Origin of the sequence: Rubrivirga sp. SAORIC476, from assembly GCF_002283555.1 — a bacterium.
Lineage (GTDB): Bacteria > Bacteroidota > Rhodothermia > Rhodothermales > Rubricoccaceae > Rubrivirga.
Map to the genome: position 1 here is coordinate 508,936 of NZ_MVOI01000006.1, position 57,671 is coordinate 566,606.

The window sequence follows — 57,671 nt, forward strand, 5'->3', positions numbered from 1 at the left end:
CAACATCGGCGACCGGTTCGTGCTGCTGGCGATGAAGGGGCCCGAGGCGGCGGCGGTCTACGAGTGGGCAGCGCGCTTCGGCGGCGTCGTGAACACGTTCCTGGTGCAGAGCTTCGTGCTGGCGTTCACGGTGCTGGGCATGAAGGCGCTCGACGAGAGCGGCTCGCCGGACCTCCACCGCCAGTCGTTTCGCCACTTCGCGGCGCTCGCCGGGTGGGTCACCCTCGGCCTCGGCCTGTTCGTGGCCGACGTCAGCCGCGTGCTCACCGACGACCCGGACTTCATCGGCACCGAGGCGGTCGTGCTGCTGATCGCGGGCGGGTTCGCGTTCTACGGGCTGTACTACGTCGTCGTGAACGTGCTCTACGTCGCCGGGCGGACGCGCGCTGTGGCGGTTTCAGTGGGTGGCGCGGCCCTCCTGAACCTGCTCCTGAACCTGCTCCTCATCCCGTCGATGGGCATCGCCGGTGCGGCCGTGGCGACGCTGGCCGCCTACGCCACACTCGCCATCGTGACCGCGCGGATGGGGCAGGCCTCGACGCCGGTCGCCTACCCGTGGATGGCGCTGGTCTGGGTGAGCGCGCTCGTCGGCGGACTGTTCCTGTTTGCCCAGCCGTCGGCCGACTGGGCCTTCGAGCCTCGCTTCGGGCTCCGCGTGGTGCTCGCGGCCCTCTACGTGCCGGGGCTGTTCGTCGTCGGGGTGTACCGGCGCGACGACCTGGCGCGAGCGGTCTCGCTGGTGCGCCGTCGGGAGCAGGCCGGGAGCACCCCCGAGGCGGACCCTCCGCCCGGCCCACCGGACGCGACGTGACGGCGGGGCGACCGTCGTAGATTGTCGGCCCGGCGCCTCGGAGCGCCGCCCCCCACATTCAACACAGAGATCCCATGCCCAACGGAGACATCGGCGCCGCGCTCGGAATGGTCGAGACGCGAGGCCTCGTCGGCGCCATCGAGGCGGCCGACGCCATGGTGAAGGCCGCCCGCGTCAACCTGATCGGAAAGGAGCAGATCGGCGGCGGCTTCGTCACCGTGATGGTCCGCGGCGACGTCGGCGCGGTCAAGGCCGCTACGGACGCCGGTGCTGCCGCCGCCGAGCGCGTCGGCGAGCTCGTGTCGGTGCACGTGATCCCGCGCCCGCACACGGAGGTCGAGGCGATCCTCCCGAGCGCGTAACCCGATGGCCGTCCCGACGCCTGCACCGGGAGGCGCCGTCCCCGAAGGGGAGGCGCTCGGCCTGCTGGAAACGCACGGGCTGGTGGCCGCCATCGAGGCGGTCGACGCCATGCTGAAGGCCGCCGATGTCCGCCTCCTCCGCCAGCAGCGGACGGTGCCGGCCATGATCACGCACGTGGTCACCGGCGAGACGGCGGCCGTGCAGGCGGCCGTCGACGCGGGCGCGGCGGCGGCGGCACGCGTCGGCAAGGTGGCGGGCGTGCTCGTGATCCCCCGCCCGGCCGACGGCCTGTTGTCGCTCTTCGGGTCCGCCCCGGCGAGCGCCCCCGGCTCGGGCGGGCAGCCGACCGAGACGGACGACGACTACGACGACCAGACGGTCCGGGACCTGCGCCAGCTCGCCCGTGACCGCGACGACGAGAGCTTCCAGGGCCGCGTCATCTCGAAGGCCACCAAGGACGAACTCGTCGCCTTCCTCCGGGAGAGCGACCGATGAGTGTATCGCCGCCCCGCGGCACCCTGACGGCGGTCCGCGACCGGCTTCGTGCGCTCCTCCCCTCCAGCGAGGTCGGGGACAACCTCGACGAGGCCCCCGGGCAGCGCGGGCTGGCGATGCTGCTCTCGCTGGTGGTCGCGCTCGTGATGTGGTTCAGCTTCAGCATGCGCGAGGAGTACCCCGTGACGATGCGGATGCCGGTCGAGATCGTGCAGACGCCGTCCGGCACGTCGCTCCGCGAGCGCCCGCCCCCCTCCGCCACCGTGACCCTCCGCGGCGACGGCTGGACGCTCCTCTCGCTGACCCGCCGGACGCCGGTCCTCCGCGTCGTCGCCGAGTCGGGGCGGGTGGACCTCGCGGCGGCGCTTCAGGAGATCGGCCTCCCGGCGGGCGTGGAGGTGCAGGCGGTCCAGCCGCAGATCATCGAACTGGCCCTCGACACGCAGACCAACCGGCGGCTGCCCATCCGCCTGCGCCAGCGGATCGAGACGCGCGTCGGGTACGACCTGCTCCGCGCGCCGCGCCTCTCGCCCGACTCGGTGACGGTCACCGGTGCCCAGTCGCTGCTCGGGACGCTCGACAGCTGGCCGACCGAGGTCCTGTTCGCCGAGGGCGTCGAGAGTGACATGATGCGCATCGTGGCGCTGTCCGACACGTTCAGCGGCCTGCTCTCGACCTCGGTGCGCGCGACGCGCGTCCGCGTGGACGTGGGGCAGTTCACCGAGGGCGGGCGCGACCTCGACGTGCAGATCGAGAACATGCCGCCGGGCATCCTGGGCGTCCGGTTCGACCCTCCCACCGTCCGTGCCGTGTTCTCGGCGCCGCTGGAGGGGGACACCTACGACCGGGCGACCGAGTCGGACGACTTCCGTGCCGTGGTGGACTTCTTCGACATCGCCCGCGACACGACGGCCACCGACGGACAGGTGCCGGTCTCGGCACGCGTCCCGGAGGACCTCGACATCCGCGACGTGACGCTCCAGCCGAGCCGCGTGGGCTACTTCATCCAGCGCGCCGCGCCCACGACGAACGCCGAGGACGAGGAGCCGTAGGCATCGAGAGGGGGGAGCGTCGGCGAGCGAGGATGAGGCTGTTCCTCCCGGAGGCTTCGGCGATCCTCCATCCGCGAGGGTCTATTCTCTCGCCCCCTTTTGGTCGGCCGGGCTGGCCTGCCGACGCCGCCGCAGTCTCATGCTCTTTCTCGCCCTCGCCGTCACCTGCAGCCTCGCGATCGCGGTCGTGTTCAAGATCGCGGAGCGCCGGGACCTCGACCGGACCGCGCTGCTGACGGTCAACTACCTCGCCGGGGCCGTGCTGGCGATCGCGCTGCAAGGCGTCGAGCCGACGGGCGCGTTGTCGCCGGGGCTCGTCGCGCTGGGTGTGGGCCAGGGCGTGCTGTTCATCGGTGGCTTCTGGCTGTTCTCCCGCGCGATCCGCGAGGCCGGCATGGGGCTCTCGGCAGGCGTGATGCGGCTCTCGGTCGTGGTGCCGTTCCTGGCCTCGTGGCTTGTCTGGGGGGAGGTCCCGACGGCGCTCCAGTTCGTCGGGCTGGCGCTGGCGGGCGCGGCGTTCTTCCTCGTCGCGCGCCCGGCCGCCGAGCCGCCCGGCAAGCTCGGCCCGCCCGCCTCGGACGCGCCGTCGGGCGACCCGCTCCACGCCGTCGCCGAGGCGCCCGCGCGGACGGTGGGCCTGCTGGGCCTGCTCTTCCTCGCAGGCGGGCTCGTGGACGTCAACATGAAGGTGTTCCGGGAGTCGTTCTCGGTCGCCGCGGGCGGAACGACCTCCATCGCCACGTTCCTGATCTTCGTCTTCGGCGTGGCCTTCCTCGTCGGCGCCGTCGCGGTGGCCTGGACGGGGGTGCGGACGGGCCGCTGGCCGAGCCGGGCCGCCTGGGCGTGGGGCGTCGGGCTGGGGATCGTCAACTACTACTCGGCCGAGTTCCTGCTGCGGGCGCTGGAGTCGCTCGACGGGACGGTCGCCTTCCCGGCCAATAGCGTCTCCATCGTGTTCGGCGCGGCGCTGATCGGGCGCCTCGTCTGGGGCGAGCGGCTGTCGCAGGGCAACTTGGTCGGCCTCGGGCTGGCCGCGGTCGCGCTGGTGCTGCTGGCGGGATAGGGGACGCCGACGCTGGGCTGCCCGGCCGAGACGTACCGACCCTGAACCCTGAAGCCTGCGCGTCGTACGCCGCCCATGTCTGACGCCCCCCGTCGCCGCCCGCTCGGCTTGCTCCTCGCCGTCGCCCTGATCGCGGCGTTCCTGGGCGCGGTCGCCGTGTGGACGCTGGGCCTCCCGGACGTGCTGACCGAGGACGAACTGCGCGGCATCGTGACGACCCAGATCCAGTCCGAGGCGGCCGAGGGCTTCGTGGTCACCGGTCGGCTCTCGTCGACGCTGTCCGGGTCGAGCGCGCGGCGCTGGCGGCTCCGCATCCTGAACCTGGAGACGGGCCGCGCCGAGGTCACCGTCCGCGTCCCGGCGACGATGACCTACGGCTTCTCGCTCGACGCCTTCGACGCCGACGCGATCCGCTTCCGCGAGGATGGCGTCGTGGAGGTCGTGCTGCCGCCGCTGTCGGTCTTCTCCGTCGAGCCCGAACTGGAGGACGCCGAGGTCGACATCGACCTGTCCGGTCAGGCCCGGCTGACGCCCTCGATCACCGAGCGGACGGTCGAGCAGACGCTCCACCGCGTCCGCCCGGCGCTCCGCGAGCAGGCCGAGCAGCACCTCCGCGACTCCGACCAGCCCGCCGTCAACTCGGCGCGTGCGCTCCGCCGCGTCCTCGCCGCGCCGCTGGAGGCCGCGGGCGTCGACCTGGACGCCGTCCGCTTCCGCTTCGTCGTCGCCCCGGGCGACACGCTCGACATCGCCCCCGAGGGCACCCGCCGTACCGTCCCCGCCGAATGACCTGGCCCTGGTCCCGCCCCGCCCGACAGGCACCCGCCTACGTCGACACCCCCGCCGGCCTCCTCTCCGCCGACGGCACCCACTACCGGACGACGGAGCCGCTGCTCCGCGAGTACGCCGGCCCGGTCGTCGAGGCGGTCGGGCTGGGGACGCTGCTCCAGCGCGCGGGCGTCTGGCTGCGCTCGCCGCAGACGATCACGACGCTGCTGCTGCCGATCCTGCTGTTCGCGCTCCCGTGGTGGGGCGCCGTGGCCGTCGCGCTGCTCGTCTACGCGCTGTGGAGCGCCGCCGCGCCCGGCCTCGTCGCCCCCGGCTTCATCGGGACGCTGAAGGTGCTGGAGCACCCGGTGGTGCAGGGCCTGCTGTACGTGGGCGTGCTGAGCGCGTTCGCGTCCTCAGGCAACCTCGCCGCCATGTGGACCGGCGTGGCGGGCTTCGTGGCCCTCCGCCTCGGGCTGGTCGCGGCCGTGCTCGGCCCCGTCATCCGCCCGATCCAGCAGACGCTCCACCCGCTCCCTCCGGCCGACCAGACGCTTCGCGCGCTGATCGTCCGCGAGGCGCTCCTGCGCGGGGTGTCGCTGCCGGGCATCGACGCCATCGAGGCGAAGGTGCGCGACTTCTGGAAGCGGGGGAAGACGTAGGCTGGGGTCACCCCCCGCGCAGCTTCGCGAGCATCTCCGGGTCCAGCAGGTCCGCCAGCGACGAGGACGCCGAGGCGGGCGCCTCGCCCTTGGAGCGGTTCCGGGTGTCGTCGCGCCGTCCGCCTCCCCGTGCGTCGTTCCGACCGCCCCCGCCTCGGGGCGCATCCCGACGGGGTCGGGGCTCTGGCGTGGCCGACGCTTCCGCCGAGGCGGGCGGCTCCGGCTTCGGAACCGTCTTGGTCGACAGGTCGACCTTCTCGCGCATCACGAGGCCGCCGCCGAAGTCCTGGATCGGCTGCTTGCGGGAGGTCGTCCCGGCGGGCTTGACGGACAGGTCGAGCGTGCGCCCGGCCTTGACCTCCGGGTCGGGCGTCACGGGCGGGCGCGGCGTCGGCTCGGGCGTCGGCACACCGGGGCCGGTGGAGAAGTCCAGGGTGCCACCGGCGCGCACGTCGGTGCGGGGCGGGGTCGTCGGGGAGTCGTCGGCCATCGGAGTGGAGGAGCGGCCCGGAAACTACGGGTGTGAGGCACGCCTGCTCGCGCTCCCCGACCGCCGGACGCGCACCTGCCACGCGGCGACGGCCTGCGCGATCACCAGCCCACCGAGGAGCGTCAGCGGACTGCCGAAGAAGATGCCGCCCATCAGTGCGCCGTAGCCGTGGGCGGCCGAGTCGCCGAGATCGGCTCCGGTGGCGACGAGCGCGATGCGGGCGACGGTCGCCACCACCGCCGCGAGGAACGACCCGGGCAGCGCTGCCCAGTGGCTGCGCGTGGTCCGGGCCACCAGCCGCCCGCCGAGGAATCCGATGAACAGCAGGATAGCCATCGGCACGACGAGCGCGGCGATGCGAAAGGGGACGACGAGCGCCGGAGTCGGGGCGCGTACCGAGACGGCCAGGATGTCGCCGGGGACGCCCCGGAAGCGGCCGGTCAGCGCGCCTGCTTCCTCACGGAGCGGCAGCGACGTGGCGACCTCCCAGTCCGGCGGCGCCAGGACGGCTACCTCCAGCACGTCGAACCCGGCCCAGAGGCGGGCGGGCGCTAGGCTGTAGGCGAGCTGCCAGATCCGGTTCGGGTGCTCGCCCGAGTCGTACGACCCGAGCAGGACCCGGTACGCCACGCGGATGCTGTGCTGGCCCGGCGGGATCGTCACCTCGAAGCGGAGGCCGGTGGGCGTGCCGAGGGTCTCGTCGGCCTCATAGGGCGCCGCGTCGCCGTCGAGCGCGGGCGTCTGGGTGGCGCTCCGCCAGGACGCGGGCACGGCCAGCGAGTCGACCATCCGGGCTGTCACGGGCTGCTCGTCGAGCCACACCTCGGGCTGGCCGATGTCGTCGCCGAGGGCGAGGAAGTCGAGCGGCAGCGTCCGCGCCTCGCCCCGGTTGACGATCCGGTACTCGGCCTCGACGATGCCGTAGCGCCGCGCCAGCCCCAGCGGGCGCAGGTCGAGGGTGAGCGCCTCGCGGGCGATGCGGAGCCCGTCGAGCGCGGCGGACGGCTCGCCCGCGGGCGTCCCCGGCTGGACCGGGTTCGCCATGTTGGCGGACGCCGCCGGGGCGAGCAGGAGGAGGAGCAGAAGAAGTCGCATGGCCCGAAGATCGCCCGAGTGCAGGACGTGCGGAAGGAGGGGCGTCCGGAGGTGAGGGCTCCGCGTGCTCCGCACTCACCCCTTCCGCCGCTTCGCCCGGGCCGTCGGCGTGGCGTCGAGCGGGTTCTCGGGCCAGTGGTGCTTCGGGTAGCGCCCGCGCAGGTCCTTCCGCACGTCGAAGTAGGCGTCGCGCCAGAACGAGGCGAGGTCGGCGGTGACCTGGACGGGCCGCTGGGCCGGGCTGAGCAGGTGCATCAGGACGGGCAGCGTGCCGCCGAGCACGCGCGGGGTGGTCTCCATCCCGAACACCTCCTGGAGGCGGACCGCCAGCACGGGCGCGTCGGGGTCGGCGTAGTCGAGGGGGCGGACCGAGCCGCTGGGAACGGTCACGTGGCTCGGCGCCAGCCGACCCAGCTCGCCTCGGGCGCCGGGCGGGCCGAGCTGGCCGAGCACCATGCCGAGGTCGAGGCGGGTGAGGTCGGAGAGGCGCGACATCCCAGCGAGGTACGGGCCGAGCCAGTCGGACAGGGTGTCGAGGAGCGCGGCGTCCGACACGTCGGGCCACGGGGCGCCGAGGTGGTGGTGGAGGAACGCCATGCGCTCGCGCAGGCGGCGCGTGTCCTTGGTCCACGGCAGCGCGTCGGCGCCCTTCTGCCGGATGCCCTCCACGAGCCCCGCGGTGACGAGGTGCGGCGCCGGCTGGCGGATGGGCGCCTCGGCCAGGACGACGGCGCCGAGCCGCCGCACCTGCGTCGCGGCCACGCGCCCGGCCCGTGCGTCCCAGGCGACGACCTCCTCCTCGACGATCTGGTCGGCGAACAGCGACGCGACCTCCTCGGCGTCGAGCGGCGCGGCGAGGAAGACGCGCGCCCCGCCGGTTCGGTCGTCCAGGTCGCCGACGGCGAGGAAGGGCGCATCGGCGAGCGACTGGTCGAGGTCGAGACGGGCCGCGCGGCCTTCGCGGAGGCGGTAGCGGACGCCCTCGGCGGTCTCGGCCACGCGCTGGGCGACGCGGTCGGGGTAGGCCAGCGCGAGGAGCGCCCCGGCGGCGTCGAGGTCGCCGGGGCGGTCGGTCCCGTCCCACGCCTGCCGCCAGCGCCGGGCCTCCTGCCGCGCCCGGTCCAGCGACCCCCGGTCCAGGCGGACGCCCCGGAACGTGGCGCCATGCCCGCCGCGGATCGCCTCGACGCGGAGCCGCAGGTCCACGTCCGGCACGCGGCCGCCGAAGCGGAACACGTCGCGCTCGGCGAGCAGGCCCACGAGGTCGGCTCCGAGCCCGGCGCGGCCGAGGTCGCGGGCGCGCAGCCCGAGGTGGGCGAGGCGGGGGTGCATGGGGAGGGCGGCCATCGCGCGCCCGTGCGGCGTCAGCGCGCCGTCGGGGTCGAGGGCGTCCAGTTCGGTGAGCAGCTCGCGGGCCGTGGCGAAGGCCGCCTCGGGCGGGGCGTCGAGCCAGTCGAGTTCATCGGGCGCAGCGCCCCAGGCGGCGAGCGTGAGGGCGAGCGGCGCGAGGTCGGCCTGGGTGATCTCGGCGGGTGCGAACGGCCGCAGGGCGGCCTGCTCGGCCTCGCCCCAGAGCCGGTAGCCGACGCCCGGCTCGGTGCGCCCGGCGCGCCCGAGTCGCTGGTCCGCCTCGGCGCGGCTCACGCGCACCGTCTCCAGCCGCGACATGCCGCTCCCGGCGTCGAACCGGGGCCGCCGCGCCAGACCAGAGTCCACCACCACGCGGACGCCCTCGATGGTGAGGCTCGTCTCGGCGATGCTGGTCGCCAGCACCACCTTGCGCGTGCCGGGCGGCGCGGGCTCGACGGCGGCGTCCTGGTCGCGCGCCGAGAGGTCGCCGTAGAGGGGCGCGATCCGCACGTCGCGGGGGACGGTCCCGTCCAGCCGCTCGGCGGTCCGCCGGATCTCACCCGCGCCCGGCAGGAAGGCGAGCACGCTGCCCGTCTCGTCGGCGAGGGCGCGGCGGACGGCGTCGGCCACGGCGTCCTCGATCCGCTGCGGACGGCCTCGCGCGTCGGTCCGCGGCGGGCCCAGGTAGCGCGGCTCGACGGGGAACGTGCGGCCTTCGCTGGTGACGACGGGCGCGTCGCCCAGGAGGGCGGCGAAGCGGGCGCCGTCGAGCGTCGCGCTCATCGCCAGCAGGTGGAGATCGGGACGCAGCAGAGCCCGAGCCTGGAGGCAGAGCGCCAGCCCGAGGTCGCTCTGGAGGCTCCGCTCGTGGACCTCGTCGAACACCACCACGCCGACCGCCCCGCCGTCCTCCAGCGCGGGGTCGCGGACGAGCCGCTGCGTCAGCACGCCCTCCGTCACCACCTCGATGCGCGTCCGCCGCGACACGCGTGTTTCGCCGCGCACCCGGAGCCCGACCGTCTCGCCGACGCGCTCGCCGAGCTGGCTCGCCAGCCGCCGTGCCGCCGCCCGGGCTGCGATGCGTCGCGGCTCCAGCATCACGATCCGCTGGTCGCCGAGTCCCTCGGCCCCGAGGAGGGCCAGGGGGACGCGCGTAGTCTTGCCCGCGCCGGTGGGCGCCTGGAGCACGGCTGCGCCCGCCTCGGCCAGCGCCGCACCGAGGCGGGGCAGGACGGCGTCGACGGGGAGCGGGGGGCCGGGAAGGCGGATGGCGCAGGGACCGAAACGAGTGGCGTGAGGAAGGTGTGCCTCCGGAAATGGTTCCAGCGCTCCCGGGCGCGGCGGCGTGCGAACGGGGACAAACGCTCGTCCCAGGAGTAGGAGGCGCCCCCACACTCCCCACATGTCCCCGTCCGTCCGTCTTCGCGTGCTCTGGGAGCGCTACGTCGCCCCGACGCGCGCCGAGCGGGACCCGCGGTTCCGGTCTGTGCTCGACAGCGCCTCGGTGCTGGGCCTGAAGGTAGGCGGCCTGTTCGGCATCGTGGCGCTGCTGGGCGTCGGCACGTCGGTGGCGGTGACCTCCATCCTGGAGGGGAACGGGATGCGGCAGGCGACGGGCCACATCGGGGAGGCCCTCTCCGAGAAGCTGTTCGTGTTCGCTGTGGCGGCCGTGTTCCTCGGCGTCGCGCGCTTCCGGCCTGGCGTGCGGCTGAGCCGCTGGCTGGTGGCCTCTTACGTGGTGCTCGGGGCGCTCGTTCTGACCTATACCGACATCCAGCGGTGGGACCTCGACTTCCTCGCCGCCTGGCTGTCGCTCCTGCTCGTGTTCACCGTCGGTACGGTGCCCTTTAAGCCGGTGCAGACGCTCATGCTGGGGGTGATCATCACGGTCGTCCACACCATCGCCGTCGAGTTCATCGGGGCGCAGGTCTCGATGCTCGACACCGGGGAGGCCGTCCGGCGGATGTCGTATCTGCTGCTGGTCACGTTCCTCTGCGCGGCCATGAGCGCCGCCCTCTACGCCGGGCGGCGGGGGCAGTACCAGGGCACGCTCCGCCTCGCCCGCCTCCGCGACCGTCTCCAACGCAGGCGGGAGGAGCTGGAGACGCGGACCGACCAACTCGAGGACCAGCGGTCAGAGCTCGCGGCCTCGCTCGCGCGGCTCGAAAAGGCCCAGACGCAACTCGTCCAGCAGGAGAAGATGGCCTCGCTCGGTCAACTCACCGCAGGCGTGGCCCACGAGCTGAAGAACCCGCTCAACTTCGTCAACAACTTCGCCCAGCTGATGGGCGAGCTCCTCGACGAGTTCGAGGAGGAGATCCGGGAGGACGAGGCGCGGTCGGTCGGGGAGGCGCTCGCCGAGTCTGCCGACCTGCTGGCCGACCTCCGCTCGAACGCGGCGAAGATCCGCGAGCACGGGCGCCGCGCCGACGGCATCATCCGCTCGATGCTGGCGCACAGCCGCGCCACGCCCGGGCCCAGCCGTCCCGCGCCGGTCAACAGCCTCCTCAAGGAGTACGTCGGGCTGGCCTACCACGGGATGCGCGCCGAGCACTCGGGCTTCAACGTGGACCTCCAGGTCACGCTGGACCCCGACGTGAAGGAGGTCCAGATGGTGCCCGAGGAGATGGGGCGCGTCTTCCTCAATCTGCTCGACAACGCCCTCCAGGCGCTCCGGGCACGCGCCGCGAGGGAGGCGGAGGGCTTCGCCCCGGTGCTCACCGTGACTTCGCGTCCCTGGGGCCGCGACGGCGTCCGCGTCGACATCGGCGACAACGGGACCGGCATCTCGGACGAGGCGCGGGAGCACGTCTTCGAGCCCTTCTTCACCACCAAGCCGACCGGCGAGGGCACCGGCCTCGGGCTCTCGCTCGCCTACGAGATCATCGTGCATGGCCACGGCGGCGAGCTGACCGTCGAGACGGAGGAGGGCGTCGGGACGACGTTCACGGTCAAGCTACCGGGCACCAACGCGGAGCCGATCACGAAGGCGCCGCCGCGCGAGACGACCGCAGCGGGGTAGCGGAGCGGGCGCCCGAGGTGGGCCGGGGGACACCGACGCAAACGCCTCGTTGCCGGGATGTTGCGCTTTTGGTGAGGCAGTCGGCACGGACGGCGGGCACCCGATCTTGGCCGCGCACCCTCCCCACCCCGATGCGCCTCGTCCGCCTGTTCACCGTGCTCGCCATCACCGCGTCCTGCGCGATGGCCCAGACCCAGACCGTCCTCTACCCGGGGATGTCCGGCGCCTCTCTCCGGAGCGCCATCCGCGCCGACTACACGCCCGCCTCGACGCCCGGCTACAACGCCGCCCGCGACCTGCTCTGGGCCTACGAGCAGAACGCCGACGGCGAACTCTGCGGCGTCTACACGCGCTTCTGCATCCAGCTGACGCCGGGCGCCGACCCGTCTTCGGATGCCTTCGCCAAGGGCATCAACGCCGAGCACAACTGGCCCCAGGCCTTCGGCGCGTCCGCCGAGCCCGCGCGCGGCGACATGAACAACCTCTTCCCGTCGCGCATCGAGGCCAACAGCGACCGCGCCAACTTCCCGTTCGCGGAGATCCCGGACGCCGACACCGACCGCTGGCTGATGGGCACCCAGACCCAGACGACGATCCCGACGAGCAGCCTCGGGGACTGGAGCGAACTCGACCAGCAGAACCCCACGCCGGGCTTCTCGGGCCGCTTCGAGCCTCGCCACGATCACAAGGGCAACGCGGCGCGGTCGGCGTTCTACTTCGCCACCATCTACGCCTCTCAGGTCTCCGCCGCAGGCGGCGATGCCTTCTTCGAGGCCCAGGCGGAGGACCTCCTGGCGTGGCACTACGGCGACCCGGTGGACGCTCGTGAGGACGCCCGCGGCCAGTGGATCGCGACCCAGCAGGGTACCATGAACCCGTTCCTGCTCGACTCGACGCTCGCCCGCCGTGCCTTCGAGCTGACCACGACGGAGCCCCCGCCGCCCCCGCCGCCGACCCCGGGCGCGTCCGTCTGGGTCAACGAGATCCATTACGACAACACGGGCACGGACGCGGGCGAGGGCATCGAGGTCGCCGGTCCCGCGGGCACGGCCCTCACCGGCTGGGCGCTCGTGCTGTACAACGGCAACGGCGGCGCGGTCTACGACACGTTCCCGCTCTCGGGTACGCTCGCCGACCAGCAGAACGGCTTCGGCACGGCCTGGACGGCCACGCTCGGCCTCCAGAACGGCGGCCCCGACGGCATCGCGCTCGTCGACCCGTCCGGCTCCGTCGTCCAGTTCCTCTCGTACGAGGGGACGTTCACGGCGGTCGGCGGCCCGGCAGATGGCCTCGTGTCGGTCGACATCGGGGTCCAGGAGTCGAGCACGACGCCGGTCGGGGAGAGCCTGCAACTCGTCGGCGAAGGGTCCGCTTCGGACGACTTCACGTGGGCAGGGCCGATGGCAGCGACCGAGGGCCAGCCCAACACGGGGCAGACGTTCGCGACGCCCCCGCCCACCGGCGTGTCCATCCTGATCGACGATCCGAAGGGCTTCCGCTTCCTCGGCACCCCGTCGGCCGGCCTGACCGTCGATGACCTCGCGGCGATGAACCTCGTCCGCGGCGTCCCCGGCTACTACGCCTCCGCCAACCCGCCCAACCTGGAGACGACCTACGACGCCACCACCGGCAAGTGGATTCCGTCCACCGGCACCGGCGAGGTCCTCGAACTCGGCCGCGCGTTCCGCTGGCGCTTCTACGACCACGCCAACGGCAACCCGACCATCAGCCAGTCGGTCCCGCTGCCGATGACGCTCTCGACGGATCTGCCCGCCAACACGGCCGACGTGACCGTGGACCTCGCCACGGACGGCAACCGGTTCACCTTCCTCGCCAACCCGTTCGGGACGGACCTCGACCTGAGCGGCATCGCGACGTGGCCCGGCGGCGACAACCTGCCGCCCGCCGCGCCGATCTGGACCTACGATCCGGTCGCGAAGTCTTTCGTGACGGCCCCGGCGACGATCCCGGCGTGGATGGGCTTCCGCGTCCGCGCCAAGCCGGACGGCCCCCGCTCGATCACGATCCCCGCCTCGGCGGCCGTCGCTGGGGCTCGGATGGCGGCTCGTGAGGAGGCCACCCCGCCGGGGCTGCGGTTCACGCTCGACGGCACCGATGCCGACGGCTCTCGCATCGCCGACCGCGGCTTTGCGATCGTGTTCTCCGACGACGCCCGCGCGGCGTTCGACGCCGACGAGGACGCCGAGAAGCTCCAGGTGCCCGCCGAGACCTACGCCCTCCTCGGCGCACGGGTGGGTGACACGTTCGTCGGCTACGACGCCCGTCCGTTCGCCGCCGCCGAGATCCCGCTCGCCGTCGAGGCGCGCGGCACGGCCTCTCGCTTCACCCTCTCCTGGGACGCCGAGACCCTCCCGGCCGGGCTCCCGGTCAGCCTCGTCGATCTCCAGACCGGCGCCGAGGTGGACGTGCGGACCCAGTCGAGCGTCTCGTTCGAGGCACGCACCGTGGCGGCGTTCGGCGACGTCATCCCCTCGGACGACCTCGCCGACCCGTCGAGTGCGACCGACCGGTTCGTGCTGCGGATCGGCACGAGCGTGGCGTCCGCGACGGAGGCTACCGTGACCCTGACGAGCATCGCGCCGAATCCGTCGACGGGCTCGGCGCGGGTGTCGTTTGCGCTGCCCGAGGCGGGCCCGGTGCGCCTGACGGTGATCGACGTGCGCGGCCGGTCGGTGGCGACGCTGGTGGACGGTCCGCTGGGTGCGGGCCGCCACGAGGCGACGCTGGACAGCGGCTCACTCGCCGCGGGCGTCTACATGGTCCGCCTCGAGGGCGGCGGCTCGGTGGTGACGCGCCAGGCCGTGGTGGTCCGTTAGCGAGCCGACACTCGGCAGGCTCTGGCAGCGGCCGTCTTCTTCGGAGGGCGGCCGCTGCGTCGTCTGGCGGTGGCGTGTTGTCCGACAGTCCGTCGAGCCGACGCTGCGGTGCGGGGCTGATAGGGTAGGAGGGCGGGAACGAAGTCGTGACGCTCGCGGATTCTGACGAGCGCGCCTGTCAGACGATGTCTGACATTGCTGGAGAGAGGAAGCGGAGCCAGCCCGCGGAGAGTCGGAAGGCCCCCACCACGCTGTTCGAATGCCTCTCCCTTCCACTGCCCTCACCCTGCTCGTCGCGGCCTCGCTCACTCGGGATGTCGTCACGGGAGCCGCCGCGGCGGCGATCGGCCTGCTGGCGGCCTGGATGGGCGCCCGGCCCTCACCGTCCCGCAGGCCCTGAACGCACGACGCCTCCGAGTCGCGGAGACTCGGAGGCGTCGATGAGGGTGCCCGGGACTGGACTCGAACCAGCACGGATTTTACTCCACACGCCCCTCAAGCGTGCGTGTCTACCAATTTCACCACCCGGGCAGGGTGCGCGCGAGGCGCCGATAAAGAACGTGACCGCAGGGTGACCCCGGTAGGGCTCGAACCTACGACCCGCTGGTTAAAAGCCAGCTGCTCTGCCAACTGAGCTACGGGGCCTGGCCAGACGGCGGGCGCCGCCATGCGCGGTGGGCAGGCGACCAAACTAGTCTGGGGGAGGAGGGCCCCGCAATGACTGCATGTGGAGCGCCCGCAAAGACGCCGTGTGCGTGTCACGTAGCGCCGACCCCGGGATGAGGACGGGCCGACATGCTGGGCGACCGACTGTAGTGGTCCAGGATCACATAACGACCTAGTTTCCACCCGCCATGCCGCCACCTGACGCCGTCTCCCGCCACGACACTCGCGTCGGCGAGGTCACGTCGTTGCTGCGCGAGGTCGCCGACGGGGACATGCCGGAGGAAATGCTCGTCGAGCGCCTCATGCCGGTGGTGTACGACGAGCTCCGCGACATCGCGCGCGCGCAGCGCCGCCGCTACGACGTGGACGGCTTCCAGACGACTGCCCTCGTCCACGAGGCGTACCTCCGGCTGGCGGGCCAGGCCATGGTGCCCGACCGCGCCTACGTGTTCGCCTCGGCGGCACGGGCGATGCGCAACGTGCTCGTGGACCACGCCCGGCGACGCCGGACCGCCAAGCGCGGTGGCGAGGACCAGCCGGTTGGCCTGACGACCGCGGGCACGATTCCAGATGGGGCCGTCGACCTCGACCGGCTCGCGGGCCGACTGCTCGACGTCGACGCGGCGCTGACGACGCTCGCAGGGCTCGACGAGCGGGCCGCTCGCGTGGTCGAGTGCCGCTACTTCGGAGGCCTCTCGTTTGAGGAAACGGCCGCGGCGCTCGGCGTCAGCATGGCCACGGCCAAGCGCGACTGGCGCCGGGCTCGGGCATGGCTCCACCGCGCCCTCTCCGACGACGATGCGGCCCCTGGGACGCCGGCCTCGCCCTCTGGACACGTTTCGCCTGTGGGTCGCGATGCCGCCTGACGCCCTCGACGACTCCGCCCGCTGGGCCCGCGTCAGCGACGTGTTCGATGTCGTGGCCGACCTTCCCATGGCCGAGCGTCCGGCCGCTCTCGACCGCCTCTGCCGCGACGCCGACGGTCACCCCGAGGCGGACCTCCGGGCGGAGGTCGAGAGCCTCCTCGCCGCCGATGCCGACGCCACCCTCTCGACGCGCTCGCTCCGGCCGGTCGAGTCCGTCGCTGCCGCGGCGCTGCTGACCGATGGCGTTGTGGTGGGCGAGCGGATCGGGCCGTGGCGCGTGCTCCGCGAGTTGGGGCGCGGGGGGATGGGCCGCGTCGACCTCGTGGAGCGCGCCGACGGGGTCTACGACCAACGCGCGGCGCTGAAGCGGCTCGGGCTGGCCGCCGCCGACCGCGTCCGCCAGTTCATCCGCGAGCGCCAGATCCTGGCACGCCTGGAGCACCCGGGCATCTCGCGGCTCCTCGACGGCGGCGTGACCGACGACGGGACGCCGTACCTCGTCATGGAGCACGTCGAGGGCGAGCCGATCACCACGGCCGCCGATGCGCGCGGCCTGTCGGTGTCGGAGCGCGTCCAGCTGTTCATCCAGGTCTGCGATGCGGTCGGCTACGCGCACCGGCACCTCGTCGTCCACCGCGACCTGAAGCCGTCCAACGTGTTCGTGAGCGAGGACGGCGGGGTCAAGCTTCTCGACTTCGGCATCGCCCGGCTGCTCGACGATGAAGCCGACGGCGGCGTGCGGACGGCGCTCCCGGCGCTCACGCCCGCCTACGCAGCGCCCGAGCAGGTCGCGGGCGGCGCCATCACGACGGCCACCGACGTGTACGCGCTCGGGGTGCTGCTGTACGAGTTGCTGTCCGGGCAGCGACCCTACGAGATCGAGCACCCGACGTTGAGCGGCATCGTGCAGGCGGTCGTGGAGACGCGGCATCGTCCGCCGTCGGCTGTGACGCGGGACGAGGCCCGGCAGCGCGCGCTCCGAGGCGATCTCGACACGGTCGTCATGAAGGCTCTCGACAAGGAACCCGAGCGGCGCTACGGCTCTGCCGACGACTTCGGCGCCGACCTCCGGCGTGTGCTGGAGGGGCGCCCCGTCGAGGCCCGCGCGCCGACGGCCGCATACCGGGCGCGGCGCTTCGTCGGGCGGCACCGGACCGGCGTCGTGCTGAGCGCGCTCGTCGTGCTGGCCGCCGGGGTGGGATTGGGGTCGACCCTGTGGCAGGCGCGGCAGGCGCGCATCGAGGCGGCCACGAGTTCGGCGACGGCGGCCTTTCTCGGCGACCTGTTCCGAGGCGCGGATCCCACGGCGGCTCCGACCGACACCCTCTCGGCACTGGACCTGCTGGACCGTGGCGCCCGCCGCCTCGACGGCGGCCTCGCCGACCAGCCCGCCGTCCGTGCGGATCTCTACGCGGTCATCGGGGACGCCTACCTCGGCCTCGGGCGGCCCGACTCGGCGGCGGCCTTCGCGCGCCGCGTGCTCGCGGTCACGGGGCCGAGCGGGGTGGCGCGGGACGCCGTCGCCGCGGTGCGGGCACGCGTGCTGCTGGCTCGGGCGACGTTCCCCACGGACCCCGAGGCCGCGGCGGCCGAGTTCGAGCAGGCCGTCGCGGCAGCGCGAGCCAGCGGCGACGATGCTGTGCTCCTGGACGCCCTCGAAGCGCAGGGCGACCTCGTCGGCTCTCAGGTGCTCTCGCCCGACGAGACCGTCGCCGTGTTCGAGGAGGCGATGGCGCTGTGCCGTCGGCTGGAGGGCGACGACAGCCCCCGCCTCGGACGCATCCTGGCGATGTTCGCGGGCAAGGCGGCGTCGGCCCACCAGCACGGTCGGATCGAGGGGCTCCTCCGCGACGCCCTCGCACGGCTCCCCGCCGACGAGGCGCCCTACGACCGCTCCGGCGTGCTCCTCGAACTGGCCAAGATGCTGCACGCGACCGGCCAGCCCGAGGAAGCCGTCGACCGCGCGGACGAGGCGCTGGCCATCCGCAGGCGCCTCCTCGCTCCGGGCGACCCGCGCATCGGGCACGCCCTCGGGACGCGGGCCAGCATCGGCGGCGGAGGGCCGATCCAGTCCGAGGCGGACGCGCGGGAGGCGCTCGCCATCGCCGAGCGGCACGCCGACGGGGCGGGCGAGATCGAGGCGTTGGACGGGCTCGGGGCCGCTCTCTCCAGCCAGGACCGGATGGACGAGGCCGTCGAGGTGTACCGTCGCCGGTTCGTTCGTGCCGGGGAGGTCTACGGCGCGGAAGGAACCCGCTACCCGGCTGCCTCGGGCACGTACGCGCGGTCCCTGTATCAGGCCGGGCGGTTCGCGGAGGCCTCGCGGGCCTGGGAGACGTCACTGGAACTGACCACGAGCGCCTTCGGCCCGGAGTCCGCCGTGGTCATGTCCAGTCTCCTCGAAGCGGGCTGGTCGGCCGAGGCCGCAGGCCAGGATGCGCGCGCGGCAGCGTACTACGAGAGGGCCTACACCGGGAGCCGGGCGTTGTCCGAGACGAGCCGGACGCGGGCGAGTGCCGCACTATGGCTCGGCAAGGCTCGCCTGGATTCCGGACGGAGTCCAGAAGCGGTGTCGCTGCTCCGAGAAGCCCTCGCCGTGCGCGAGGTGCTCGACCGGCCCACGGCCTCCGGGGAGACAGGGGACGGCATGCGGGCGCAGGCGCTGCTGGGGGAGGCCCTCATGGAGTCCGGGGAGGAAACCGAGGGGCGCCGTCTCGTCGAGCAGGCCCTTTCGGTCCTCGCCGACGTGTTCGGGCCCGACCACCCGGCCACACGGCGGGCACGGGCCGTGCTGCGACGCTAGAGTCGGATCTCTCGCTCTGGGCGCCGAGGCAAGCAGCAGGGAGTCTCGAAAGCAGCGACGGCCGCCCCCGGAAGAGACGGCCGCCGCAGAGGAACTCGAATCGGACCCCTAGCGGACGACGACAGCCTGACGGGTGACCACCGCACCGCCCGCTTCCAGACGGACCACGTAGACGCCCGCCGCCAGCGAGCCGCTGTCCAGCGTCGCCTCGTGACGACCCGCGCTCAGCGGGCCGTCCACCAGCGTCGCCACCGACCGGCCGCGCACGTCGTACACCGTCACGCGCGCCGGGCCCGCCTCCGGCAGCGCGAACGACACCCGCGCCGCGCCCGTCGACGGGTTCGGCGCGATCGCCGTCAGCTCGACCTCCGTGATCGCCGCCTCAGCCGAGGCCGAGGTGCCGATCCGCAGCACGAACCGGTCGGTCGCGTTCGCGCCGTCGGCGAAGTCGCTCGACGGGATCACGTCGGTGAACGCCTCCAGCGTCCGCGCGACGTCGAACGCGTAGCTCGATGCCATCCGGACGTCGATCTCGCGACCGGTCACGAGGTCCACCAGCACGACCGGCAGGCCGGCCGGCAGCGCGTCGGCGTCCCAGCGCAGCGTGAACCGCGAGCCGGTGCCGCGCGCCTCGATGGCGAGCGGGATCTCCGCGTTGGCGAACGGACGGGCGTCGTAGCCCAGGAACGCCTCACCGGCCCGGGCGCCGATCAGCGCGTAGGACTCGGCCGGCACCTGGAACTTCTCGACGTCCTCGTCGGCGTCGAACGCCGCGCGAGCCTCGTCCGAGAAGCCGATCGCGAAGCTGCGGTCGGCGATGCGGGAGGTCCCGTCGCCGTCGACGCCGTCGAGCGTGAACCGCAGGCCGGGGGCGGCCTCCGTCTCCCGCGCGGCCACGCGAGCGCCTCCTGTGAGCGCGGCCGAGGCCGGGATCGTCAGGTTGCGCGCGGCGCTGCCGGTGCCCTTCGAGCGGACGCGGAAGCCCGTCCAGGCCGGCACCGAGGTGGCGCCGGTGACGAAGGTCTTCGCGACCGGGTCGTAGGTCCAGACCTGCGGGCCGGTCGGCGGGATGTTCGAGCCGCCGGGCCAGGAGTAGATGCCGGTCAGGTCGAGGTCGGTGCCGAACGGGTTGGCCAGGTAGTTCATCCGGCTACCGCCGGTCTGAAGCTCCACCGTGACATCGGCGGTGTTGGCCGGGAGCTCCGTCGAGAGCGTCATCGGCAGCGGGACCGACTGGCTGATGGTCGGGTTGCCCGCGCTGTTGTTGTAGAAGTACCAGCGGAAGGCGATGCCGGGCTCCAGCACCTCGCCGGTACCCGTCGAGGCGGTCCAGTCCGCCGTGACCGCGTCGTAGCTCGTGTAGAGGTTCGCCGGGTTGGCGGCCGGGTAGTAGCCGGGGACGCCGCGGACGAGGTTCATCGCCGCGAGGTCGTCGACGGTCAGGCCGGCCGACGGGGTGCCGAGGTAGCGGAAACCGCGCGGCCCGTCGATCAGGATCGACACGCCCGCCTCCTCGCCGACCGTCAGCGTCACCGGGAGGGTCGCCACGCCGACCGTCGGGTCGTTGGTCGAGACCACGATCTCGGCCGTGTAGACGCCCTCCGGCAGCGCCGCCGCGTCAAAGTCGATCGAGAACGTCGCGTCCTCACCCGGCATCACCACGCCGCTGGTCGCGCCCGAGAGCGTCGCCCAGACGACCGGGCTGAAGAAGCGGACGGCTTTGTTGGAGGCGACGTAGGCCGCGTTGTTCACGACCGGGAGGCCGACCGAGCCAGCCGCGTCCTCGATGCCGACTGAGGCGCTCGAGAGCGACGACGCCGTCATCGTGCCATACTGGTACTCGATCGTACCGTCGGGCGCGAGGATCACCTGGAAGGTCAGCGACGAGCCGGTGTCGGAGTAGCGCGGCACACCCGTGTACTGGACCGCGAAGCGGCCGTCGGTGAGCGTCCCGTAGTGCACCGAGCCGCCCGCGCTCTGATCGAGGTCGTCCCAGAAGGGCGCGATCAGGTCGTTGGGCGTGCCCGAGGCCGGGATGGCCTGGTTGGTGAACGAGTTGGCCGCGAACGTCGAGAACGTCAGGAAGCCGTTCGAGAAGATGCGGACGCTGGTCTTCGCGTCGCCGTAGAACGGGAACGAGAACGGCAGCGTGACCTCGTCGTAGCCCTCGTCGCCACCGGGGAAGGAACCGGTGGTGGTCCAGGAGACCGGGGTGCCGGTGCCGGAGATGTCCTCGTAGCCGACGGTCGGGCCGCTGGTCTCGTCGGAGTCGATCCAGGCGTAGCCGAACGCGTCCGGGCCGCCCGAGCCGAGGCTGCCCACGCCCTGGTCGCCGTCGTCGCGGCGCGAGGGCGCGTCGGCGGTGAGAGCCGGGTCGTCGCCGGAGGGGCGGCCCTGCGTGAGGGCGTCCGCCTCGGGCGCCGCGTCGGCGAAGACGAGCGGGGCCGGCTGCGCCGCGTCGGGGCGGGCGAAGGGCTGCGAGAGGTTCTGCAGTTCGGCCGAGTAGAGCAGGTCGCCTCCACCCGCCCCGTTGGCCACCGTCACCGAGGCTGCCCCGGTGCCGCCGGGCGCGACGGTTTCGTCGATGCTGCCCGGCGTGATCGACGCCACCGGCGGGTCCTGCGGCGGCTGCGGCGCCAGCACGAAGAGACCGTTGCTGATGTCGCTGGCGATCACGATGCCGCTCTCGAAGTACGGGTAGTTGCTCCACTGGCCGCTGGTCCCGACGGCGTTGCTCGACGGGAACGTGTCGAAGAAGGCCACCTGGGACAGGGTGCCGCTGGCGATGGTGGTGGCGTCGAGGATCTGGAGGCCCGCGCGGTAGTTGCTCTGGAAGATCCGGTCGCCCTTGATGTAGAGGTTGTGATCGGACGCGTTGGTCGTCCCCGCGTGGAAGAAGCTGAAGTCGGGCGCGTCGAGGTCCGCCATGTCCATCACGATGGTGCGCGTCGCGAACCCGTTGTTGATCTCATCGATCTCGTCGTTGACCACGAACCAGCGCTGGTCCTCCGTGAACCAGCCCTGGTGGGTGTAGCTCGGGTTCGGGTAGAACGTCCGCGAGAGCTGCACCGGCGCGGCGCGGTTCGAGACGTCGACGACGGTGACCGTGTCCTCGTTGGAGGCGACACAGATCGGCGTGCCCGTGTGGTCGGTGTCCGGACCGTTGTAGATCAGGCACTGCGCGTCGTGCGTGTAGCCGTCCGCGCTGAAGCAGCCCGCGTTGACGGGCATCCGCGGGTTGGTCACGTCCACGAAGTGGAGGCCGCCCGAGCACGAGCTCGCGCCGACGCCGATGGCGAGGTTCTCCTCCTCCAGCACGACCACGTTGTGCGCGCTGCCGAAGCCGGTGTACACCGCGTCGGCGGTGAAGGTGGCCGGCGGGCTGGAGACGGTGCGGAGGCGCGTCAGGTCGAAGATCTGCATGCCGTGGCTGCCCGCCTCGGAGACGATGTAGGCGAAGTCACCGATCGTCTTGATGTCGCGCCAACTGGACGACGACGTGTTGGTGGGCAGCTTGCCCAGAAAGATGGGGTTGGCCGGGTCGGTGATGTCCACGAAGGCCGTCCCGTTGGTCGTGCCCATGAGCGCGTACTCGTTGCCCGTCACGGGGTCGGTCCAACCCCAGATGTCGTTGCCCGCCGACGGCGCCGACGAGCCGGTCGTGGCGAACGTGCTCAGCGGCAAATGCGACATCAGGTCGACGGCGTCGCAGGGATAGCCTCCGGCGTCGCCACCGACACAGGGCGTCTGTGCGGAGGCGGGCATCGCGACGAGTGCGAACGCGAGGACGGTGAGGGCGGACAGCAAGCGCATAGCGAACAGGGAGAAGCGGGGGGCTCGGGCGGACAAGATGCATGCGAGGCCCTTCTCATGCATCACGCAATGCGGCGAGATCGAATATGTGAAGACGATGTGCCGGAGCGACAGGGCGAGAGAAGAGACGTATCGGCGTGTTCGGGGCACCTCTGAAGGTGTTCGGGGGCGTCGCGAGGATTCGGTGAGGACTCAACTAGCGCGCGGTCCCCTCCGATACCTTGGGGTACGCGACCTCCCCCGGACCCCCCGCTGCAATGAACATCGCCGTCGTCGGAACTGGATATGTCGGCCTGGTCTCAGGCGTCTGCTTCGCCGAGATGGGCAACGACGTCACCTGCGTCGACATCGACGCCGCCAAGGTGGAGAGCCTCCGCGAGGGGCGCCTGACCATCTACGAGCCCGGCCTGGAGGTCTACTTCGACCGCGGGCGCCGCGAGGGGCGCCTCGTGTTCACGACCGACCTCGCCGAGGCCGTCCAGCCCGCCGACGTGGTCTTCCTCGCGCTCCCGACCCCCCCCGGCGAGGGCGGCGCGGCCGACCTCAAGTACGTCCTCGGCGTCGCCGACGACCTCGGCCGCCTCCTCGCCGAGGCGAAGGCGGACGGGGCCGCCGCCGGCTGGGGCTACAAGGTGGTGGTGGACAAGAGCACCGTGCCCGTGGGCACGGCCGCCCGCGTCACGGCCGCCATCGCCCAGCACGGCGTGGTCGAGGGCGAGGACTTCGACGTGGTCTCGAACCCGGAATTCCTGCGCGAGGGCGTCGCCGTGGAGGACTTCATGAAGCCCGAGCGCGTCGTCGTGGGCACGTCGTCCGAGAAGGCCGGCGACCTGATGCGACGCCTCTACGAGCCCTTCGTCCGCTCCGGCAACCCGATCCTGGTCATGGACGAGGCGTCCGCCGAGATGACGAAGTACGCGGCCAACGCGATGCTGGCGACCAAGATCACGTTCATGAACGAGATCGCGAACCTGTGCGACCTGGTCGGCGCCGACGTCGACAAGGTGCGGCGCGGTATCGGGACGGATTCCCGCATTGGGCCCAAGTTCCTCTACGCCGGCATCGGCTTCGGTGGCTCGTGCTTCCCCAAGGACGTGCAGGCGCTCCACCGGACGGCGCGCGCGGAGGGCTACGACTTCAAGATCCTGAGCGCGGTCCTGGACGTGAACGACGAGCAGCGCAAGATGCTCGCCCAGCAGGTCGTAGCCGCTCTCGGCACGGGCGGCGACCTCCCGCTGGCCGGCAAGACGCTCGCGCTGTGGGGCCTCGCCTTCAAGCCGCACACCGACGACGTCCGCGAGGCGCCCGCCCACGTGCTGATCCGCGAGCTGACCCGCCTCGGCGCCGACGTGGTCGCCTTCGATCCGGAGGCCGTCGAGACGACGAAGGCGACCTTCGAGCGCGAGCCGCTCGCCGGGCCGGGCGCGCTGCGCTACGCCGCGCGCAGCTATGAGGCCGTCGAGGGCGCCCACGCGCTCATCATCGCGACCGAGTGGCCCGAGTTCCGGCGTCCGCACCTCGACCGCGTCGCCGAGGGGCTGGCGGAGGGCCCGAACGGCTTCCCGCTCGTCTTCGACGGCCGCAACGTGTTCGACCCGGAGCGCATGGCCGAGCAGGGCTTCGAGTACCACTCCGTCGGCCGCCCGCACGTGGCGCCTGTGGCGAGTGCGGAATAGCCCGCAGCGCTCTCCCTCGTCGACCGTCTGCTACGGGCCCCCGGCCTCATCCCTCTGCCTTCCATGCCTCGCACACTGATCACCGGCGGCGCCGGCTTTCTCGGCTCCCACCTCTGCGACCGGTTCATCGCCGAGGGCCACGAGGTCGTCTGCATGGACAACCTGATCACGGGCAACCCGGACAACATCGCCCACCTGATCGGGCACGAGCGCTTCTCGTTCGTCCACCACGACGTGTCGACGTTCATCTACGTCGCCGGCGACCTGGACAACGTGCTCCACTTCGCGAGCCCCGCGAGCCCGATCGACTACCTGCGCCTGCCCATCCAGACGCTCAAGGTGGGGAGCCTCGGCACGCACAACGCGCTCGGGCTGGCCAAGGCGAAGGGCGCCCGCTTCCTGATCGCGTCGACGAGCGAGGTCTACGGCGACCCGCAGATCCACCCGCAGCCGGAGAGCTACTGGGGCCACGTCAACCCGGTCGGCAGCCGCGGCGTGTACGACGAGGCCAAGCGCTTCGCCGAGGCGATGACGATGGCGTACCACCGCTACCACGGCGTCGACACGCGCATCCTGCGCATCTTCAACACCTACGGCGAGCGGATGCGGCTCGATGACGGCCGCGCGCTGCCCGCGTTCATGGGCCAGGCCCTGCGCGGCGAGCCGATCACGGTGTTCGGCGACGGCTCGCAGACGCGGAGCTTCCAGTACGTCGACGACCTCGTGGAGGGCATCTGGCGGCTCCTGCACTCGGGCGAGACCGACCCGGTCAACATCGGCAACCCGGACGAGGTGACGATCAAGGAGTTCGCCGAGGAGGTGGTCGCGCTGACCGGCTCGTCGTCGACGATCACGTTCGTGGACCTGCCGGACGACGACCCGAAGGTGCGCCAGCCGGACATCACGCGCGCCCGGGAGATCCTGGACTGGGCGCCGCAGGTGGACCGCGCCGAGGGGCTCCGCCGGACGCTCGACTACTTCCGCTCCCGCGTCGCGGCGGCCGACGCCTGAGCGACTCGGATGGCGGGGCCAGCCGCCAGCGGAGCCTCCGCCTCGCCGTCCCGGACGCATCGGGGAGAGCTCCGCGCAGGAGATCAAGCTCTGGCCTGAACGCGGAGTTCGCGAGCGGGGGAGAGCGTCCGCGCGATCTTGGGGCGTCCATCCCCTTGTTTTGTGTCCGATCTCCTCGCCCTCGCCCTCGACGCCGCCCGCGCCGGTGGTGACGCCATCCTCGGCTACTACGGTCGCCCGATCACCGTCGACGCCAAGGCCGACGACTCGCCGCTGACGCAGGCCGACCTCGCCGCGCACCGCACCATCGTCTCTGCGCTCGCCTCGTCCGGCATCCCGGTCCTGTCCGAGGAGTCGCCCGCGGACGAGGTCGCGGCGCGCAAGACGTGGACCCGCTTCTGGTGCGTCGATCCGCTGGACGGCACCAAGGAGTTCATCAAGGGCGCCCCGAAGGCGGAGGGCGACCCGCCGCCCGCCAACTCCGGCGACTTCACGGTCAACATCGCCCTCATCGAGGACGGAGCGCCGGTGCTCGGCGTGGTCCACGTGCCCGTCCACGGCGTGACCTACTTCGCCGCCTCGGGCGAGGCATGGAAGCAGTCGGGTGACGATGCGCCGGTCCGCATCTCCACCCGCCCTGCCCCGGCAGACGCGCTGACGGTCGTCGCCAGCAAGGACCACGCGGGGCCTGAGGTGGCCGCCATCATCGAGCGCGTCGAGGCTGAGGGGCGCTCGGTCGAGTCCGCCTCGATGGGCTCGTCGCTCAAGTTCTGCCTCGTCGCCGAGGGCGCCGCCGACCTCTACCCGCGCACGGTCCCGACGTTCGAGTGGGACACGGCCGCGGCCCAGGCCGTCGTGGAGGCCGCGGGCGGCGGCGTCTCCACGCGTGACGTCGACCGGCTGACGTACAACAAGGACGACCTCCGCAACCCGTCGGTCTTCGCCTGGGGCGACCCGGCCCTCGGCTGGCGGACGTGGCTGGCCACGTGATGCAGGGACAGGGTTCTCGGTACGGGGTACGTGGGGGGTGTGTGATCGAACCGCCCGTTCGTGCTTCGGGCTACCCGTACCTCGTCCCTCGCACCCTGTATCGCCCATGACCTGGGAGGCCTGGTACACGCTCGGCGCGCTCGCGCTGATGGTCGGCGCGCTCGTCAAGGGCGTGGCGCGGACCGACATGGTGCTGCTCGGTACGCTGGGGCTGCTGCTGGTAGCCGGGGTGGTCGAGCCGGAGGCCGCGTTCGCGGGGTTCTCGAACCCGGCCGTGGTCGCCATCGGCTCGCTGTTCGTGCTCGCCGCGGGTGTGGACCGGACCGGCGCGCTGGGCTTCCTCGATGGGCTGCTGCGCCCGCGTTCGCGGAAGCCCGGCCCGGCCATCTTCCGCCTGTTCCTGCCGACGGCGTTCCTCTCGGGCGTGCTCAACAACACCCCCATCGTGGCGATGCTGATCCCGCGCGTCCAGGCGTGGGAGCGCGACGGACCGCCCGCCTCGAAGCTGCTCATCCCGCTCTCGACGGCTGCCATCGTCGGCGGGTGGCTGACGCTGATCGGGACGAGCACGAACGTCGTGGTCCACGGGCTGCTGCTGGCGGAGGGACTGGAGGGCTTCGGCTTCTTCACGCTGACGTGGGTGGGCGTCCCGGCGGTGATTCTCGTGGCGCTCTACTACGGGGTCGTGGGGCACCGGCTGCTGCCGCAGCGCGAGGGGCTCTCGACGCCGTCGGCCCAGCGGGGCTACCACTTCGAACTGCGGGTGGCGGCCTCGGCGCCGTTCGCGGGGCAGTCGGTGGAGGCGGCGGGCTTCCGGACGCTCGGGGACGCCTACCTCGCGCGCATCCGCCGCGACGGCGAGGCGCGCGACGCGGCGCCCGAGGCGGTCCTGCTGCCCGGCGACGTGCTGTCGTTCGTCGGCGGCTCGGAGGCCTTCGACGACCTGCTCGGGCGGACCGGGCTGGAGCGGACCGCACCGGCGGTCGAGGAGGAGGGCGAGCCGGACCTGTTGCTCTACGAGGTCGTGGTGGCGGCGGGGTCGCGGCTGGAGGGCAAGACGCTGCGGGAGATCGGCTTCCGCGAACGGTACGGGGGCGTCGTGCTGGCGCTGCGGCGCCGCGCCGAGGACATGGAGGGCGGCCTCGGGCGGGTCCCGCTCCGCGCAGGCGACCTGCTGCTGGTGGAGGGCCGCCGCTCCCTGGCCGACCGCCTCGCGTCGCTCTCCGATGACTTCGCGCTCGTGTCGCCGGTCGGCCACCTGCGGCCGGTCACGAAGCGGGCGCCGGTGGCGTTGGCCCTGCTGGCGGGCGCCATCGGGCTGTCGGCGTTCGAGGTGATGCCGCTCGCCACCGCCACGTTCGCGGCGGCGCTCGGGATGGTCGTATCCGGCTGCCTGCGCGGCAACGCGTTGCGCCGCGCGGTGGACCTGCCGGTGCTGATCGTGATCGGCGCGGCCCTCGGCATCGGCAAGGCCGTCGAGACGACCGGGCTGGCGGCCGTCGCGGCGACGGGCATCGAGGCGGTGGCGGTGTTCGGGCCGGTCGTGACGCTGCTGGTGGTGTACGGGATCGCCAACGGGCTCGCCGAGCTGATCACCAACAAGGCGTCGGCGGTGCTGATGCTGCCCGTCGCGCTCGCCGTCGCCGCGGACCTGGGCGTCGACTGGGTGCCGTTCGCGGTCGCCGTGACGGTGGGCAGCGCGGCGAGCTTCCTGACGCCGATCGGCTACCAGACCAACCTGATGGTGCTGGCGCCTGGCGGCTACCGATACACCGACTTCACGCGCGCCGGCCTGCCGGTGAGCCTGATCGTGTGCGTGGTGACCATCACGATGTGCGTGCTGGTGTGGCTGTAGGGCGCTCCGCCTCGGCACCGAGGCGGACCTCCTCGCCGCGCGCTACCGGTCCCGGACGAACACGGTCCGCCGCCCGCGCGGGTCGATGAGGTGGAGACGCCAGCCGAACATCTCCACCTCGGCGGCGCCGTCGAGGCCGGTCAGTTCGAGCCGTGAGCCGACGAGGCGGCCGGAGAACGCCGACGGGGCGCCGCGGCCCTCGCGGCGGTCGGTGCCCCGCAGGATCACGTGGCCGGTCGGGTTGACGACGAGCGTCACTGTGAGCGCGCCGCGCTGGAGGTCGGCCGTGGCGGCGGGGTCGCGCGCCACCTCGATGGCCTGCCAGCGCCCGACCACCGACTGGCCGTCGATGCGGACGTCGCGGGCGGGCAGCACGGCGCTGACGGTGGACTGCGCCGCGACGGGGAGGGCGGCGAGGAGCAGGAGTAGGGCGAGAAATCGGGGCATGGGCATCGTCCTCTGCGGAAGCCGAGCCCTCTCGGAGGCGAGGGGGCTCATGCGGTGGGTAGGGTACGGCGCTGCGACACGGCGGGCACCTGTACCTACCGGTCGCGAGCGAGCAGGCCGCCGGGACGGACGAAGGCTTCGACGGCGGCCCGCGGCACGGCGATGTGGAACGACCCGGCGGCGAACGACGAGACCTGGCCTGCGGGGACGTGGACCGTCAGCGAGTCGGGGCTCAGAGTGAGGTCCACACGGCCCTCCCGGATGTTGTCGAGCCCGTCTGTGGCGAAGACGTCGGTGGGCCGGATCCGGCTGCGGATGCCACGCCCGACGTGGGCCGCCAGCGTGTCGGCCCAGGGCATTCCCGCGTCGAACAGGTCGGCCGGGGCGACGGGAGCTCCGGTGACGAGGTCGACCGTGATCGGCACGAAGTAGGTCGCGCCGTGCGCGCCGCCCGTATAGACGTAGACCTCGACGAGGGTGCTGAACACGTCGTCGGAGAGCCACACCCGGTCGGTGCGGCCGTCGGCTTCGACGGGGTAGTCAGGCGGGTCTGCGCCAGGCGGCGGCGCCTCGGGGCGGAGGTCGTCGGCGAAGGCGGCGACGGTGTCGCGGACGGCCGCGTTGGCAGCCCGGAGCGCGACGGGCAACGGCTCACCGTCCGTGGCCCGGATCTGCGGGTACCCGATGGCGACGCGGTACGTCCGCGCGGGCTCGTCGCGCAGGAGCGAGTCGGTCTCGACGACGCGGCCGGGTGGCAGCGGAAGGGGTGGCGGAGCGTCTGGGGTCGCCGGGTCGGGACCACACGCGGCGAGCACAAGCAGGAGGGGGAGCAGGCGCATCTGTGAACAGCGGACGAGGCGTCGGGGGCGGGCGTACGCGCGGGGTAGCTTGGCGGTCCGCATTCAGACGCATCATGGAGGACGCCCTCGCCGCCGCCGTCCGCACCGCCCTCGCCGGGCTGCCGGACCTCCCCGCCGACTTCGACCCTGAGGCGGTCGCGGTCGAGTTCCAGACGCCCAACGACCCGACGCACGGGGACCTCGCCACGAACGTGGCGATGCAGCTCGCGCGCCCGCTGCGCCGGAACCCGCGCGCCATCGCCGACGCCATCGCGGCGGGCATCGTGGTGGACCCCGCGCAGGTCGAGGCCGTCGAGGTCGCCGGGCCGGGCTTCCTCAACATCCGCTTCGCCAGCGCCCACCTCACCGCCGGGCTGGCCGACGTGCTCGCCCAGGGCGACGCCTACGGCCGGACGACCGATCACGCGGGCGAGACTGCCATCGTCGAGTACGTCTCCGCCAACCCGACCGGCCCGCTGACGGTCGGCCACGGGCGCAACGCGGTCCTCGGCGACACCATCGCGACGCTGCTCGCGTGGACCGGCTACGACGTCACGCGGGAGTACTACTTCAACGACGCCGGGCGCCAGATGCGGGTCCTCGGTCAGAGCGTCCGCGCGCGCTACGAGGCCATCGTCCGTCCCGACACGCCGACGAAGGCGCTGGAGGACGGGCTCGTGGTGCCGGAGAGCTTCCCCGAGGACGGCTACCGCGGCGAGTACATCACCGAGGTGGCCCAGGGCCTCGCGGACGCCCACGGCGACGCGCTCCTCGACGCGCCCGACGAGGGGCCGTTCACCGACGCCGCCCGTGACGCCGTCTTCGACGAGATCATGGCGACGCTCGGCCGGCTGGGCGTCGAGATGACGTCCACCTTCAACGAGCGGAGCCTCTACGAGGGCGACCCCGGACCGGTCTGGGACGCCGTCGACAAGCTCCGCGCGCAGGGGCTCGTCTACGACGAGGACGACGCCGTCTGGTTCAAGACGAGCGCCCTCGGCAAGACCGTCACCACGAAGGAGGGCGGGGAGGAGGGCAAGGACGTGGTCCTCGTCAAGGCCTCCGGCGAGCCCACGTACCGGCTCCCCGACATCGCCTACCACCTCGACAAGGTCACCCGCGCCGACCTCGTGCTGGACGTGTTCGGCGCCGACCACATCGCGACCTACCCGGACGTGCTGCGCGGCGTACGCGCCCTCGCCGGGGACGCTGCAGCGGAGAAGATCGACGTGGTCGTGTACCAGTTCGTGACGCTCGTCCGCGGCGGGCAGCCGGTCAAGATGAGCACTCGGAAGGCGACCTACGAGACGCTGGACGACCTGATGGACGAGGTCGGCGAGGCCGTGACGCGCTTCTTCTTCCTGATGCGCGCGCCCGGCACGCACCTCGAGTTCGACCTCGACCTCGCCAAGGAGGCCTCCGAGAAGAACCCCGTGTTCTACCTCCAGTACGCCCACGCGCGGATCGCGTCCATCGGCCGGAAGGCCGCCGAGACCGGGCTCGACGCGTCCGCCGAGGCCGACCTGTCGCTTCTGTCGCACGCGAGCGAGGAGGCGCTCGTCAAGACCCTGCTGCAGTTCCCCGACGAGGTTCGCACGGCCGCCGAGGCGCGGGCGCCCCACAAGCTGGCGACGTTCCTCCGCGACGTGGCGACGGCCTTCAATGCCTTCTACCGCGACTGCCACATCGTCGGCGAGGAGACGGCCCTGGCCACGGCCCGCCTCCAACTGGCGACGGCCACCCAGGCGGTTCTCAAGAACGGGCTCACCATCCTGGGCATCGACGCCCCGGAGTCGATGTAGGGACGCCATCGGTCGGTGCGAGCGTAACCCTCCGGGGCCCTCATCCGTAGGGCGCACATCAGCCAACCGACACACGCCATGCCCCGCACCACGCACTCCACCGGCCCCTACGACTCCGACTTCGACGACCCGCTCTTCGACGTGAACCTGGAGGGCTACGAGCCCGACGACAAGGAGCGGACGATGGGCATGCTCGGCCACCTCGCGGGCTACGCCGGCCTGACCGGCATCCCGTTCGGCAACATCGTCGGGCCCTTCCTGGTCTACATCCTGAAGCGCGACGAGTCCGCCTTCATCGAGGACCAGGCGCGCGAGGCGCTCAACTTCCAGATCACGATGACGCTGGCGGGCATCGTGTCGGCCATCCTGGTTCTGGTCGCCATCGGCATCCCGATGCTGCTGATCGTAGGCATCTGGTGGGTCGTCGGCACCGCCATCGGGGCGACCAAGGCCAACGCCGGCGAGTGGTACCGCTACCCGGGGGCGATTCGCTTCGTCAAGTAGGCCAGTCTGCCGGATCTGACGACGCGGTCGGCGGGTAGGGGAGAGCCCCTGCCTCCGACCGCGTGCTCGTTTCCGATCTCCCCACCCCGGCCCTCCTCGTCGACCGCGCCCGGCTCCACGCCAACCTGGACGCCATGCAGGCGCGGGCCGACGCCCAGGGCGTCGCGCTGCGGCCCCACGTCAAGACCCACAAGTCGCCCGCGATCGCGCGGCTGCAGGTCGAGCGCGGGGCGCGCGGCCTGACCGTCGCCACGGTCGACGAGGCCGAGGCGTTCGCCGAGGCGGGCTTCGACGACCTCCGCCTCGCATCGCCGGTTGTCGGGCCGACCAAGCTGGAGCGGCTGGCCGCGCTGGCGGCGTCGGGCACGCGCATCTCGTTCTCGGTCGACTCGCTGGAGGGCGTCCGCCGGGCCGACCGCGCGTTCGCCGAGGCCGGCCAGACGGCGGAGGTGCTGATCGAGATCGACCCCGGCTACGGTCGGTGCGGCATCGACTGGGACGACCGCGACGCGCTCGCCGAACTGGCGTCCTTCGTGGAGCAGGCCGGCGCCCTCCGGCTGGTCGGCCTGCTGTCGCACGGCGGGCAGGCCTACGCCCCGGCGACGGCGGACGAAGCGGTCGAGGACCTGCGGCGCGCGGCAATCGACGCCGAGCGCGACCGGGTGCTGGACGCCGCCGCATTCCTGGTCGCCGAGGGCGCCCTGGACCCCGCTGCTGCCGAGCTGTCCATCGGCTCGACACCTGGCGTGACCGTCTTTACCAACGCCGAGCGGGACGGGCTGACGATCACCGAAGTCCGCCCCGGCACGTACGTCTTCTTCGACGCGATGCAGGTCGCCCTGGGCTCGGCGCGGGTGCAGGACTGCGCGCTGGTGTGCGTCGCCACGGTCCTGTCGAAAACGCGGTTCGACGACGGCACCGAGCGCGACATCACGGACGCCGGGAAGAAGATCCTCACGGCCGACACGTGGCCCGGGCACACGGCCTTCGGCGAGGTGCTGTACAGCCCGCGCACGATGATCGCACACCCGCACGCACGCGTCACCGCCCTCAGCGAGGAGCACGGCTGGGTGGACACGCCCGGTGGCAGCATCTGGGACATCGGCGACCCGGTCTTCCTCGTCCCGAATCACGCCTGCGTGGCGGTCGCCACGCGGAGCCGCCTGTCGCTGGTAGACGGCGACGAGGTGATCGAGACGCTCGACGTGGTGGCGCGGTAGCGCGTCGTCCCGAGATCGGACGCGGCGTCAAATGGGAGCCCCAGATGGGGGCGTTGGCGTTCCGCGTCGGGTGGGGTGAAGCGGCGTGTGGGGCGCTGGCACGGGTCTGTCAAGAGGGCGGGCATGACCGACTCCAGCGCCATGACCACCTACAAGCCTACGCTCCTCTGCCTCGGCGCCGTGATGGCGTTCGTGGCGTCCGGAGTGCTGATGATCCTGTTCGGGGCGTAGCCGACTCGCCTCTGCCGGGGAGGTCGCGGGTGTCGCGTCGTGCTCTATGTTTCAGTCTGGACTGAAACCTCCGCGCATGGCCTCCCTCGATGCCCTCTTCCGGCGCCCCATCACGCGGGGCGCGTACCTCAGCGCCGGGCTGGGGCTGTTCGCCATCAAGTACCTCGCCGACCGGCTCGTGAGCGAGGGTGTCTTCGGGCGACCGTGGGACCTGTGGAGCTACCTCGACGTGACCGGCGCGGGCCGGATCCTGTCGCTGACGCCGGAGACGCAGACGTACGCGCTGGCACTGGTCGCGATGGCGCTCCCGTTCATCGCCGTCGGCACGTGGCTCACGGTACGCCGCCTGCGGACGGTCGGGCTGCCACCGTGGCTCGTGGTGCTGTTCTTCGTGCCGGTCCTCAACCTGGTCCTGTTCGCGACACTCTCATTCGTCCCGGACGACGCGCTGGACGAGGCGGAGGGGGATCACGCGCCGACGTGGCTGGAGCGCGTCGTGCCGGAGAGTTCTCTCGGCAGCGCAGCGCTCGCGGTCGGCGTGACCTCCGTCGGCGCGCTGGGACTGGTGGCCGTCTCCGCGGCCGGGCTGGAGTCGTACGGCTGGGGCCTGTTCGTCGGCGTCCCCTTCGGCCTCGGCATGACGGCGGCCATGCTGCACGGCGTCCACGGACCGCGGACGATGGGCGAGAGCGTCGGCGTGGCGTGCCTCGCAGTGGCGCTGCTGGCGGTCGGGATCGCGGTGGTGGCTTTGGAGGGGGCCATCTGCCTGGTGATGGCGGCGCCCATCGGGGGCGTGCTGGCGGCCCTCGGCGGCGTGTTCGGGCACCTGTTCTCGAGTGGCGGGATGGGGCGTCAGCCCGCCTTGTGGGCAGTCGGCGTGGTGCCTGCCCTGATCGGCGTCGAGGCCGCGTCCCCGCCCATCGCCCCGTTGATCCCGGTGACGACGGCCGTCGAGGTGGCGGCTCCCCCGGCGGTCGTCTGGCGGCACGTGGTCGAGTTCTCGGAGCTGCCCGCGCCGGACGACTGGGTGTTCGACACAGGCATCGCGTACCCGATCCGCGCGACCATCGACGGGGCCGGTGTCGGGGCGGTCCGCCGGTGCGAGTTCACGACGGGCGCCTTCGTGGAGCCGATCACGGTCTGGGAGCCGGGTCGCCGCCTCGCCTTCGACGTGCTGGAGCAACCCGCGCCGATGCGCGAGCGCGGCCTGTTCGGTGACATCCACGCGCCCCACCTGAACGGCTACTTCGTCTCCGAGCGCGGCCAGTTCCTGCTGACGACGCTCCCGGACGGCGGCACGCGCCTCGAAGGCACCACGTGGTACCGGCACCACATCTGGCCGTCCGGCTACTGGCGCCTGTGGTCGGACGCGGTCCTGCACCGGATCCACGGGCGCGTGCTCGACCACGTCCAGACGCTCGCCGAGGCGGAGGCGGTCGCGGAGGTCCGGTAGGGAGCGGGGGCGCCAGGTGGGAGGTCGGCCGGGGCTAGCTTTGGGCCGGATCTCTTCGTTCATCTGTGCCCACGTCCTCTCCCGGTTTCCGCGTCGTCACGGCGTCTCGGCTGGAGCCGTTGTTCGACCGCATGGCCGACGCCATGCAGGCCGACCCGCTGCCGCCGCTGGCGCGCGAGACGATCGTGGTGGCGCAGAACGTCGGGTTGCGGAAGTGGGTCGAGCGGGCGCTGGCTCACCGCCTCGGCGTCGCCGCGAGCCTGGACCTGCAGTCCCCGCGTGGCGTGGCGACGACGCTCGCGCGGGCCCTGCCCGGTGCGGGGGCGGCCCAGGCTCAGCACCCCTTCGACTCGGGGCCGCTGGCGTGGCGCCTCGACGCCCTGCTCGGGACGCTTCCGGACGAGCCGGTGTGGGCCCCCATCCGCGCCTACTTGGACCGCACGGACGGCCAGACGATGCCGCTCGCGACGCGCCTGGCGACGCTCTTCGACGACTATCAGGTGTACCGCCCGGAGGTGCTCGCGGGGTGGGCTCGCGACACCGCGCCCCCGGCCGACTTCGCCCACGGGGTCTGGCAAGCCGAACTGTGGCGGCGACTCGTGGCCGATGCGGGTGGCAGCCGGGACAGGGCCAGCGAGATGCTCGCCCTGCTCGACGCCCTGGCCGATCCGGAGGAGGCCCTTCGGCAGACGTTCCCGGAGGTCCGGGTCTCCGTCTTCGGGGCACTGCTTTTCCCGCCGATCTACCTCCGCGTGCTCCACGCGCTCGCCCACCACGTTCCGGTGACGGTCTATGCGGTCGTCCCTGGCGACGCGGCAGGAGGCGAGAGCCATGCGCACCCCCTGCTCCGTGCCCTCGCCGGACGGACGCGCGATTACTGGGCCGTGACAGGGGGGCTCGGAGACGTACCCAGGGAGTCGCTCCCCGTCTCCGATCTCGGGGTGTCGCCGACGGCGCTCCACCATCTCCAGACGGCCCTCGCGTCGGACACGACGCCCACGACGACCGTCCCGGCCGACGGCTCGATCCGCATCCACGACTGTCACTCGGAGCGACGCGAACTGGAGGCGCTCCGCGACACGCTCCTCGACGCCTTCGCCGAGGTGGAGGGGCTGCGGCCGAGCGACGTGCTGGTGCTCGTCCCGGACCTCGACCGGTACGCCCCGCTGGTGGACGCCGTGTTCGGGGCCGAGGACGCCGCGCCGGACCTGCGGATTCCCTATCACGTCGTCGAGCACCCGCACGCTCCGGCGCTCCGTGTGGTCGAGGCGTTCAGCCGCGTCCTCCGGCTCCACGAGGGCCGTGTGACGGCCTCCGAGTTGCTCGACCTGCTGGGCACACCGGCCGTTCGGCAGGCCGCCGGGATCGACGCCGACGAACTGCCCCGGCTGCGGTCCTGGATCACCGAGTCCGGTGTCTGTTGGGGGCTCACGGCCGAGCGCAAGACGCGCTTCGGGCTCCCCGAGGACGACCTCCATACGTGGCGCTTCGGCCTCGACCGGCTCCTGCTCGGTGTGATGACGGGCGATGCGGAGGGGGGGCTCGTGCTGGGTCACCTGCCATGCGAGGCGGCGTCCGTCGACCCCGAACTGCTCGGGCGCTTCTGCGAGTGGGCCGAGGCGCTGTTCGCAGCGCTCGACGCCATCGACCGCCCGGCCCCCCTCGCCGACTGGCCCGGGCGCATCCTCAACTTCCTCGATGGCGTCTTCGACGCGCGGGAGGACGAGGAGTTGGAGGCGGTCGTGTTCCTCCGGAGCGAGGCCCTCGGGTTGGAGCGGCTGCGAGACCTCGTCGGCCATGAGGATGACGTGTCGTTCCGCACGATCCGCTCCCACCTCGACGGCGCCGCGGGCCGGCTCGAACGCCGCGAGCCGTACCTGACCGGCAAGGTCACGGTCGCGCATCCGCTCTCGCTCCGCCATGCCCCACACCGGGTGGTCGCCTTCCTCGGGCTGAATGACGGCGTGTGGCCACGACCCGAGACGGCGCCGGGCTTCGACCTGATCGTCCACGCCCCGCAGCCGGGCGACGCGTCGCCGCGGGAGCACGAGAAGCAACTCTTCCTCGACGCCGTCCTCTCGGCTCGTGACCGGTTGATCCTGAGCCACGTCGGGCGGAGCCAGAAGGACAACGCCGAGCGCGCGGCCTCCGTCTGCCTGGACGCCTTCCTGGACGCTGTCCGGCGTCACGTCGAGGACCCCGACCGGCTCGTCGTGCGGCACCGCCTCCAGCCGTTCGCGGCCGACTACTTCACGCCCGACGGGCCGCTCGCCAGCTACGCTGCCCAGCACCGCGTCCGCGGCGCCGAGGCGGAGCCACCGACCCCATTCCTGCGCCCCGACCAGCGGCTTCCTGCCGGCGACGATCTGGCGTCCGTGTCGCTCCGCGACCTCACCGGCGTCTGGGTCAACCCGAGCAAGCACGTCGTGCGCCGTCGTCTGCGTGTCTCGCTCGACCTGGACGAGGACGCCGTACGCGACGACGAACCGGTGACTCTCGACAACCTGCAGCGGTACCACCTCCGCGCGGCCGTCCTGGAGGGGCTCCTCGATGACCTCGACCCCGTGGCGCTGGCGGCTCGCATCGAGCGAGGCGGGATGCTGCCCGGCGGTGCGCCCGGTGCGTCCTGGCTCCGCCGGGCCATCGACGAGGTCGGGCCGGTCGCCGAGGCGGTGCGCGCGTGGGGACCGACGGCGCCGCTGGCTGTGGGTGCGGAAGCGGGGCCCGTGCGGGTGGTGGGCACGATCGCCGACGTGGGGGATCGGGGGGCGCTGCGCTACCGGGCTGGCAAGGTGCGCGGCAAGCACACCGTCGAGGCCTGGATCGACCACCTCGCGCTCTGCACGGTGCGCCCGGCCGTGACCTGCGTGCTCGGGATCGGCGACACCGCGCTCCACTTCGAGCCCGTCGCGGCCGACGACGCGCAGAAACTGCTCGAGGCGCTCGTCCGCGGGTACCGCCGGGCTCATGACCGCTCGCTCCCGCTCTACGAGAAGGCCTCGGAGGCGTACGTGGGGGCCCTCAGCCGGAGCTCGTGGGAGGACTTCACGGCTCGCGTTCTCGACCGAGGAGCCGCTCAGAAGCCGTTCGAGCCCCACGAGGGCGCCATGCGCAAGGCCCGCCGCCAGTTCTCCGACGCCTGGAACGACTTCACCGACGACGCCGACATCTACGTCGCGCTCGCCACCCGAGGCCGGGAGGACCCGTTCGTCCCCGAGGAGCACTTCGCCAAGTGGGCGCTCTGCCTCTGGGCGCCTCTGCTGACCTACAAGCGCGACGGGGTGCCGACATGAGCCAGGCCTCCCTCTTCGGCGACGAGCCGTTCACCACACCGGCTGCGGACGCACGGGGCGACGGCCTCAGTGACCCGGCTGGCTTGGCCAACGCAGCTCCTGGCGGGACGGAAGACGACGTACCGCCATTCGAGTACTGGGCCACTCCCGTCGAGGCCGGTCGGACTCTGGTCGAGGCCAGCGCCGGGACGGGCAAGACGTTCGCCATCGCCGGGCTGGTCCTCCGCCTGGTGCTGGACGGCGACTGGCTGGCGACTACGCCCGGCGGGCTCCCTGACCTGCGTCGCTTGCTCGTGGTCACCTTCACGAAGGCGGCCACGGAAGAACTGCGGACGCGCATCCGCCGCGCCCTGCGCGTGGCCCTCGCCGTCGCCCGCGACGAGTCCATCCCGGAGACCTCGCCGCTGGCGGGCGACCTGCCTCTGGTCGACCCGCTCCGCCCCCTGCTCGACCGGTCCGAGGCGGAGGGGCGGCTGCTCGCGGCCCTCGACCGCGTCGACGAGGCGGGCGTGTTCACCATCCACAGCTTCTGCCAGCGCGTCCTGAAGCAGGCGGCCTTCGAGAGCGGGACGCCCTTCGAGATGGAGTTCGTGGAAGACTCCGACAGCGACGCCCTGCGCGCCCGCGCCGCCGCCGACGCCTGGGCCTGCCTGACGCACGGCGACCCGCTGCTGGCGGCCCTCGCCGTCTCGCGCGGCCGAACGCCCGACGTGCTGATCCAGCACCACAAGAACACCGCCGACTTCCCGTCGGTCCGCATCCTGCCCGACACGCCGTCGCTCGTCGAGGCGCAGGCCCGCCTCGGGGAGGCGATGGGCACCCTCGCCGCGACGTGGTCGGCCGAGGCCGTCCGCGACGCGCTGGCGGAGGTCGAATGGAACAAGAGCGCGCCGCTCGATGGCCCGGAGGCAGCAGCGCTGGTCGCTCGCGTCGGCGCGTTCGCGCGGGGCGAGGACCTGGACGCGTTGCCGGCCGTCGAGACGTGCACGACGGAGGGGATTTACAAGGCCGGCAAGAAGACGAGCCAGGCCCGCAAGGACGCGCTCGACGCCGCCTCGACGGCCGCGCCCTTCCGCGCGTGCACCGAGGTGGTCGAGGCCGTCGGCGCGCTCGACCAGGCGTTCATCCGCGAGTTCGTGCTGGAGGTCGGCCGCCGCATCGAGGCCATCAAAGAGCGGCGCGGCCAGCTCACCTTCAACGACCTCATCACCCGGCTCCACGCCGCGCTCCACTCCGACGATGCCGGGCCGACGCTCGCGGCGGGCATCCGCCGCCAGTTCGCCGTCGCCCTGATCGACGAGTTCCAGGACACCGACCCGCTCCAGTACGGCATCTTCCGGACCGCCTTCGAGGGCCACCCGCTCTACTTCGTCGGCGACCCGAAGCAGGCCATCTACGCCTTCCGCGGGGCCGACGTGCACGCCTACCTCGGCGCGCAGCACGAGGCGACGCGGCGCTACACGCTGGGCACCAACTGGCGCAGCACGGCCGGGCTGGTCGAGGCCGTCAACCGCATCTTCGAGCGGCCGGCGCGGGCGTTCCTGTTCGACGGCATCCCGTTCCGCCGCGTGGCCTCGGCCCCGCACCACGCCGAGTCGGCCCTCCTCGACGGCGACCTGCCGCCACTGGTCTGGTGGCCGATGCCCGCCCGGGGCGACAAAGTGCCGGGCAAGGGGGAGGCGAGCGACCTCATTCCGCCGCTCGTGGCCGCCGAGATTCGCCGCCTGCTGGCCGAGGGACGGATGCGAGATGGAGACGCGGAGCGCCCGCTCCGCGCGGGCGACATCGCGGTGCTGGTCCCGTCGAAGTACGAGATCCGTGCCATCCAGGAAGCGCTGCAGGCGCTCGCGATCCCGGCCGTCGTGTCGAAGGCCCACGACGTGCGCGAGAGCGCCCAGATCGCCGACATCGAGCTGGTCCTGCGCGCCGTGCTCCGTCCGGACGACGAGCGGACTCTCCGCGCCGCGCTCGCGACCGAGACCTGGGGGTGGACTGCCGCGCAGATCGCCGCGCTCGACGAGGACCCCAAGCAGGTGGCCGCGCTCTCCGCCCGCCTCCGCGGATGGCAGAAGGCGTGGCGCCGCTACGGCGTGCTCCACGTGCTCACCGACCTGCAGCAGCGCGAGGGCGTCTTCGAGCGCATGCTGGCCTGCCCGGACGGTGAGCGGCGTGTGACCAACCTCCGCCACGCGGCCGAACTGCTCCACGAGATCGAGGCCGGCGGCGACCGCTCGCCCGAGGACCTGCTCCACTGGCTCCGTCACCGCATGGACCAGGCGCTGCCGTCGCGCGAGATGAAGGAAATCCGGCTGGAGCGCGACGACGACGCGGTCCAGATCACGACGCACCACAACTCGAAGGGGCTGGAGTACGAGGTCGTCTTCCTGCCGTACCTCTGGTCGCTCAGCCAGCGCGACTTCCAGCAGCAGGACACCGTCCTCGCGCGCACCGAGGCGGGCGTGGTCTACGACCTGGGCTCGCCCCAGGCGAAAGAGGTCGAGCGACTCCGCCAGGTCGACAACCTCGCCGAGCACATCCGGAAGGCCTACGTGACGCTAACGCGCGCACGCGAGCGGTGCTACGTGATCTGGGGACCGGTCAAGTCGGGCAGCGCGCGGACCGACGCGCTCTCGGGCCTGGGGTACCTGCTGAGCGGCCACGGCGCACCGTACGAGGGGGACCTCGCCGCGCACGTGGAGGCGGCGCGCAAGCAGGCGGGAGGGCCGGGTGTGTCGAAGGACGTGACTGACCTCGATCCCGAGGGCGCGGTCTCCCGGTTCGTCGAGCCGCCGGTGCCGGACGGACGCCCGATGGAACGCGCCGATGCGCCGACGGTCCGCCTCGACGCCCGCGACCTCGCCACCTGGGGCGACGGGCAGGGACGCGCGCGCGCCGTCGACGCCTGGCGGCGATCCAGCTTCAGCGCGTGGGCCCGCTCGGGCCGTGACACCGGGCACGAGACCAGCGGCCTGGCGGCCTCCGACGAGGCCGACGAGGAGACCACGCGGACGGACGTGCTGCCGACCGGGCTGCACGCCTTCGCGGCCGGGACCGGCCCGGGCACCTGCCTCCACGGCATCCTGCAACACGCCGACTGGCGTGAGGGCGACGATGCCGAGGCTGCCGCCGTGCGCAACCGCGACACGGTCACGGAGTGGCTCCAGACCTACGGCCTCGATCGGCGAGGGCGACCCCACCGCGCGCCCCTGGACCCGTCCGCCGAGGTCGTCGCGATGCTCGGCCGCGTCGCCCAGTCCCCGCTGTTCACCGCCAGGGACGGGACTCCGCTGCGCCTCGCGGACGCCGAGGCGGTGCGGACCGAGTGGAGCTTCACGGTGCCCCTCGGCCGCGTCGCGCCGCGCGCCCTCGCCGAGGTGTTCCGCGCGCACGGCTCGGACCCGTTCGGCCCGGCCTACGCCGACACGCTCTCCACGCTGGGCCGCGACGCCGTCGACGGCCTGATGGTGGGCGAGATGGACGTGGTGGCGCTGGCGGGCGACCGGTGGTGGGTGGTCGACTGGAAGAGCAATCGTCTGGGTGACGACGCGGCGGTCTACACGCCCGACGCACTCACCGGCACGATGCAGGCCCACCACTATGCCCTCCAACTCCATCTCTATCTCTACGGCCTGCACCGGTACCTGCGCTCCCGCATCACGGAGTACGCCTACGACACCCACGTCGGCGGCGCGACCTATGCGTTCCTGCGGGGCATGGAGACCCCCGGCGACGGGCTCGTGACGCATCGCCCAACCGCCGCGTTCATCGACGCGCTCGACCATCTCCTCGCGCCCGATGCGTAGGCTTCCTCTATCGGTCGTCCGCGACCTCGATGCGCTCGCCGAGGCCGAGGCGGTGCTCCCCATCGACCTCGCCCTGGCCCGCCTGATCGCCGGTCTCGACGCCGAGCACGCCGCGCCCGACCCGGCCCGTCAGCGGACGCTGGCGCTGGCGACGGCGCTCGTCTCGCGTGCCACCCGCGACGGCCACAGTGGGATTGCCCTGGTTGACCACGCGGGTGAGACCTTCCCCGAGGAGGAGCACAGCCGGAGCGCCTTCCGCGGGCTTCCCGAGATGCCAGCGCTCGACGTGTGGCGCGGTCACCTGGACGCCAGCCCGACGGTCGGCGGACCGGATGCGGGGTGCCCCCTGGTGTGGGACGGCGACCGGCTCGCGCTGCGCCGCCACTGGGACGCCGAGCGCCGCGTCGCGCGCGCTGTCCTCGGCCGCCTCGCTCCCGTCACCGAGGCGCCGTCGGAGGCCGCCCGGGCCGCGTTCGGCCGACTCTTTCCGCCTCGGGCGGATGGCCGGCTGGACCGACAGGCCCTCGCGGCGGCGGCCGCGCTGCGCCAGCGCGTGCTGTTCGTGGCCGGAGGGCCGGGCACCGGCAAGACCTACACGGCGGCCCGGCTGCTCGCCCTCGTTCTGGCCGACCGTCCCGCCGCGCGGGTGGCGCTCGCCGCCCCGACCGGCAAGGCGGCGTCCCGGCTGACCGACAGCATCGGGAGCGCGCTCCCCAGCCTCCCCGAGGGTCTCGCCGAGGCGGTCCCGGTCGAGGCGGTCACCCTGCACCGGCTGCTGGGGGCTCACCCCGAACGCGCGGGCTTCCGCCACGACGCGCGGAGCCCGTTACCCCACGACCTCGTGCTCGTGGACGAGGGCTCGATGGTCGACCTCCGCCTGTTCGATGCTCTGCTCGCCGCCCTTCGCCCCGACGCCGCGCTCGTCGTCCTGGGCGACCCGGACCAGCTTCCGCCGGTCGGCGTCGGCACGACGTTCGCGGATCTCGTGAGCGAGGGGACGGGACCCGCGCCGACCGACCTCGCGGCGTTCTGCGCGCGGCTCGGCCTGTCGGGCGTCCCCACGTCCGGCACCGCCTCCGCGCTGTCGGCCTCGGTCGTCGAGTTGACGGAGAGCCGCCGGTTCACCGCCGAGTCCGACGTGGGCACATTCGCCGTCGCCGTCCGTGAGGGGGAGGTCGAGGCCTCGCTCGCCGCGCTGCGCGAGCGCGATGCCCTCGCCCTGGTCGAACACGAGCCGGCTCGCGAAGCCCTTGCCTGGGCGCTCCCGTTTGCCCGCGAGACAGTCGCAGCGCCGACGCCCGAGGCGGCGCTGGCGGTGCTCGACCGGTTCCGCTTGCTCGCCGCCGTCCGCCGTGGGCCGCGAGGGGTCGAAGGGCTGAACGCCGCCATCGAACAGGCCCTGCGCGCGGAGAGGCGAATCCGCTGGAGTCCCTACGGACCGCGCGTGTACCGCGGTCGTCCGGTCTTGGTCACCGTCAACGACCCCGACACCGACCTGAAGAATGGCGATGTGGGCGTGTGTTGGGGCCGGGGGGAGGACCGCGTCGTGGTCTTCGCCGGGCGCGAGCCGGTCCCGTTCTCGCGCCTTCCGGCCCACGAGCCGGCATGGGCGCTGACGGTCCACAAGAGCCAGGGCTCCGAGTTCGAGGCGGTCGGCGTGGTGCTGCCCGAGCCCGGCACGCGGGGCGCGACCCTCGTCACGCGCGAACTCCTCTACACGGCGGCGACGCGCGCGAAGGCGTCCGTCACCGTGTTCGGCGAGGCGGCCGAGGTGGAGCACGCCGTCCGCGAGAGCCAGCGTCGCACGTCGGGGCTGGCGGCACGGCTGCGGGCTGACTGACGATGCCTGTCACGCCCTACCACGTCGGCCCCGGCGTGCTGCTCAAGGCCGTCGCGCCACGGGCTGTCTCCCTGACGGCGTTCGTGGGCGCCAACGTCGTCATCGACGTGGAGTCGGTTGTGAACCTGCTCACGGGCCGGTTTCCCGTCCATGCTACGCTCCACACGGTCGGGATGGCGCTCGCGGTGGGGTTGGCCGTCGGTCTCGGCACCGCCTGGGTCGGGCGCTGGCGACGATGGCGCGGCCCCGCGGGAGCGACCGGCCCCGCTCTCCTCGGCGGCGCGCTGGGTGGGCTCAGCCACTCGCTCCTGGACGGCATCATGCACGCCGACATCCGCCCCTTCCTGCCGCTGACCGCAGACAACCCGCTGTACCGCGTCGTCGGTCTGGACGTGCTCCACGGGGTCTGCGTCGTCACCGGCGTCGTGGGGCTGGTGGTCCTGGCATGGCGGAGGACGCGTCGGGCGCCCGAGGCGGACTGACGGACGGGCGGCGCGGTCGGGGAGCGCAGTGTGGGTATCTCAGGGGGAGCCGCCCCGACGCCCATGTGGTACGACCTCTTCTCGCTGGTCTACGACCGCGCCCTCGAAGACCTCTACGCGCCGTTCCGGCCTGCCGCCGTCGAGGCGCTCCACCTGACCGAGGGCGCCCGCGTCTTGGACCTGCCGTGCGGGACCGGCCAGAGCTTCGACCTCCTCGTCCCGGCGGTCGGCCCGTCGGGCACTGTGATCGGCGTCGATGCGTCGCGCGGCATGCAGCGGCGCGCGCAGCGGCGTGTCGACCGTGCCGGGTGGGACACGGTCTCGCTGGTCCATGCGGACGCAGCGGAGGCCGGCCCCGCACGCCTCGGCGTGGAGGGGGTGGACGGCGTCCTGTGCGCCCTCGGTCTGACGGCGCTGCCCGACTGGGAGGCCGCCTTCGAGCGGCTGTTCGAGATGCTCCGCCCGGGTGGGCGGTTCGTGCTGTTCGATGTCCACGCCGCCGAGCGGACCAAGGAGACGCGCTCGGTCGAGCTGGTGGCGCGGGCCGACCTGTCGCGGGAGGTGTGGCGCCCGCTGGAGGCCCGGTGCGCCGACTTCTCCCGCGAGGTCCTGCCCGCCGACCCGGCGCAGTTCGGCGGAGACCTCTACGTCGCGTCCGGGACGAAGGCCGGGTAGGCGAGTGCTCCCGCCTCGGCACCGAGGCGGGCTAGGGCGCGAGCGGCCCGCCGGGCGTGGCGATCCAGCGGCGCTTCGGCAGCGGACCATCGGCGTCGTCGTAGAACGCGAGGTCGGCGTCGCCGCGGGCCTTGGCGATCCAGACGATCTGGCCCGCGTGCATCGCGAAGTGCTCGACGGCGTGGTAGACCGCGTGGAGGCCCGTCGGCGTGCCGCCCTGGATCGAGTGCGTGGCGAGCAGGTCCGCCTCGGTGAGGGTGTCGAGCACCGCGCAGGCCTCGTCGACCGCAGCCCGGAGGTCGGCGACCACGGCAGCGCGCGACCGGCCGCCGGTGGTCGCGAACTCGGCGGGCCGGTCCCGGACGTCGGGCGCATCCCCCACCCCGGCGACGATCCACTGGCGCACGTTGCCCGCGAGGTGGACGCACAGCGTCCCGGCGCTGTTGGAGCGGTCATTGGGGCGCCACCACAGGCCGTCGTCGCCGAGCACGTCGAGGGCCGCCTCGATCTTGGGCAGCCACTCGCCGCGCAAGAAGGCCTGGGACTCGTCGAGGAAGAGGCGGTCGAGGGACATGGATAGATCGGCTAGGCGTTGGGCGCGGCGTCCCGGTAGGGCGTCCGGATGCGGTCGACCAGCCGCTGGACGTGCGGCGGCGGCGGGGGCGTCGCCAGGCTCACGCCGATGGTGAGGGCGAAATTGAGCAGCATCCCGACGACGCCGATGCCCTGGGCCTTGATGCCGAGGAACGACTCGATGATGGGCTCCGGGAAGAGGTCCGGCGCGATCACGCTCGCCCGCATCAGCACGATCATCGTGAACGTGAACGCCAGGCCGACCGACATCCCGGCGATGGCACCCTGGCGGTTGGCGCGGCGCCAGAAGATGCCCAGCACGATGGTCGGGAAGAAGCTCGCCGCCGCCAGCCCGAACGCAAACGCGACCACCTCGGCGACGAACCCGAGCGGGTAGATCCCCAGCACACCCGCGAACACGACCGCGACCAGGATCATCCAGCGGCCCACCTTGAGCCGCTGCGCGTCGTCGGCGTCGGGGTTGATGAGCTTGCCGTAGATGTCGTGCGCCAGGCTCGACGAGATGACGAGCAGCAGGCCGGACGCCGTCGACAGCGCCGCCGCGAGCCCGCCCGCCGCCACCAGGGCCACGATGAAGGCGCCGAGGCCGGCGATCTCGGGCGTCGCCAGCACGATGATGTCGCGGTTGATGGCGCCCAGGAACGCCGTCACATCGCCCCCGCTGGCCCCGATCGCCTGCGTGTCGATCAGACCCGTCGCGGCCCAGCTCTGGACCCACGGCTGCGCCAGGAACGCCGTCGGCCCCAGGTCCACGTACTGCTGCAGGATGGCCGTCTTGGCGAAGATGGCGATGGCCGGCGCGGTCGTGTAGAGGATCGCGATGAACAGCAGCGCCCAGAAGCCGGACCACCGCGCCGCGCGGGCGTTCTTGACGGTGTAGAAGCGGACGATCACGTGGGGCAGCCCCGCCGTGCCGACCATCAGGCAGAGCGTGATGCAGATCACGTTCAGCATGTCCGTGTTGACGAACGGGCTGGAGTACGGGTCGAGCCCTAGGTCCGCCTGCAACCCGTCCAGCAGCGGCAGCGCCTCGCCGATGGCGATCTGGGGGATCGGGTTGCCGAACAGCAGCAGCGCGATGGCGACGGCCGGGATTGTGTAGGCCACGATCAGCACGCAGTACTGGGCCACCTGGGTGTAGGTGATCCCCTTCATCCCACCGAGGACGGCGAAGAAGGCCACGATGGCCATCCCGATCCCCACGCCGACCTCGAACGGCACCTCCAGAAACCGGCTGAAGGCCACGCCGACGCCCGCCATCTGCCCGGCGACGTAGGTGAACGACACGAAGATGGCCGCGACGGCCGCCACCAGCCGCGCCGTCTTGGAGTCGAACCGCTCGGCCACGAAGTCCGGCACGGTGTACTGGCCGAACGTCCGCAGGAACGGCGCGATCAGGAGCGCCAGCAGCACGTAGCCGCCCGTCCAGCCCATCAGGTAGACGCTCCCGTCGAAGCCCTGGAAGGCGATGATGCCGGCCATCGAGATGAACGACGCCGCGCTCATCCAGTCGGCCGCGGTGGCGGCGCCGTTCGCGATCGCGGGCACGCCCTGCCCGGCGACGTAGAACCCGCTCGTGGTGCCGACGCGGGAGCGGACGCCGATGTACAGGTACGCGGCGAACGTCATGCCGACGGTCACCCAGGTCCACTCTTGGATTCCCATGTCTCGGTCGCGTGGGGTGTCCGCCTCGGTGCCGAGGCGGGGTGGGTCAGTGGTCGGCGGGGGGGGGCGTGTCGTCCTCGACCAGTCCGGCCCGGGCGTCGGCGCGGTCGGTCGTCCAGGCGTAGATCCAGATGAGCGCCACGAACACGAAGATGGAGCCCTGCTGGGCCATCCAGAAGCCCAGCGGCACGCCGCCGAACGAGATCTGGTTCAGCGCCTCGGCGCCGACGATCGACAGGCCGAACGCGACGACGGCCCACACGGCCAGCAGGATCGCGATGCGGCGGACCTGGGCGCGCCAGTGGTGCTCGGGACTCATGGGGGCGAGGAGGGACGTCGCGAGCATACGCAGGCGAACGCTCCGATGCACAGCCGCGAGTCTACTCCGGTCGCTCGGGTGCCGCGACACCCGGAGCGCCCCACTTCCAGACGACGAACCGGAGCGGCTCCGTGCCCGTGTTGGTGATGCCGTGCACGTCCCACGGCGCGGCGTAGAGCAGGTCGCCCGCCTCCGCGGCGCGGGTTTCGCCGTTGAGGTGCCAGGTGCCCGTGCCCTCCAGCACCATCAGGTACTCCTCCTCGGCATGCTCGTGGGGCGGGTGGATCTCTTGGCCCGGGTCGATCACGGCGACGCCCGCCAGCGCGTCCCGCGCGCCATAGCTCCCGCCTTCGAAGTACGTGTAGAACGCGCCCCAGTCCGCGTCGTCGCGGCGGGCATCGGCCTGCGAGACGATGGCCGAGCGCTGGGACATCGGTGCGACGGACACGGTAGAGGAGGCGCGCGTTGCGGTCGGCGGCGGGGCGGACGTGCTCGCGCAGCCCGTGACGAGCAGGGAGAGCGTCCAGAGGAGGTGGCGGGAGTCGAGCATGAGGGTGAAGCGAGGAGGCGCCAGAATAGACCCGCGGTCGCCAGAGGAGGATCGGCGCGACGTACCATGCTCAGCCATGACGCATCGCCTCGCTCGCCCCGACGACCTCGACGCCCTCCGCGCGCTCGCCGATGCGGCCATCGCCCAACTCCAGACGCCATTCCTCGACGCCCGACAGGTCGCGGCGAGCACGGTCCTCATGGGCATCGACACGCTGCTGATCGAGGACGGCACGTACGTCGTGGTGGAGATCGACGGGGCGCTGGCGGGCTGCGGCGGGTGGAGCCGCCGGGCGACGCTCTACGGCGGCGACGCCTCGCCGGGCCGGAGCCCCGCACTCCTTGACCCGGACAGGGACGCCGCGCGCATCCGCGCCATGTACACGCACCCGGACTACACGCGACGCGGGGTCGGACGGCGCATCCTCGCCGTGTGCGAGGCCGCCGCCCGTGCCGAGGGCTTCCGCCGCGCCGAGCTGATGGCGACGCTCGCGGGCGAGCCGCTCTACCGCGCCTGCGGCTACACCCCCATCGAGCACGTCGTCGACGACCGGGGCGGGGCCCCCGTCCCGCTCGTCCGCATGGGCAAGACGCTGACTGACGCACCCGCCGACTGACCCCGCCCGCCTCGGGAGCCCGGTCGACGCACCGAGACGGAGGGGACGACACTCCCCGACTCATCTCTCCCGCAGTGTCATCCTGAACCGAAGGTCGGCGCAGCCAGGATCTCAACTCGAACTCCGCGCCCACCGGGACCGGTGCCGACGGCTCAGAACGTCGCCGTTGAGATCCTTCGCTGACGCTCAGGATGAAAAGCGTGGAGGCCGGCTCTGCCCGCCTCGGCCCCGAGGCGGGCAGAGCCAGCCGCTCCTACTCGTACGCCCCGTCGTCCTCCGGCCGACCGCGCCGCCCGGTGATGAGCTTTTCCACCACCTCCGGCTCCGCCAGCGTCGACGTGTCGCCGATGCTGTCGTGCTCGCCCGTCGCCACCTTGCGCAGGATGCGGCGCATGATTTTGCCCGAGCGCGTCTTCGGCAGGCCTGCCACCGCGAACTGCAGGAACTCCGGCGTCGCGATGGGCCCAATTACCGTGCGGACGTGCTGGCGCAACTGCGCCCGGAGGTCCTCGCTCGGCGCATGGTCGGCGCCCAGCGTGACGTAGGCGTAGATCGTCTGCCCCTTGATGTCGTGTGGGATGCCCACCACCGCCGCCTCGGCGACCGCCTCGTGCAGCACGAGCGCGCTCTCGACCTCTGCCGTGCCCATGCGGTGCCCCGACACGTTGATCACGTCGTCCACGCGGCCCGTGATCCAGTAGTAGCCGTCGGCGTCGCGGCGGCAGCCGTCGCCGGTGAAGTAGGTGCCGGGGTAGGCCGTGAAGTAGGTGTTCACGAACCGCTCGTGGTTGCGGTAGACCGTCCGCGCCTGGCTGGGCCAGCTGTCGGTGATGACGAGGATGCCCTCGGCCTCGCCCTCCAGGACGTTCCCGTCCGCGTCGAGGACCTCCGGCTGGATGCCGAAGAACGGCTTCGTGGCCGAGCCCGGCTTCTGGGGCGTCGCCCCCGGCAGCGGCGAGATCATGATGCCGCCCGTCTCCGTCTGCCACCACGTGTCGACGATGGGGCAGCGGCCCTCGCCCACCACCTCGTGGTACCAGCGCCACGCCTCCGGGTTGATCGGCTCGCCGACCGTGCCGAGCACGCGCAGGCTGGAGCGGTCGTGCGCCGTCACGAAGGCGTCGCCCCTGGCCATGAGCGCGCGGATGGCCGTCGGCGCGGTGTAGAGGATCGTGACGCCGTGCTTCGCAACCACCTCCCACAGGCGCCCGGCATCCGGGTACGTCGGGATGCCCTCGAAGAACACCTGCGTGGCGCCGTTGAAGAGCGGCCCGAACACCATGTAGCTGTGGCCCGTGATCCAGCCTACGTCGGCCGAGCACCAGTACACGTCGTCGTCGTGGAGGTCGAACACGACCTCGTGCGTCAGGCTCGTGTAGACGCAGTACCCCGCCGTCGTGTGGACGACGCCCTTCGGGGTGCCCGTCGAGCCGGACGTGTAGAGGATGAACAGCGGGTCCTCGGCGTCCATCGGCTCGCACGGGCAGTCCGCCGAGGCGGAGGCGCTGGCCTCGTGGAGCCACACGTCGCGGCCCTCGTGCCACTGCACGTTGCCGCCGGTGTTGCGGACGACCAGCACATGACGGACGGCGGGCCCGTCGCCCGTTAGCTTGACGAGTGCGTCGTCTACGTTGGCCTTGAGCGCGATCGTCTTGCCGCCGCGGCGTCCCTGGTCCGCCGTGATCACCACCTCGGCGTCCGCGTCGCGGATGCGTCCCGCGATGGCCTCAGGGCTGAAGCCGCCGAAGACGACCGAGAAGATGGCGCCGATGCGGGCGCACGCCAGCATGGCGTAGGCCGCCTCGGGGATCATCGGCATGTAGATCATCACCCGGTCGCCCTTCGTCACGCCCAGGTCCTTGAGCACGCTCGCCATGCGCTGCACGTCGGCGAGCGCATCGGCGTAGGTGATGTGGCGGGCCTCCTGGGTCGCCGGGTCATCGGGTTCCGCGATGAACACGGTCCGGTCGCCCTTCCCGGCGGCGACGTGGCGGTCGAGCGCGTTGTGGCACGCGTTGAGCGTCCCGCCGCTGTACCAGCGGATGTGCACGTCGTCCGGGTCGAAGCTCACGTCCTTGACGGTCTCGAAGGGCGTGAACCAGTCCAGTCGCTCGGCCTGCTCGCGCCAGAAGCCCTCGTTGTCCTCGACCGATCGGCGGTACATCGCGTCGTAGTCGGCGGGGGAGGCGTAGTGAGCGCGGGCGCGGAAGGCCTCAGAGGCGGGGTAGAGGTCGGGAGCGTCAGACATGGGAAAAGGCAGTCGAGAGGGTCGGAGAGGATACGGGAGGGCTTCCGGCGCGGCGTGTCGGGATTCTCTCGCACTGGCCGTATCCGATGGGATCCGTCGATTTCTGGGGGGATCCCCGGCCCGCCCGCCTTGGCGGCACGCTGGCCGCGGGCATCCACCTGGTCCGCCTGGAGGGGGCCGGGACGGTCGTCTCGCGTCAGGCGGTGGTGGCGCGCCAACCCGGCATCGTCGGTCCCCTTCCGCCCGTGAGGCCGTCGGCGAGACGCGCAGGGGAGAGGACCGTATGCGCGGGCGTGGGGCACGGGGCGGACGTGGTCGCGCGCTGCGGTCTGGGCGCGGACATGCTCAGAGCCGGGTGAGGAGTAGGGCATTCCCCGGGGCGCGGAGAATGTTGTGCTCGGGCCGTCGTGTGAAGGGCGTTGGGGGGGAGCGCGATGTATCGTCGGCGCGCCGAGCCGAAGCCTCGGCGAAAGAGGTCGTTCGCGCTCGAAAGCGCTTGGTCGTGCTGGATGAAGAGGCGGGTCGAGCAGAGCCAGCGCTCTGCGTCTCCTGCCGTTCGGTTTCCCCACCCCTGGGCGTCGGCCTGGCTGCCGTGCCCACCTCACCTACTACGCACTCAATGCACCTTCCCTACCGAGTTCTGGCGCTTTGCGTCCTCGCCGCGCTCGCCGCGCCGTCGCAGGCCCAGGTCGCCGTCCCCCTCGCCGACGGCAGCGCCAGCACGTTCGACGCGCTCGCCGCGAAGGCCGCGCAGACCGGATCGGTCCGTGTCATCGTGACGCTGAACGTCCCGTTCGCGCCGGAGGGCTTCCAGACCTCCCTGGCCGCGCAGGCGCAGCGGGAGGGCATCCAGCGGGCGCAGGCCTCGCTGCTGGCCGGTCTCGACGCCCCCGCCAACGTGGTCGCGTTTCGGTTCACGCCCGCCCTCGGCGTGACGGTCTCCGGCGCCGACCTCGCCCGTCTCCGCACGCTCCCCGAGGTGCTCAACATCCAGGAAGACCTCCCGGTCCCGGCCGACGACACGCGCCTCGCATCCCCGATGCTCGACCAGAGCACGGTGCTCGTCGGCGCGACCGCCGCGCACGCGATGGGCTACGACGGCACAGGGTACGAGGTCGCCATCCTCGACACCGGCGTCCAGAGCTCGCACCCGTTCCTCGCGGGCAAGGTCGTCGCTCAAGGGTGCTTCTCGACGACGGGCACGGCGCCCTCGGTCTCGCTCTGCCCGAACGGGCAGGCCTCGCAGACCGGTACGGGCGCAGGTGTGAACTGCAGCGCGACCACCTGGGGCAGCGGCTGTGATCACGGCACGCACGTGGCCGGCATCGCGGCGGGCGACCAGACCGGCGCCTCCGGGCCGCTGGTCGGCGTCGCGCCGGGCGCGGGCGTCGTCGCGGTGCAGGTGTTCTCCGGGTTCACCACGACGGCGAACTGCGGCTCGGCCGGGACGCCCTGCGTGCTGTCCTACAACACGGACCAGATCCTGGGCCTGGAGTACGTCTACGACCTGGTCGTGAACCAGGGCCGCAACATCGTTTCGGCCAACATGAGTCTGGGCGGTGGGCAGAACGTCGCCACGTGTGACTCGGACTCCCGCAAGACGATCATCGACAACCTCCTGTCGGTCGGTGTCTCCACGGTGATCTCGTCGGGCAACAACGGGTACCAGAACGCGACCGGCACGCCGGGCTGCATCTCGACGGCCGTCACGGTCGGCTCGACGACGAAGACGGACGGCGTGTCGAGCTTCTCGAACATCGCGCCGTGGATGGACCTGTTCGCGCCGGGCTCCGCGATCACCTCGTCGATCCCGACCAACGCCTACGCGTCCTACAACGGCACGTCGATGGCTGCTCCGCACGTCGCGGGCGCCTTCGCGATCCTCAAGCAGCGCTACCCGACGGCCACCCCGGCGGAGCTGCTGAACCGGCTCACGGTCAGCGGCATCCGGATCGCGGCGGGCACGCCCTCGGCGCGCTACCCGCGGATCCAGATCGACGACTCGTTCCTGGACAACCCCGCCTTCGCGACCGCGACCGCCTCGGTCAGCGCGACCGTCCCGGTCGGCGGGTCGGTGTCGAAGGCCGTCACGCTGTCCAACACGGCGGCGCCGGGCGCCCTCGACCTGCAGTACGCGGTCACGCTCCGCAACGTCCAGGACCAGACCGGCACCCCGGTGTCGAACGCCTGCACGGCGGGCCAGGAACTGATCCAGGCCTCGCGGACCAACTTCACGGTGGCTCAGGCTGGCGGCCAGGAGCTCGGCCAGAGCTTCACCACGCCCTGCACGGGCACGCTGACGAGCATCTCGCCGGCCATCTTCGCGGGGGCCACCCCTGGCAGCACGTTCACGGGCACGCTCCGCGTGTACCAGGGCGCGGGCACGACTGGCACCCAGCTGGCAGCCGTCCCATTCTCCGCGACCAACCAGTCGGCCGAGTACTACCTGCAGATCAACCTGCCGACCCCGCTCACGGTGACGTCGGGCCAGGTCTACACGTGGTTCCTCGACCTGACCGGCACCGGCGCCACGAACAACACCCGGATGCTGTTCGCGAGCGGCACCAACCCGTACTCGGGCGGTGCGCTGTACTTCGTGACCAACGGCAACCCGGTCCCGGCGACGGCGTCCTCCGCCAATGACGTGCAGTTCAAGGCCGGGTTCGGCGCGCCCTCGCTGTGGCTCTCCCGGACCCCGGCCACGGGCACGATCGGCGCGGGCCTCTCGGAGACGATCACGCTGTCCATGAACGCGACTGGCTACCCCGTGGGGACCTTCACCGGCGACCTCGTGGTGACGACCAACGACCCCGCCCTGGCGTCGGTCACCATCCCGGTCTCGATGACCGTCAGCGCCACCGGCGTGGTCAACTCGCTGATCACGGGCACCTCCGGGTACCGCTTCCTCGGCCCGCCGGCCTACGGCGTCACCGTGGACGACCTCGCGGCGCAGAACCTCGTGCGCGGCGTGCCGGGCTACTACCCGTCGGCCGACCCGGCCAACCTGTTCACGTCCTACGACGCCGCCACGTCCTCGTGGGTCGTGTCCGCCGGGACGGGCGAGGTGCTGCAGCCGGGCCTCGCGTTCCGCTGGTTCATGTACGACAACACGGCGGGCAACCCGGCCATTAGCCAGTCGGTGAAGCTGCCGTTCACGGTCTCGACCACGCGGCCGGTCAACACGTCGCCGGTGCGCGTCCGTCTGCAGACCGAGGGGAGCCGGTTTAACATGCTCGCCAACCCGTTCGGCTACGACCTCGACCTGACCAGCATCGCGTCGTGGCAGGGGGCCGACAACCTGGTGCCCGGCACCCCGGTGTGGACCTACGACGAGGTCACCCGTGCGTGGGTCGAGGGCGCGCCCTCGGTCGCGCCGTGGCAGGCGTTCCGCGTCCGCTCGAAGGGCACCTCGCCCAACAAGCAGCGCGTGTTCGTCATCCCGTCGCCGAGCACGCCGCTGCTCGCCGCGCGCACGGCCCCGGCCGAGCAGATCGCGTTCACGCTCTCGGGCACGGATGCGGACGGCATGGCGATCGGCGACCGCGCCCTGACGGTGTCGTTCTCGGACGAGGCCCAGGCCGCGTTCTCGGTCGAGGAGGACGTCGAGAAGTTCCAGGTGCCCGCCCAGGCGTACGCCCTGATCGGCGCCCGCGTCGGCGGCCAGTTCGTGGGCCGCGACGTGCGTCCGTTCACGCACGCCGAGATCCCGCTGGCCGTCGAGGCTCGCGGCACCGAGTCCGTGTTCACGCTCTCCTGGAACGCGTCGGCGCTGCCCGTCGGCCTCCCGGTGGTGCTGGTGGACCTCGTGACCGGCGAGGAGGTGGACGTCCGGTCGCAGTCGTCGGTGCAGTTCGCGGTCGCCCCGCGCGCGGCGCTCGCCGACGTGCCGAACGCCGACCTCGCCGACGGGGCAGCCGCGACGGACCGATTCGTGCTGCGGATCGGCTCGGGCACGGCGTCGGCTGAGGCTGCGCCGAGCGCCGTCGAGCTGACGGCCATCGCCCCGAACCCGTCGTCGGGCTCGGCGCGCGTGTCGTTCGCGCTGCCCGAGGCGGGCGCGGTGCGCCTCTCAGTGGTCGACGTGCGGGGCCGCGAGGTCGCCGTGCTGGTGGACGGCCCGCTGGCCGCCGGTCGCCACGAGGCCCGCCTCGGCGGTACGCTGGCCGCGGGCGTCTACCTGGTCCGCCTGGAGGCGGCCGGCACGGTCGTCTCGCGTCAGGCCGTGGTCGTGCGCTAGCACGTCCGCCGGAGTCCTCGATGAGCCCCGCTGACGCCCGCCGTCGGCGGGGCTCTTTGGTTTTCGCCGGGAGTGGACGCGATGGAGCCGGCACCCGGGTGTCGGACGAAATGGCCGCCCGTATCCTTCGCCTCAGCATTCCCCACATATCGGATGGTTTCTCGCATGCTGGCGGCGCTGGCCGTCGTCCTGGTGCTGGCGCCCTGCGTGGCCGCGCAGCCCAACGTGATCGTGATCGTGGCCGACGACCTCGGCTTCGGCGACGTCGGCTACAACGGCGCCGAGATCGCCACGCCCCACCTCGACCAACTCGCGGCCGAGGGCATCGTGCTGGACCGCTTCTACACCTCGCCGCTCTGCTCGCCGTCGCGCGCCGGCCTCCTCACGGGCCGCTACGGCCTCCGCATGGGCATCGCCGAGCCCGTCACGATGGCCGACACCGTCGGCCTGCCCCAGGCCGAGACGACCCTCGCCGAGGCCCTCCAGGGCGCCGGCTACGAGACCGCCATGGTCGGCAAGTGGCACCTCGGCGACGCCTGCCACCAGCACCCCCGCGCCCACGGGTTCGACTCGTTCCTCGGCGCCGTCAGCGGCGGCGTCCAGTACTGGACCCGGCAGACGAGCGAGGGCCTCGACTGGTGGCGCGACTACTCGCCGGAGGTGACCGAGGGCTACACCACCGAGTTGATCGCGCAGGAGGCCGTCGACATCCTGTCCCGACCACGCGACGGGCCGCTGTTCCTCTACCTGCCGTTCACCGCTCCCCACACGCCGCTGCAGGCGCCCGCGGCGGATCTGGCGCTCTACGACCACCTGCCGGAGCCGCGCCGCACATTCGCGGCGATGGTGACGAACCTGGACCGGGGCATCGGGCAGATCATGGACATCGTGCGCGCGTCGGGCGAGCCGACGCTGGTGTGGTTCCTCTCGGACAACGGGGCCATTGAGGTGTTCGGTGGCGACAACGGCGCGCTGCGCGGCGGCAAGGGCCAGAGCTGGGAGGGGGCCGTCCGGGTGCCGTCGGTGGTGTGGTACCCCGCCTGGGGCACGCGCACGATCCAGCACCCGGTGTGGTACCTCGACGTGCTGCCGACCCTCCTCGGTCAGGTTCCCGGCGCGGCACAGCCACTCCTTCCCCTCGATGGCACCGATCAGAGCGCCTACCTCGCCGGGGCTCCGCCTTCCAGCGACCTCCTCAACCGACGCCTGTACACGTACCGCCGGATGAGGGACGGCGGGCACTGGCGCGGCGCCCAGACGGCCCGCTGGAAATACCACGAGAACGTGAGCAGCTCGCGCACTCGCCGCTACGTGTACGCCATCGACCGGGACCCGATCGAGGAGCGCAACCGCTACGGCCGGGAGCCCCGCGTGGCTCGCGAGTTCAGCGTCGAGGCGGAGGCCTTCTCGTTGCTCACTCCATCCTGGGCGTCGACCGACACCACGCTTACGACGGTCGACGTGCCGAACCTGGCCGAGTGTGCGGCCAACCCGGCGCGCATCGCGACGGTGATCGACGGCCCGGCCGGGGCGCGCTACCTCGGCCCGCCCGCCGAGGGCCTCACCGTGGACGACCTCGCCGCGCAGAACCTCGTCCAGGGTGTGCCCGGCTACTTCCCCGAGGCGACGCCGGTGACCCTCTACACTGGGTACGACGCCACAACGGGCGACTGGGTGCCCTCCGCCGGAGCGGGCGAGACCCTCCGCCTCGGCCACGCGTTCCGGTGGCAGATGGTGGACGGCGAGGCGGGCGACCCCACCGTCTCGGTCTCGGTCCCGCGTCCGTTCTCGCTCGGCACCGGCCGGCCGGCCAACGAGACCGACGTGCGGATCGTGCTCGACACCGGCGGGAGCCGCATGAACCTGCTCGCCAACCCGTTCGGCGTACCGCTCGACCTGGGCACCCTCGCCACGTGGGATGGCGCCGACAACCTGAGCCCCACCAGCCCGGTCTGGACCTACGACCCGGTCGCCCGGACGTGGGAGGAGGCGAGCGGTGTGATCGGCCCGTGGGAGGCGTTCCGCGTTCGGGCGAAGGGCCCACGGGTCTCGGGGAGCCTGCGCACCCTGCGCATCCCGTTCTCTGCGACCGCCCCCACCTCGACGCCCCGGACGGCACCGACGCCGGGGCTTCGGTTCACACTGTCCGGTGTCGATGCGGAGGGCGTCCCGGTCGCGGACCGCGCCCTCTCCATCCGCTTCGAGGAAGGCGCCCGCGACGGGTTCGACGCCGAGGAGGACGTGGAGAAGCTCCAGGTACCCGCCGAGGCGTACGCCCTGATCGGGACGCGCGTCGGTGGCGCCTTCGTCGGGACCGATGTGCGGTCGTTCGCCGATGCCGAGATCCCGCTCGCCATCGAGGCCCGCGGGACGGCGGCGAGGGCCACGCTGGCGTGGGACGCGAGCGCGCTCCCAGCAGGGCTGCCGGTCGTGTTGGTGGACCTCGCGACGGGCACCGAGACCGACGTGCGGACCCGGTCGAGCGTCACGCTCGACCTCTCCACACGGACCGCTCATGAGGAGATCCCGCTCCACGACCTCGCCGACGGGTTGGCCGCGGCCGACCGATTTGTGCTCCGCATTGGCACGCCGCGGGTCTCGGCCGAGGGGGCCGTGACGGAAGTGGTCCTGGAGCCTGTGGCGCCGAACCCCTCCTCCGGCTCGGCTCGGGTGGCCTTCGCGCTCCCCGAGGCGGGCTCGGTCCGGCTGACGGTGGTCGACGTCCGAGGGCGCGAGGTGGCCCTGTTGGCCGAGGGGCCGTGGGCGGCCGGGCGGCACGAGACCCGCCTCGGCGCCGCGCTGGCGGCAGGCGTCTATGTGGTCCGACTCGAAGCCGGGGGGACCGTCGTCACGCGTCAGGCGGTGGTCGTCCGCTGACCGGAACGAGAGAGCCCCGCCGTCGACGCAGGTCGGCGGCGGGGCTTCAGATGTCCCGTCGAAGCAGGGGAGCCGTCTACGCGGAAGGCTCTGCTACGAAACGTAGAAGTTGGGATTCTCGTTATTCTTCGGCGCGGCGCCGCCACCGGTCTCGTCGGCGAGGTGAATGGAGTCGATCTGGGGAGGGGACCAGGGGCGGCGATGAGGGGCAGCGGTGCGCTGCCGCGCGACCTGTTTGCCGTCAGACGAACTCGGGCCCGTGTAACCTGAGGGTGCTGGCATGGGGGG

At 72.4% G+C, this 57,671-nt stretch carries 39 protein-coding genes and 2 tRNA genes (1 of these 41 running past the window's edge); 28 read left to right on the forward strand and 13 right to left on the reverse strand.

What is annotated here, in order from left to right:
• The 7 genes from B1759_RS13780 to B1759_RS13810 all read left to right on the forward strand — a co-directional run.
• A protein-coding gene (locus B1759_RS13780) for a lipopolysaccharide biosynthesis protein (protein ID WP_095515640.1) crosses the window boundary here: on the forward strand, positions 1 to 811 show its 3' portion. The gene continues 695 nt to the left of window position 1, outside the view; 811 of the gene's 1,506 nt are visible here — the last part of the coding sequence; the start codon falls outside the window, past its left edge; its stop codon occupies positions 809 to 811.
• Positions 812 to 885: 74 nt separating this feature from the next.
• Positions 886 to 1,173: an ethanolamine utilization microcompartment protein EutM gene (gene eutM / locus B1759_RS13785; protein WP_095515641.1), complete on the forward strand. Its 288-nt coding sequence runs from the start codon at positions 886 to 888 to the stop codon at positions 1,171 to 1,173.
• 4 nt (positions 1,174 to 1,177) lie between these two features.
• Positions 1,178 to 1,669 carry a BMC domain-containing protein gene (locus B1759_RS20485; RefSeq protein WP_095515642.1) on the forward strand — a complete coding sequence of 164 codons (492 nt, stop codon included), beginning with the start codon at positions 1,178 to 1,180 and terminating at the stop codon, positions 1,667 to 1,669.
• Positions 1,666 to 2,721, forward strand: a complete 1,056-nt coding sequence (locus tag B1759_RS13795; RefSeq protein ID WP_095515643.1) for a hypothetical protein — start codon at positions 1,666 to 1,668, stop codon at positions 2,719 to 2,721. Before B1759_RS20485 ends, B1759_RS13795 begins: the two co-directional genes overlap by 4 nt.
• Positions 2,722 to 2,860: 139 nt before the next feature.
• On the forward strand, positions 2,861 to 3,784 hold the full coding sequence (locus B1759_RS13800; protein WP_095515644.1) for an EamA family transporter: 924 nt from the start codon (positions 2,861 to 2,863) through the stop codon (positions 3,782 to 3,784).
• A 75-nt stretch (positions 3,785 to 3,859) separates the two neighbouring features.
• Positions 3,860 to 4,573: a DUF4230 domain-containing protein gene (locus tag B1759_RS13805; protein WP_095515645.1), complete on the forward strand. Its 714-nt coding sequence runs from the start codon at positions 3,860 to 3,862 to the stop codon at positions 4,571 to 4,573.
• Positions 4,570 to 5,214: a hypothetical protein gene (locus B1759_RS13810; RefSeq protein WP_095515646.1), complete on the forward strand. Its 645-nt coding sequence runs from the start codon at positions 4,570 to 4,572 to the stop codon at positions 5,212 to 5,214. The genes B1759_RS13805 and B1759_RS13810 overlap by 4 nt, the downstream gene beginning before the upstream one ends.
• 7 nt (positions 5,215 to 5,221) lie before the next feature.
• Here the strand turns inward: B1759_RS13810 and B1759_RS13815 are convergent, their stop codons facing one another.
• The 3 genes from B1759_RS13815 to hrpB form a co-directional block, all read right to left on the reverse strand.
• The gene (locus tag B1759_RS13815) at positions 5,222 to 5,704 is read right to left on the reverse strand and encodes a hypothetical protein (RefSeq protein ID WP_095515647.1); all 483 of its coding nucleotides are present in this window, start codon (positions 5,702 to 5,704) and stop codon (positions 5,222 to 5,224) included.
• 24 nt (positions 5,705 to 5,728) lie between these two features.
• Positions 5,729 to 6,799: a hypothetical protein gene (locus B1759_RS13820; protein ID WP_095515648.1), complete on the reverse strand. Its 1,071-nt coding sequence runs from the start codon at positions 6,797 to 6,799 to the stop codon at positions 5,729 to 5,731.
• 75 nt (positions 6,800 to 6,874) lie between these two features.
• On the reverse strand, positions 6,875 to 9,418 hold the full coding sequence (gene hrpB / locus B1759_RS13825; RefSeq protein WP_369811378.1) for an ATP-dependent helicase HrpB: 2,544 nt from the start codon (positions 9,416 to 9,418) through the stop codon (positions 6,875 to 6,877).
• A 133-nt stretch (positions 9,419 to 9,551) separates the two neighbouring features.
• Between hrpB and B1759_RS13830 the strand changes: the two genes are divergently transcribed.
• From B1759_RS13830 to B1759_RS19770, 3 genes are all read left to right on the forward strand, one after another.
• Positions 9,552 to 11,171: a sensor histidine kinase gene (locus tag B1759_RS13830; protein WP_095515650.1), complete on the forward strand. Its 1,620-nt coding sequence runs from the start codon at positions 9,552 to 9,554 to the stop codon at positions 11,169 to 11,171.
• A 131-nt stretch (positions 11,172 to 11,302) separates the two neighbouring features.
• Positions 11,303 to 14,008 carry an endonuclease gene (locus tag B1759_RS13835; RefSeq protein ID WP_095515651.1) on the forward strand — a complete coding sequence of 902 codons (2,706 nt, stop codon included), beginning with the start codon at positions 11,303 to 11,305 and terminating at the stop codon, positions 14,006 to 14,008.
• 259 nt (positions 14,009 to 14,267) lie between these two features.
• Positions 14,268 to 14,408, forward strand: coding sequence for a hypothetical protein (locus B1759_RS19770; RefSeq protein ID WP_158225261.1), 141 nt, complete (start codon positions 14,268 to 14,270; stop codon positions 14,406 to 14,408).
• A gap of 47 nt (positions 14,409 to 14,455) precedes the next feature.
• Here B1759_RS19770 and B1759_RS13840 read toward each other — a convergent pair.
• Positions 14,456 to 14,539: transfer RNA gene (locus B1759_RS13840), tRNA-Leu, on the reverse strand.
• 41 nt (positions 14,540 to 14,580) lie between these two features.
• Positions 14,581 to 14,653: transfer RNA gene (locus tag B1759_RS13845), tRNA-Lys, on the reverse strand.
• Between the two features lie 209 nt (positions 14,654 to 14,862).
• Here B1759_RS13845 and B1759_RS13850 point away from each other — a divergent pair.
• Both B1759_RS13850 and B1759_RS13855 read left to right on the forward strand, forming a co-directional pair.
• Positions 14,863 to 15,540 (forward strand): ECF-type sigma factor, encoded by a 678-nt coding sequence (locus B1759_RS13850; protein WP_095515652.1) that lies wholly within the window; start codon positions 14,863 to 14,865, stop codon positions 15,538 to 15,540.
• Complete coding sequence (locus B1759_RS13855; RefSeq protein WP_158225262.1) at positions 15,530 to 18,343, forward strand: serine/threonine-protein kinase; 2,814 nt, start codon at positions 15,530 to 15,532, stop codon at positions 18,341 to 18,343. Before B1759_RS13850 ends, B1759_RS13855 begins: the two co-directional genes overlap by 11 nt.
• Positions 18,344 to 18,451: 108 nt before the next feature.
• Here the strand turns inward: B1759_RS13855 and B1759_RS13860 are convergent, their stop codons facing one another.
• Positions 18,452 to 22,156 (reverse strand): choice-of-anchor B family protein, encoded by a 3,705-nt coding sequence (locus B1759_RS13860; protein WP_158225263.1) that lies wholly within the window; start codon positions 22,154 to 22,156, stop codon positions 18,452 to 18,454.
• Positions 22,157 to 22,413: 257 nt separating this feature from the next.
• Here B1759_RS13860 and B1759_RS13865 point away from each other — a divergent pair, with 257 nt between their 5' ends.
• The 4 genes from B1759_RS13865 to B1759_RS13880 all read left to right on the forward strand — a co-directional run bounded on the left by B1759_RS13865 (position 22,414) and on the right by B1759_RS13880 (position 27,688).
• Positions 22,414 to 23,832 carry a UDP-glucose/GDP-mannose dehydrogenase family protein gene (locus B1759_RS13865; RefSeq protein ID WP_095515655.1) on the forward strand — a complete coding sequence of 473 codons (1,419 nt, stop codon included), beginning with the start codon at positions 22,414 to 22,416 and terminating at the stop codon, positions 23,830 to 23,832.
• A 63-nt stretch (positions 23,833 to 23,895) separates the two neighbouring features.
• Positions 23,896 to 24,843: a UDP-glucuronic acid decarboxylase family protein gene (locus B1759_RS13870; RefSeq protein WP_095515656.1), complete on the forward strand. Its 948-nt coding sequence runs from the start codon at positions 23,896 to 23,898 to the stop codon at positions 24,841 to 24,843.
• Positions 24,844 to 25,005: 162 nt separating this feature from the next.
• The gene (cysQ, locus tag B1759_RS13875; RefSeq protein WP_095515657.1) at positions 25,006 to 25,833 is read left to right on the forward strand and encodes a 3'(2'),5'-bisphosphate nucleotidase CysQ; all 828 of its coding nucleotides are present in this window, start codon (positions 25,006 to 25,008) and stop codon (positions 25,831 to 25,833) included.
• A 106-nt stretch (positions 25,834 to 25,939) separates the two neighbouring features.
• Entirely contained in the window at positions 25,940 to 27,688 is a 1,749-nt protein-coding gene (locus tag B1759_RS13880) for an SLC13 family permease (RefSeq protein ID WP_095515658.1), read from the forward strand.
• 42 nt (positions 27,689 to 27,730) lie between these two features.
• On the opposite strand, the gene B1759_RS13885 is transcribed toward B1759_RS13880, so the two are convergent.
• Both B1759_RS13885 and B1759_RS13890 read right to left on the reverse strand, forming a co-directional pair.
• Entirely contained in the window at positions 27,731 to 28,135 is a 405-nt protein-coding gene (locus B1759_RS13885) for a hypothetical protein (protein ID WP_143537393.1), read from the reverse strand.
• Between the two features lie 95 nt (positions 28,136 to 28,230).
• Complete coding sequence (locus B1759_RS13890) at positions 28,231 to 28,974, reverse strand: DUF3298 and DUF4163 domain-containing protein (RefSeq protein ID WP_095515660.1); 744 nt, start codon at positions 28,972 to 28,974, stop codon at positions 28,231 to 28,233.
• Positions 28,975 to 29,048: 74 nt separating this feature from the next.
• On the opposite strand from B1759_RS13890, the gene argS reads away from it, so the two are divergent.
• The 9 genes from argS (at position 29,049) to B1759_RS13935 (ending at position 44,277) form a co-directional block, all read left to right on the forward strand.
• Positions 29,049 to 30,776 carry an arginine--tRNA ligase gene (gene argS, locus B1759_RS13895; protein ID WP_095515661.1) on the forward strand — a complete coding sequence of 576 codons (1,728 nt, stop codon included), beginning with the start codon at positions 29,049 to 29,051 and terminating at the stop codon, positions 30,774 to 30,776.
• A gap of 78 nt (positions 30,777 to 30,854) precedes the next feature.
• The gene (locus B1759_RS13900; protein ID WP_198948887.1) at positions 30,855 to 31,280 is read left to right on the forward strand and encodes a DUF4870 domain-containing protein; all 426 of its coding nucleotides are present in this window, start codon (positions 30,855 to 30,857) and stop codon (positions 31,278 to 31,280) included.
• 62 nt (positions 31,281 to 31,342) lie between these two features.
• Positions 31,343 to 32,500, forward strand: a complete 1,158-nt coding sequence (locus B1759_RS13905) for an alanine racemase (RefSeq protein WP_095515662.1) — start codon at positions 31,343 to 31,345, stop codon at positions 32,498 to 32,500.
• A 307-nt stretch (positions 32,501 to 32,807) separates the two neighbouring features.
• Complete coding sequence (locus B1759_RS13910; protein WP_095515663.1) at positions 32,808 to 34,184, forward strand: SRPBCC family protein; 1,377 nt, start codon at positions 32,808 to 32,810, stop codon at positions 34,182 to 34,184.
• 65 nt (positions 34,185 to 34,249) lie between these two features.
• Positions 34,250 to 37,477 carry an exodeoxyribonuclease V subunit gamma gene (locus tag B1759_RS13915; protein WP_095515664.1) on the forward strand — a complete coding sequence of 1,076 codons (3,228 nt, stop codon included), beginning with the start codon at positions 34,250 to 34,252 and terminating at the stop codon, positions 37,475 to 37,477.
• Positions 37,474 to 41,280 (forward strand): exodeoxyribonuclease V subunit beta, encoded by a 3,807-nt coding sequence (gene recB / locus B1759_RS13920; protein WP_095515665.1) that lies wholly within the window; start codon positions 37,474 to 37,476, stop codon positions 41,278 to 41,280. Before B1759_RS13915 ends, recB begins: the two co-directional genes overlap by 4 nt.
• Positions 41,273 to 43,120: an exodeoxyribonuclease V subunit alpha gene (gene recD / locus B1759_RS13925; RefSeq protein WP_095515666.1), complete on the forward strand. Its 1,848-nt coding sequence runs from the start codon at positions 41,273 to 41,275 to the stop codon at positions 43,118 to 43,120. Before recB ends, recD begins: the two co-directional genes overlap by 8 nt.
• Positions 43,121 to 43,122: 2 nt before the next feature.
• Positions 43,123 to 43,602 carry a hypothetical protein gene (locus tag B1759_RS13930; RefSeq protein WP_095515667.1) on the forward strand — a complete coding sequence of 160 codons (480 nt, stop codon included), beginning with the start codon at positions 43,123 to 43,125 and terminating at the stop codon, positions 43,600 to 43,602.
• A 63-nt stretch (positions 43,603 to 43,665) separates the two neighbouring features.
• Positions 43,666 to 44,277 carry a class I SAM-dependent methyltransferase gene (locus B1759_RS13935; protein ID WP_095515668.1) on the forward strand — a complete coding sequence of 204 codons (612 nt, stop codon included), beginning with the start codon at positions 43,666 to 43,668 and terminating at the stop codon, positions 44,275 to 44,277.
• A gap of 31 nt (positions 44,278 to 44,308) precedes the next feature.
• Here B1759_RS13935 and B1759_RS13940 read toward each other — a convergent pair whose 3' ends face one another.
• From B1759_RS13940 to B1759_RS13955, 4 genes are all read right to left on the reverse strand, one after another.
• Positions 44,309 to 44,851, reverse strand: coding sequence for a DinB family protein (locus tag B1759_RS13940; RefSeq protein WP_095515669.1), 543 nt, complete (start codon positions 44,849 to 44,851; stop codon positions 44,309 to 44,311).
• Between the two features lie 11 nt (positions 44,852 to 44,862).
• Positions 44,863 to 46,536, reverse strand: coding sequence for a sodium:solute symporter family protein (locus B1759_RS13945; RefSeq protein ID WP_095515670.1), 1,674 nt, complete (start codon positions 46,534 to 46,536; stop codon positions 44,863 to 44,865).
• 46 nt (positions 46,537 to 46,582) lie between these two features.
• Positions 46,583 to 46,855, reverse strand: coding sequence for a DUF4212 domain-containing protein (locus B1759_RS13950; RefSeq protein WP_095515999.1), 273 nt, complete (start codon positions 46,853 to 46,855; stop codon positions 46,583 to 46,585).
• A gap of 61 nt (positions 46,856 to 46,916) precedes the next feature.
• Positions 46,917 to 47,405 carry a cupin domain-containing protein gene (locus tag B1759_RS13955; protein WP_095515671.1) on the reverse strand — a complete coding sequence of 163 codons (489 nt, stop codon included), beginning with the start codon at positions 47,403 to 47,405 and terminating at the stop codon, positions 46,917 to 46,919.
• A 76-nt stretch (positions 47,406 to 47,481) separates the two neighbouring features.
• Between B1759_RS13955 and B1759_RS13960 the strand changes: the two genes are divergently transcribed.
• Positions 47,482 to 48,021: a GNAT family N-acetyltransferase gene (locus B1759_RS13960; RefSeq protein WP_095515672.1), complete on the forward strand. Its 540-nt coding sequence runs from the start codon at positions 47,482 to 47,484 to the stop codon at positions 48,019 to 48,021.
• A 253-nt stretch (positions 48,022 to 48,274) separates the two neighbouring features.
• On the opposite strand, the gene acs is transcribed toward B1759_RS13960, so the two are convergent.
• Positions 48,275 to 50,269, reverse strand: a complete 1,995-nt coding sequence (gene acs, locus B1759_RS13965) for an acetate--CoA ligase (protein ID WP_095515673.1) — start codon at positions 50,267 to 50,269, stop codon at positions 48,275 to 48,277.
• A gap of 619 nt (positions 50,270 to 50,888) precedes the next feature.
• Between acs and B1759_RS13975 the strand changes: the two genes are divergently transcribed.
• Together B1759_RS13975 and B1759_RS13980 are read left to right on the forward strand one after the other, a co-directional pair.
• Complete coding sequence (locus B1759_RS13975; protein WP_095515675.1) at positions 50,889 to 54,506, forward strand: S8 family serine peptidase; 3,618 nt, start codon at positions 50,889 to 50,891, stop codon at positions 54,504 to 54,506.
• Between the two features lie 153 nt (positions 54,507 to 54,659).
• Positions 54,660 to 57,383 (forward strand): sulfatase-like hydrolase/transferase, encoded by a 2,724-nt coding sequence (locus B1759_RS13980; RefSeq protein WP_158225264.1) that lies wholly within the window; start codon positions 54,660 to 54,662, stop codon positions 57,381 to 57,383.
• Positions 57,384 to 57,671: the final 288 nt, after the last annotated feature.

Bases quoted from the DNA above. Each gene is read 5' to 3' on its own strand.
- B1759_RS19770 (WP_158225261.1), top strand. From the start codon at position 14,268: ATGCCTCTCCCTTCCACTGCCCTCACCCTGCTCGTCGCGGCCTCGCTC.
- B1759_RS13940 (WP_095515669.1), bottom strand. From the start codon at position 44,851: ATGTCCCTCGACCGCCTCTTCCTCGACGAGTCCCAGGCCTTCTTGCGC.
- B1759_RS13910 (WP_095515663.1), top strand. From the start codon at position 32,808: ATGGCCTCCCTCGATGCCCTCTTCCGGCGCCCCATCACGCGGGGCGCG.
- B1759_RS13800 (WP_095515644.1), top strand. From the start codon at position 2,861: ATGCTCTTTCTCGCCCTCGCCGTCACCTGCAGCCTCGCGATCGCGGTC.
- B1759_RS13960 (WP_095515672.1), top strand. From the start codon at position 47,482: ATGACGCATCGCCTCGCTCGCCCCGACGACCTCGACGCCCTCCGCGCG.
- B1759_RS13900 (WP_198948887.1), top strand. From the start codon at position 30,855: ATGCCCCGCACCACGCACTCCACCGGCCCCTACGACTCCGACTTCGAC.
- B1759_RS13980 (WP_158225264.1), top strand. From the start codon at position 54,660: ATGGTTTCTCGCATGCTGGCGGCGCTGGCCGTCGTCCTGGTGCTGGCG.
- B1759_RS13870 (WP_095515656.1), top strand. From the start codon at position 23,896: ATGCCTCGCACACTGATCACCGGCGGCGCCGGCTTTCTCGGCTCCCAC.
- B1759_RS20485 (WP_095515642.1), top strand. From the start codon at position 1,178: ATGGCCGTCCCGACGCCTGCACCGGGAGGCGCCGTCCCCGAAGGGGAG.
- B1759_RS13830 (WP_095515650.1), top strand. From the start codon at position 9,552: ATGTCCCCGTCCGTCCGTCTTCGCGTGCTCTGGGAGCGCTACGTCGCC.
- B1759_RS13975 (WP_095515675.1), top strand. From the start codon at position 50,889: ATGCACCTTCCCTACCGAGTTCTGGCGCTTTGCGTCCTCGCCGCGCTC.
- B1759_RS13795 (WP_095515643.1), top strand. From the start codon at position 1,666: ATGAGTGTATCGCCGCCCCGCGGCACCCTGACGGCGGTCCGCGACCGG.
- B1759_RS13950 (WP_095515999.1), bottom strand. From the start codon at position 46,855: ATGAGTCCCGAGCACCACTGGCGCGCCCAGGTCCGCCGCATCGCGATC.
- B1759_RS13820 (WP_095515648.1), bottom strand. From the start codon at position 6,799: ATGCGACTTCTTCTGCTCCTCCTCCTGCTCGCCCCGGCGGCGTCCGCC.
- recD (WP_095515666.1), top strand. From the start codon at position 41,273: ATGCGTAGGCTTCCTCTATCGGTCGTCCGCGACCTCGATGCGCTCGCC.
- B1759_RS13835 (WP_095515651.1), top strand. From the start codon at position 11,303: ATGCGCCTCGTCCGCCTGTTCACCGTGCTCGCCATCACCGCGTCCTGC.
- B1759_RS13930 (WP_095515667.1), top strand. From the start codon at position 43,123: ATGCCTGTCACGCCCTACCACGTCGGCCCCGGCGTGCTGCTCAAGGCC.
- B1759_RS13805 (WP_095515645.1), top strand. From the start codon at position 3,860: ATGTCTGACGCCCCCCGTCGCCGCCCGCTCGGCTTGCTCCTCGCCGTC.
- B1759_RS13850 (WP_095515652.1), top strand. From the start codon at position 14,863: ATGCCGCCACCTGACGCCGTCTCCCGCCACGACACTCGCGTCGGCGAG.
- B1759_RS13885 (WP_143537393.1), bottom strand. From the start codon at position 28,135: ATGCCCCGATTTCTCGCCCTACTCCTGCTCCTCGCCGCCCTCCCCGTC.
- B1759_RS13810 (WP_095515646.1), top strand. From the start codon at position 4,570: ATGACCTGGCCCTGGTCCCGCCCCGCCCGACAGGCACCCGCCTACGTC.
- B1759_RS13855 (WP_158225262.1), top strand. From the start codon at position 15,530: ATGCCGCCTGACGCCCTCGACGACTCCGCCCGCTGGGCCCGCGTCAGC.
- B1759_RS13890 (WP_095515660.1), bottom strand. From the start codon at position 28,974: ATGCGCCTGCTCCCCCTCCTGCTTGTGCTCGCCGCGTGTGGTCCCGAC.
- acs (WP_095515673.1), bottom strand. From the start codon at position 50,269: ATGTCTGACGCTCCCGACCTCTACCCCGCCTCTGAGGCCTTCCGCGCC.
- B1759_RS13865 (WP_095515655.1), top strand. From the start codon at position 22,414: ATGAACATCGCCGTCGTCGGAACTGGATATGTCGGCCTGGTCTCAGGC.
- B1759_RS13880 (WP_095515658.1), top strand. From the start codon at position 25,940: ATGACCTGGGAGGCCTGGTACACGCTCGGCGCGCTCGCGCTGATGGTC.
- argS (WP_095515661.1), top strand. From the start codon at position 29,049: ATGGAGGACGCCCTCGCCGCCGCCGTCCGCACCGCCCTCGCCGGGCTG.
- B1759_RS13935 (WP_095515668.1), top strand. From the start codon at position 43,666: ATGTGGTACGACCTCTTCTCGCTGGTCTACGACCGCGCCCTCGAAGAC.
- recB (WP_095515665.1), top strand. From the start codon at position 37,474: ATGAGCCAGGCCTCCCTCTTCGGCGACGAGCCGTTCACCACACCGGCT.
- B1759_RS13860 (WP_158225263.1), bottom strand. From the start codon at position 22,156: ATGCGCTTGCTGTCCGCCCTCACCGTCCTCGCGTTCGCACTCGTCGCG.
- B1759_RS13945 (WP_095515670.1), bottom strand. From the start codon at position 46,536: ATGGGAATCCAAGAGTGGACCTGGGTGACCGTCGGCATGACGTTCGCC.
- B1759_RS13815 (WP_095515647.1), bottom strand. From the start codon at position 5,704: ATGGCCGACGACTCCCCGACGACCCCGCCCCGCACCGACGTGCGCGCC.
- eutM (WP_095515641.1), top strand. From the start codon at position 886: ATGCCCAACGGAGACATCGGCGCCGCGCTCGGAATGGTCGAGACGCGA.
- B1759_RS13955 (WP_095515671.1), bottom strand. From the start codon at position 47,405: ATGCTCGACTCCCGCCACCTCCTCTGGACGCTCTCCCTGCTCGTCACG.